This window comes from Lentibacillus sp. (assembly GCF_035301675.1).
In the GTDB taxonomy this organism is placed as follows: domain Bacteria; phylum Bacillota; class Bacilli; order Bacillales; family Amphibacillaceae; genus Lentibacillus.
Genome location: NZ_DATGTT010000051.1, coordinates 1 through 57,671, shown reverse-complemented (window position 1 = coordinate 57,671; position 57,671 = coordinate 1). Strand labels below are relative to the sequence as shown.

At 42.1% G+C, this 57,671-nt stretch carries 60 protein-coding genes, 2 pseudogenes, 1 riboswitch and 1 other annotated feature (1 of these 64 running past the window's edge); of the genes and pseudogenes, 38 read left to right on the top strand and 24 right to left on the bottom strand.

The window, feature by feature from the left end; translation table 11 throughout:
- Together VK097_RS08945 and VK097_RS08940 are read left to right on the top strand one after the other, a co-directional pair.
- A protein-coding gene (locus tag VK097_RS08945) for a M42 family metallopeptidase (RefSeq protein ID WP_324211462.1) crosses the window boundary here: on the top strand, positions 1–89 show its 3' portion. It extends 976 nt beyond the left edge of the window; 89 of the gene's 1,065 nt are visible here — the last part of the coding sequence; the start codon falls outside the window, past its left edge; its stop codon occupies positions 87–89.
- A gap of 9 nt (positions 90–98) precedes the next feature.
- Positions 99–605, top strand: coding sequence for a DUF84 family protein (locus tag VK097_RS08940; RefSeq protein ID WP_324211461.1), 507 nt, complete (start codon positions 99–101; stop codon positions 603–605).
- A gap of 311 nt (positions 606–916) precedes the next feature.
- Here the strand turns inward: VK097_RS08940 and VK097_RS08935 are convergent, their stop codons facing one another.
- Positions 917–1,357, bottom strand: a complete 441-nt coding sequence (locus VK097_RS08935; RefSeq protein ID WP_324211460.1) for a YtoQ family protein — start codon at positions 1,355–1,357, stop codon at positions 917–919.
- Between the two features lie 156 nt (positions 1,358–1,513).
- On the opposite strand from VK097_RS08935, the gene VK097_RS08930 reads away from it, so the two are divergent.
- The 11 genes and pseudogenes from VK097_RS08930 (at position 1,514) to ccpA (ending at position 12,041) form a co-directional block, all read left to right on the top strand.
- Positions 1,514–2,050, top strand: a complete 537-nt coding sequence (locus VK097_RS08930; protein ID WP_324211459.1) for a hypothetical protein — start codon at positions 1,514–1,516, stop codon at positions 2,048–2,050.
- A gap of 150 nt (positions 2,051–2,200) precedes the next feature.
- Positions 2,201–2,515, top strand: coding sequence for a thioredoxin family protein (locus tag VK097_RS08925; protein WP_324211458.1), 315 nt, complete (start codon positions 2,201–2,203; stop codon positions 2,513–2,515).
- 20 nt (positions 2,516–2,535) lie between these two features.
- Entirely contained in the window at positions 2,536–3,354 is an 819-nt protein-coding gene (locus tag VK097_RS08920; protein ID WP_324211457.1) for a DUF1444 domain-containing protein, read from the top strand.
- Positions 3,355–3,359: 5 nt separating this feature from the next.
- Positions 3,360–3,962, top strand: coding sequence for a YtpR family tRNA-binding protein (gene ytpR, locus VK097_RS08915; RefSeq protein WP_324211456.1), 603 nt, complete (start codon positions 3,360–3,362; stop codon positions 3,960–3,962).
- Positions 3,963–4,152: 190 nt separating this feature from the next.
- Positions 4,153–6,636: a DNA translocase FtsK gene (locus tag VK097_RS08910; RefSeq protein ID WP_324211455.1), complete on the top strand. Its 2,484-nt coding sequence runs from the start codon at positions 4,153–4,155 to the stop codon at positions 6,634–6,636.
- A gap of 139 nt (positions 6,637–6,775) precedes the next feature.
- Positions 6,776–6,890: pseudogene (locus VK097_RS08905) on the top strand (nicotinate phosphoribosyltransferase); the annotation flags it as partial.
- Between the two features lie 211 nt (positions 6,891–7,101).
- The gene (gene murC / locus VK097_RS08900; protein ID WP_324211454.1) at positions 7,102–8,427 is read left to right on the top strand and encodes a UDP-N-acetylmuramate--L-alanine ligase; all 1,326 of its coding nucleotides are present in this window, start codon (positions 7,102–7,104) and stop codon (positions 8,425–8,427) included.
- A gap of 248 nt (positions 8,428–8,675) precedes the next feature.
- Positions 8,676–9,083 (top strand): DUF948 domain-containing protein, encoded by a 408-nt coding sequence (locus VK097_RS08895; RefSeq protein ID WP_324211453.1) that lies wholly within the window; start codon positions 8,676–8,678, stop codon positions 9,081–9,083.
- 20 nt (positions 9,084–9,103) lie between these two features.
- On the top strand, positions 9,104–9,556 hold the full coding sequence (locus VK097_RS08890) for a YtxH domain-containing protein (RefSeq protein ID WP_324211452.1): 453 nt from the start codon (positions 9,104–9,106) through the stop codon (positions 9,554–9,556).
- A 256-nt stretch (positions 9,557–9,812) separates the two neighbouring features.
- A complete protein-coding gene (locus tag VK097_RS08885) occupies positions 9,813–10,895 on the top strand; it encodes a bifunctional 3-deoxy-7-phosphoheptulonate synthase/chorismate mutase (RefSeq protein ID WP_324211451.1) in 1,083 nt (360 codons plus the stop codon).
- A gap of 150 nt (positions 10,896–11,045) precedes the next feature.
- The gene (gene ccpA, locus VK097_RS08880) at positions 11,046–12,041 is read left to right on the top strand and encodes a catabolite control protein A (protein WP_324211450.1); all 996 of its coding nucleotides are present in this window, start codon (positions 11,046–11,048) and stop codon (positions 12,039–12,041) included.
- A 167-nt stretch (positions 12,042–12,208) separates the two neighbouring features.
- On the opposite strand, the gene VK097_RS08875 is transcribed toward ccpA, so the two are convergent.
- The 4 genes from VK097_RS08875 to VK097_RS08860 all read right to left on the bottom strand — a co-directional run bounded on the left by VK097_RS08875 (position 12,209) and on the right by VK097_RS08860 (position 18,093).
- Positions 12,209–13,375: an acetoin utilization protein AcuC gene (locus VK097_RS08875; protein WP_324211449.1), complete on the bottom strand. Its 1,167-nt coding sequence runs from the start codon at positions 13,373–13,375 to the stop codon at positions 12,209–12,211.
- Complete coding sequence (locus tag VK097_RS08870) at positions 13,372–14,022, bottom strand: acetoin utilization AcuB family protein (protein ID WP_324211448.1); 651 nt, start codon at positions 14,020–14,022, stop codon at positions 13,372–13,374. The genes VK097_RS08875 and VK097_RS08870 overlap by 4 nt, the downstream gene beginning before the upstream one ends.
- A complete protein-coding gene (locus tag VK097_RS08865; protein WP_324211447.1) occupies positions 14,022–14,675 on the bottom strand; it encodes a GNAT family N-acetyltransferase in 654 nt (217 codons plus the stop codon). Before VK097_RS08865 ends, VK097_RS08870 begins: the two co-directional genes overlap by 1 nt.
- A gap of 313 nt (positions 14,676–14,988) precedes the next feature.
- On the bottom strand, positions 14,989–18,093 hold the full coding sequence (locus tag VK097_RS08860; RefSeq protein WP_324211446.1) for a transglycosylase domain-containing protein: 3,105 nt from the start codon (positions 18,091–18,093) through the stop codon (positions 14,989–14,991).
- Positions 18,094–18,218: 125 nt separating this feature from the next.
- Positions 18,219–18,429 (top strand) — a binding site (T-box leader).
- A 51-nt stretch (positions 18,430–18,480) separates the two neighbouring features.
- On the opposite strand from VK097_RS08860, the gene tyrS reads away from it, so the two are divergent.
- Entirely contained in the window at positions 18,481–19,752 is a 1,272-nt protein-coding gene (gene tyrS / locus VK097_RS08855) for a tyrosine--tRNA ligase (protein ID WP_324211445.1), read from the top strand.
- Positions 19,753–19,948: 196 nt separating this feature from the next.
- The gene (locus VK097_RS08850; protein WP_324211444.1) at positions 19,949–21,334 is read left to right on the top strand and encodes a DUF2254 domain-containing protein; all 1,386 of its coding nucleotides are present in this window, start codon (positions 19,949–19,951) and stop codon (positions 21,332–21,334) included.
- A gap of 200 nt (positions 21,335–21,534) precedes the next feature.
- Here VK097_RS08850 and VK097_RS08845 read toward each other — a convergent pair whose 3' ends face one another.
- From VK097_RS08845 to VK097_RS08810, 8 genes are all read right to left on the bottom strand, one after another.
- Positions 21,535–21,816: a PTS sugar transporter subunit IIB gene (locus VK097_RS08845; RefSeq protein ID WP_324211443.1), complete on the bottom strand. Its 282-nt coding sequence runs from the start codon at positions 21,814–21,816 to the stop codon at positions 21,535–21,537.
- Between the two features lie 2 nt (positions 21,817–21,818).
- A complete protein-coding gene (locus tag VK097_RS08840) occupies positions 21,819–23,144 on the bottom strand; it encodes a PTS galactitol transporter subunit IIC (protein WP_324211442.1) in 1,326 nt (441 codons plus the stop codon).
- Positions 23,145–23,244: 100 nt separating this feature from the next.
- On the bottom strand, positions 23,245–24,261 hold the full coding sequence (locus tag VK097_RS08835) for a thiazole biosynthesis adenylyltransferase ThiF (protein WP_324211441.1): 1,017 nt from the start codon (positions 24,259–24,261) through the stop codon (positions 23,245–23,247).
- Positions 24,261–25,025: a thiazole synthase gene (locus VK097_RS08830; protein ID WP_324211440.1), complete on the bottom strand. Its 765-nt coding sequence runs from the start codon at positions 25,023–25,025 to the stop codon at positions 24,261–24,263. Before VK097_RS08830 ends, VK097_RS08835 begins: the two co-directional genes overlap by 1 nt.
- Before the next feature lies 1 nt (position 25,026).
- Positions 25,027–25,230, bottom strand: a complete 204-nt coding sequence (thiS, locus tag VK097_RS08825; protein ID WP_324211439.1) for a sulfur carrier protein ThiS — start codon at positions 25,228–25,230, stop codon at positions 25,027–25,029.
- On the bottom strand, positions 25,227–26,339 hold the full coding sequence (thiO, locus tag VK097_RS08820) for a glycine oxidase ThiO (protein WP_324211438.1): 1,113 nt from the start codon (positions 26,337–26,339) through the stop codon (positions 25,227–25,229). The genes thiS and thiO overlap by 4 nt, the downstream gene beginning before the upstream one ends.
- Positions 26,332–27,012 (bottom strand): thiamine phosphate synthase, encoded by a 681-nt coding sequence (locus VK097_RS08815; RefSeq protein ID WP_324211437.1) that lies wholly within the window; start codon positions 27,010–27,012, stop codon positions 26,332–26,334. The genes thiO and VK097_RS08815 overlap by 8 nt, the downstream gene beginning before the upstream one ends.
- Before the next feature lie 66 nt (positions 27,013–27,078).
- A riboswitch (TPP riboswitch) is annotated at positions 27,079–27,189 on the bottom strand.
- A gap of 138 nt (positions 27,190–27,327) precedes the next feature.
- Complete coding sequence (locus VK097_RS08810; protein WP_324211436.1) at positions 27,328–27,633, bottom strand: hypothetical protein; 306 nt, start codon at positions 27,631–27,633, stop codon at positions 27,328–27,330.
- Positions 27,634–28,045: 412 nt separating this feature from the next.
- Between VK097_RS08810 and VK097_RS08805 the strand changes: the two genes are divergently transcribed.
- The gene (locus VK097_RS08805; RefSeq protein WP_324211435.1) at positions 28,046–28,549 is read left to right on the top strand and encodes a GNAT family N-acetyltransferase; all 504 of its coding nucleotides are present in this window, start codon (positions 28,046–28,048) and stop codon (positions 28,547–28,549) included.
- 135 nt (positions 28,550–28,684) lie between these two features.
- Here the strand turns inward: VK097_RS08805 and VK097_RS08800 are convergent, their stop codons facing one another.
- Positions 28,685–29,098 carry a GlcG/HbpS family heme-binding protein gene (locus VK097_RS08800; RefSeq protein WP_324211434.1) on the bottom strand — a complete coding sequence of 138 codons (414 nt, stop codon included), beginning with the start codon at positions 29,096–29,098 and terminating at the stop codon, positions 28,685–28,687.
- Between the two features lie 209 nt (positions 29,099–29,307).
- On the opposite strand from VK097_RS08800, the gene fdhA reads away from it, so the two are divergent.
- Complete coding sequence (fdhA, locus tag VK097_RS08795) at positions 29,308–30,525, top strand: formaldehyde dehydrogenase, glutathione-independent (RefSeq protein WP_324211433.1); 1,218 nt, start codon at positions 29,308–29,310, stop codon at positions 30,523–30,525.
- A gap of 104 nt (positions 30,526–30,629) precedes the next feature.
- On the opposite strand, the gene VK097_RS08790 is transcribed toward fdhA, so the two are convergent.
- Together VK097_RS08790 and VK097_RS08785 are read right to left on the bottom strand one after the other, a co-directional pair.
- Positions 30,630–30,914 (bottom strand): hypothetical protein, encoded by a 285-nt coding sequence (locus tag VK097_RS08790; RefSeq protein WP_324211432.1) that lies wholly within the window; start codon positions 30,912–30,914, stop codon positions 30,630–30,632.
- Positions 30,914–31,096, bottom strand: coding sequence for a hypothetical protein (locus tag VK097_RS08785; protein WP_324211431.1), 183 nt, complete (start codon positions 31,094–31,096; stop codon positions 30,914–30,916). The genes VK097_RS08790 and VK097_RS08785 overlap by 1 nt, the downstream gene beginning before the upstream one ends.
- Positions 31,097–31,482: 386 nt before the next feature.
- Between VK097_RS08785 and VK097_RS08780 the strand changes: the two genes are divergently transcribed.
- Positions 31,483–32,940, top strand: coding sequence for an aldehyde dehydrogenase family protein (locus VK097_RS08780; protein ID WP_324211430.1), 1,458 nt, complete (start codon positions 31,483–31,485; stop codon positions 32,938–32,940).
- Between the two features lie 169 nt (positions 32,941–33,109).
- Here the strand turns inward: VK097_RS08780 and VK097_RS08775 are convergent, their stop codons facing one another.
- Complete coding sequence (locus tag VK097_RS08775; RefSeq protein WP_324211429.1) at positions 33,110–33,673, bottom strand: hypothetical protein; 564 nt, start codon at positions 33,671–33,673, stop codon at positions 33,110–33,112.
- A 185-nt stretch (positions 33,674–33,858) separates the two neighbouring features.
- Here VK097_RS08775 and fosM point away from each other — a divergent pair, with 185 nt between their 5' ends.
- On the top strand, positions 33,859–34,281 hold the full coding sequence (gene fosM / locus VK097_RS08770; protein WP_324211428.1) for a FosM family fosfomycin resistance protein: 423 nt from the start codon (positions 33,859–33,861) through the stop codon (positions 34,279–34,281).
- 178 nt (positions 34,282–34,459) lie between these two features.
- Here fosM and rpsD read toward each other — a convergent pair whose 3' ends face one another.
- Together rpsD and VK097_RS08760 are read right to left on the bottom strand one after the other, a co-directional pair.
- Positions 34,460–35,062, bottom strand: coding sequence for a 30S ribosomal protein S4 (gene rpsD / locus VK097_RS08765; protein ID WP_324211427.1), 603 nt, complete (start codon positions 35,060–35,062; stop codon positions 34,460–34,462).
- A 259-nt stretch (positions 35,063–35,321) separates the two neighbouring features.
- Positions 35,322–35,804: a GAF domain-containing protein gene (locus tag VK097_RS08760; RefSeq protein WP_324211426.1), complete on the bottom strand. Its 483-nt coding sequence runs from the start codon at positions 35,802–35,804 to the stop codon at positions 35,322–35,324.
- Positions 35,805–35,920: 116 nt separating this feature from the next.
- Here VK097_RS08760 and refZ point away from each other — a divergent pair, with 116 nt between their 5' ends.
- From refZ to VK097_RS08735, 5 genes are all read left to right on the top strand, one after another.
- On the top strand, positions 35,921–36,544 hold the full coding sequence (gene refZ, locus VK097_RS08755) for a forespore capture DNA-binding protein RefZ (RefSeq protein WP_324211425.1): 624 nt from the start codon (positions 35,921–35,923) through the stop codon (positions 36,542–36,544).
- A 309-nt stretch (positions 36,545–36,853) separates the two neighbouring features.
- On the top strand, positions 36,854–38,545 hold the full coding sequence (gene ezrA, locus VK097_RS08750) for a septation ring formation regulator EzrA (protein WP_324211424.1): 1,692 nt from the start codon (positions 36,854–36,856) through the stop codon (positions 38,543–38,545).
- 235 nt (positions 38,546–38,780) lie between these two features.
- Positions 38,781–39,920, top strand: a complete 1,140-nt coding sequence (locus VK097_RS08745) for a cysteine desulfurase family protein (RefSeq protein ID WP_324211423.1) — start codon at positions 38,781–38,783, stop codon at positions 39,918–39,920.
- A gap of 6 nt (positions 39,921–39,926) precedes the next feature.
- Positions 39,927–41,129, top strand: a complete 1,203-nt coding sequence (gene thiI, locus VK097_RS08740; protein ID WP_324211422.1) for a tRNA uracil 4-sulfurtransferase ThiI — start codon at positions 39,927–39,929, stop codon at positions 41,127–41,129.
- 78 nt (positions 41,130–41,207) lie between these two features.
- A complete protein-coding gene (locus VK097_RS08735) occupies positions 41,208–41,414 on the top strand; it encodes an alpha/beta-type small acid-soluble spore protein (RefSeq protein ID WP_090081903.1) in 207 nt (68 codons plus the stop codon).
- A gap of 105 nt (positions 41,415–41,519) precedes the next feature.
- On the opposite strand, the gene VK097_RS08730 is transcribed toward VK097_RS08735, so the two are convergent.
- Positions 41,520–42,320, bottom strand: a complete 801-nt coding sequence (locus VK097_RS08730; protein WP_324211421.1) for an NAD kinase — start codon at positions 42,318–42,320, stop codon at positions 41,520–41,522.
- Positions 42,321–42,500: 180 nt separating this feature from the next.
- Between VK097_RS08730 and VK097_RS08725 the strand changes: the two genes are divergently transcribed.
- The 6 genes from VK097_RS08725 to VK097_RS08700 all read left to right on the top strand — a co-directional run bounded on the left by VK097_RS08725 (position 42,501) and on the right by VK097_RS08700 (position 47,117).
- Entirely contained in the window at positions 42,501–43,076 is a 576-nt protein-coding gene (locus tag VK097_RS08725) for a DUF2953 domain-containing protein (protein WP_324211420.1), read from the top strand.
- Between the two features lie 14 nt (positions 43,077–43,090).
- Positions 43,091–43,678 (top strand): GerW family sporulation protein, encoded by a 588-nt coding sequence (gene ytfJ / locus VK097_RS08720; RefSeq protein ID WP_324211419.1) that lies wholly within the window; start codon positions 43,091–43,093, stop codon positions 43,676–43,678.
- Positions 43,679–43,783: 105 nt separating this feature from the next.
- Entirely contained in the window at positions 43,784–44,284 is a 501-nt protein-coding gene (gene tpx / locus VK097_RS08715) for a thiol peroxidase (RefSeq protein ID WP_324211418.1), read from the top strand.
- Positions 44,285–44,399: 115 nt separating this feature from the next.
- Positions 44,400–45,377, top strand: a complete 978-nt coding sequence (locus VK097_RS08710) for a class I SAM-dependent methyltransferase (RefSeq protein WP_324211417.1) — start codon at positions 44,400–44,402, stop codon at positions 45,375–45,377.
- Between the two features lie 20 nt (positions 45,378–45,397).
- Entirely contained in the window at positions 45,398–46,588 is a 1,191-nt protein-coding gene (locus VK097_RS08705; RefSeq protein WP_324211416.1) for an acetate kinase, read from the top strand.
- Between the two features lie 19 nt (positions 46,589–46,607).
- Entirely contained in the window at positions 46,608–47,117 is a 510-nt protein-coding gene (locus VK097_RS08700) for a MogA/MoaB family molybdenum cofactor biosynthesis protein (protein WP_324211415.1), read from the top strand.
- A gap of 80 nt (positions 47,118–47,197) precedes the next feature.
- On the opposite strand, the gene VK097_RS08695 is transcribed toward VK097_RS08700, so the two are convergent.
- Positions 47,198–47,632, bottom strand: a complete 435-nt coding sequence (locus VK097_RS08695; RefSeq protein ID WP_324211414.1) for a universal stress protein — start codon at positions 47,630–47,632, stop codon at positions 47,198–47,200.
- Between the two features lie 129 nt (positions 47,633–47,761).
- On the opposite strand from VK097_RS08695, the gene VK097_RS08690 reads away from it, so the two are divergent.
- The 4 genes and pseudogenes from VK097_RS08690 (at position 47,762) to VK097_RS08675 (ending at position 50,604) form a co-directional block, all read left to right on the top strand.
- Positions 47,762–47,914, top strand: a complete 153-nt coding sequence (locus VK097_RS08690; protein WP_324211413.1) for a hypothetical protein — start codon at positions 47,762–47,764, stop codon at positions 47,912–47,914.
- A gap of 125 nt (positions 47,915–48,039) precedes the next feature.
- The gene (locus VK097_RS08685) at positions 48,040–48,798 is read left to right on the top strand and encodes an SDR family oxidoreductase (RefSeq protein ID WP_324211412.1); all 759 of its coding nucleotides are present in this window, start codon (positions 48,040–48,042) and stop codon (positions 48,796–48,798) included.
- Positions 48,799–49,016: 218 nt separating this feature from the next.
- Entirely contained in the window at positions 49,017–50,135 is a 1,119-nt protein-coding gene (gene ald / locus VK097_RS08680; RefSeq protein ID WP_324211411.1) for an alanine dehydrogenase, read from the top strand.
- 334 nt (positions 50,136–50,469) lie between these two features.
- Positions 50,470–50,604, top strand: a pseudogene (locus VK097_RS08675) (DUF6366 family protein).
- Positions 50,605–50,823: 219 nt separating this feature from the next.
- On the opposite strand, the gene VK097_RS08670 reads toward VK097_RS08675, so the two are convergent.
- Together VK097_RS08670 and VK097_RS08665 are read right to left on the bottom strand one after the other, a co-directional pair.
- Positions 50,824–51,288 carry a hypothetical protein gene (locus VK097_RS08670; RefSeq protein ID WP_068444934.1) on the bottom strand — a complete coding sequence of 155 codons (465 nt, stop codon included), beginning with the start codon at positions 51,286–51,288 and terminating at the stop codon, positions 50,824–50,826.
- An 83-nt stretch (positions 51,289–51,371) separates the two neighbouring features.
- The gene (locus VK097_RS08665) at positions 51,372–52,385 is read right to left on the bottom strand and encodes a DUF3231 family protein (protein ID WP_068444933.1); all 1,014 of its coding nucleotides are present in this window, start codon (positions 52,383–52,385) and stop codon (positions 51,372–51,374) included.
- Between the two features lie 131 nt (positions 52,386–52,516).
- On the opposite strand from VK097_RS08665, the gene VK097_RS08660 reads away from it, so the two are divergent.
- Complete coding sequence (locus tag VK097_RS08660) at positions 52,517–54,094, top strand: FAD-dependent oxidoreductase (RefSeq protein ID WP_324211410.1); 1,578 nt, start codon at positions 52,517–52,519, stop codon at positions 54,092–54,094.
- A 27-nt stretch (positions 54,095–54,121) separates the two neighbouring features.
- Positions 54,122–55,105, top strand: coding sequence for a polysaccharide deacetylase family protein (locus VK097_RS08655; RefSeq protein ID WP_155554897.1), 984 nt, complete (start codon positions 54,122–54,124; stop codon positions 55,103–55,105).
- Between the two features lie 176 nt (positions 55,106–55,281).
- Here VK097_RS08655 and VK097_RS08650 read toward each other — a convergent pair whose 3' ends face one another.
- Positions 55,282–55,533 carry a hexameric tyrosine-coordinated heme protein gene (locus VK097_RS08650; protein ID WP_068444929.1) on the bottom strand — a complete coding sequence of 84 codons (252 nt, stop codon included), beginning with the start codon at positions 55,531–55,533 and terminating at the stop codon, positions 55,282–55,284.
- Positions 55,534–56,003: 470 nt separating this feature from the next.
- Here VK097_RS08650 and hmpA point away from each other — a divergent pair, with 470 nt between their 5' ends.
- Both hmpA and VK097_RS08640 read left to right on the top strand, forming a co-directional pair.
- Positions 56,004–57,248 (top strand): NO-inducible flavohemoprotein, encoded by a 1,245-nt coding sequence (hmpA, locus tag VK097_RS08645; protein ID WP_324211409.1) that lies wholly within the window; start codon positions 56,004–56,006, stop codon positions 57,246–57,248.
- A 44-nt stretch (positions 57,249–57,292) separates the two neighbouring features.
- Positions 57,293–57,460, top strand: coding sequence for a hypothetical protein (locus VK097_RS08640; protein WP_155554891.1), 168 nt, complete (start codon positions 57,293–57,295; stop codon positions 57,458–57,460).
- The last annotated feature ends 211 nt before the right edge of the window (positions 57,461–57,671 follow it).

Here is a 57,671-nt window from a genome sequence, read left to right as displayed (position 1 = left end):
TGGATGACTATCAGGCCGCAAAAGAATTGCTGGTAAAGCTGGTTAAATCAACCGATCAAACATCAGTCGACTCGATTAAAGCGGAATAATGTGATCTTATGAAAATTGCTATCGGATCAAAAAATCCAGCTAAAATTGAAGCTGTACAGGATGTGTTCGCCCGTGATGAGATTATTTCGGCGGATGCATCTTCCAAAGTCAGTGACCAGCCGTTTTCCGATACTGAAACAAGACAAGGCGCAGTTAACAGAGCCGCCGGGAGCCTTCAAGCAGTATCAGCAGATATCGGAATTGGGTTGGAAGGCGGTGTCATGTACGTTGATGACAAACTTTATCTATGTAACTGGGGCGCACTTGTCACAAGTGATAATGTTATTTTTACCGGCAGCGGGGCAAGGGTTTTGCTGCCGAAAGAGATTGACAATGAATTGAAAAAAGGTGTTGAACTCGGGGACGTCATGGATGACTATGCAAAGCGGAAAGACGTCCGGAAGAAAGAAGGCGCCATCGGAATTTTCACCAATGACCAGATTTCACGAAAAGAGATGTTTGTGCATGTTATAAAGCTTTTGCACGGACAGTTGGTATATTGGCAGCAACCATAAAAGCAGCGGATTTTCTGGATGTCAATTGCAGTCAGTCAGAAAGGCTGGCGATCTGGAAGAGGCATAAATTAACAAAAGGAGCTGGGACAAAACTAAAATGTTCAACACTAAAAACGAATGATAGCCAGGAGATTCTAGTAAAATGTAGGTATATGTTTTAACTACCGCTTCGGAAAAATACTACGCTGGTTTACGCGGAACCCCATGTTACAACAAAAAGAAAAATCCGAACTGATTCGAAGGCTATCTGATGAAATTTGAATCATCGTTCGGATTTTTCTTTACCTTAAATGCTTTTGTCCCAGCCCCTGTTATTCATAAATATAGTTTAAAACATCAAGTGCCTGATCAACTGTTTCGACTGTTACATTGGCTTTATTGGAAAGTTCTTTCAACGGGTGGATCAGTGATTCAGGCCGCACGATAATTGTCGGCTTATTCATGGTGATGGCGGCGCTGGCATCCATTGCTGTATTCCATTGTTTATATTTTTCACCGAACAAAGCAACGACAACATCTGATTTTTGCATCAGCACCTCTGTACGTAGATTGTTAATGCTTGAAGCTGCATCATCTTTATATACATTTCCGGGCTGCTCGCCAAGAATGTCCTCTCCCACATTGTCGGAACGGTCATGGTTTGTCTGCGGTGCGACAAAAGTGAGCGGAAGGTTGTTCTTCTCGGCTTTTGATTTTAGCTCTTCCCGCCAGTCATCGTGAATCTGACCTGCGAGATATACTGTCAATTCCATTAAAAACCCCTCCAATGACTATATTTCTAATTCCATCTTACCCGATTTGGAAAGCAACGCAAACGAAAAAGTCTGAATTAATATAATCCCCTTTGTCAGAATAAGATTTCATAGTATCATAGACTGAGAGTAAAGTGATATTTTGGGGGAAGAACATTGAGAAAGTTACAAAGTGCTGTCCCGGTGCTGCTTTGTATCTCAATACTGGTTGGGTGCAGTATGCAGTCCGAGGAAGAGGCAATTAAAGATACAGAAAAAACAGCAGAAGAAACATTTTACGCTGAGAATGCATTCAAAACGAACGAGCAGCTGGATTCTTTTTCCATGTACGTACCCGCGGGCATGGAAGTTGTTGAAGAGGATTCAAGCAATGTCATCATTGAAGAAGGGGACCAGACGTATATCGTGTTTTACAACAATCTGGAGAACCCGCTCAGTAAATTAAGCTATGAATCAGCAGCTGCCAAAAGTGATCAGGCCTTGTTGCTTGAGTCGTTTAAAGACCGGGAAAAATTCGGCTACATCCGTGTCCTGCCTGATAAGGAAGAAGACAATTATGAACTGCAGACAGGTGTCGGCGGGGTGAAAGTAACAACTTATACTTCCAAATCAGAGCTGGATAACGATGCGGAGGACATGATGAAGATGGCACACTCGATTGTGGTTGAAAATCAAAGCACAGCGCAAAAATAGCACGCTGTTGGAAAGCCGGTCGAATACCTTTGCTCCAGCTACGGCTTATTTTCTGTCTCTTGGAATAATAACCGGCGATGACAGCAAGATGATTGAATCCCGCCCGAATCAAGGATATGATAGTCAGTAGCAATGGAGGTTGATTTGAAGATGAAAACAATTGAAACTGAAAAACAGTTGAATGATTTTATACAGAACGACAACGTGGTTGCGGTGTTTTCAGCCGGATGGTGTCCGGATTGCCGTGTTATCGAACCGGTGCTCCCAGAAATAGAAGAAGCCTATCCGAATTTTACGTTTGTCGAAATAGACCGTGACCAGTTCATCGATGTCTGTCAGGAATATGATGTGTTCGGAATTCCAAGTTTTATCGCATTCAAAAATGGCGAAGAGGCCGGCAGATTTGTCAGTAAAGACCGTAAGACCAAAGATGAAATTATGGCATTTATGGACGACCTCAGCTGATAGAAGGGGAGACGCTGACGATGAAAATGACCAGTTTAAAAATGAAAAAAATACTGCAGGATAGACTAGCAAACGACAATTATAATACATCTTATAATCGGGATAAAGACACGTTTCGCATCGAATGGAAAGATACGAAGCAAGGGATGACCATTACACTGCCGAATGTTGTTTCGAAATATAACGAACGCGGTGAAGAAGCGATTGATGATCTGGAAGAACACGTCCAGGAAGCAATGCGGATTATGCATGAAGACCATTATCTCTCGGGAATGGAGAAGAACATTTTTCCAGTTATCCGAGCCACATCGTTTACAACCGAAACAAATAGCGGCAAGAAACTTATTCATAAAGAGCACACCGCAGAGACACGTGTGTATTATGCTTTGGATTTAGGAAAGTCCTACCAGTTAATCGATGAGTCTATGCTTGAGGAAGAAGGCTGGACACAGGATCGAATTGATGAAATTGCCACCTTCAATCTCCGGTCGTTGGATAACGACTATAAAAAAGATACCGTTGCTGACAACGACTTTTATTTTGTCGCGACACAGGATGGCTATGACGCAAGCCGGATATTAAATGAGGCGTTCCTGGAAGAGATGCTGGCCAACTCAAAGGGTGAGCTTGCGGTGGCGGTGCCGCATCAGGATGTATTGATTTTTGCCGACATCCGGAATAAGGCAGGTTACGACATCCTTGCGCAAATGACTATGAAGTTCTTTGCTGAGGGACGTATTCCGATTACGTCACTGTCTTTCATTTATGAGGATAAAACACTTGAACCGGTCTTCATCCTTGCGAAGAACCGCCCGGAAAGCAAAAATGGAAAGGAATGAATGTCTTGGATGTATTTTATAATCAAAATGGCATAGGTGATGTCCTGATTGTCCCGCTGGAAGACGGGGATCGTTATGACATCACTCATGAAAACTTTGGAGATATAACAAAAATAACAGACGGTCAAGGCATGATTGCCGGTTACAATATTTTTAAGGCGTCAACTTATTTTGACTTAACTGAAAACGGGAAAATCAGCATGACAGAAAACATGCTGGAGCAGATGAAAAAAGCGTTCAGTTCAAACAACCTGGTTGACCCAATCGATTTCGATTTAAGTCCGAAGTTTATTGTCGGTCATGTCAGGGAAAAATCACCACATGAAAATGCTGATAAATTGAGTGTCTGTCAGGTTGATACAGGTGACGAACAACTGCAGATCGTCTGTGGTGCCCCCAATGTTGACGCTGGCCAAAAAGTGGTGGTCGCAAAGGTTGGGGCAGTCATGCCAAGCGGATTTAAAATTAAACCGACAGAATTACGCGGTGTGCCGTCGAATGGTATGATATGTTCACAGAAAGAACTTGGTCTTGCAAACGCGCCGAAAGAAAAAGGCATTTATGTACTGGATGATTCGTACACTGCAGGTGAAGCGTTTAACGCTTAAAACAAAAACAACCTGAGTCGATGGACAAGGGTTGTTTTTTTAGTGTCTCTGCCCGCCCTTTTTAATTGTGAACTTACGCCATTCTGTGACTGTTTAGCAAGTACGGGCAGGACAAATGGCGTATTACATTTTTGCGTCAAAACTGCTAAAATTATAGTAACGGTAATTATGAAGAAATGAGTGAATACATATGTGGGATCGATGGAAAAAGAAAATCAGCAATTTTCTTTTTGAAGAGAAAGAAACAAACGATGATTCGCTGTCCGAAAAACCGCTTAAAAACAAGCAGGATATCCAGACGAGAATGACGTATCAATATCCAGCCGAGAAACCATTTCGTTTTCCTGTCATTCCGGATCAGCCGCGACGGAATGATCAATCCGATATACCGGCATTTCAGCGGAAAAGATCCCGTGTCAGGCAGCAGCCAAACGACAGGCAACATTCGAACATTGGGCAGCAATCAAATGGTATTCAGCAATCAAAATCTGAATATGAACCATATGATTATGAACCGAAGAATACTCGAAAAATTTATAAAGCGGACTCAGACAAACCGTTTACGCCAACTGAAGTGCCATCACCGATTTATGGTTTTCAGGGTCAGTATACGGAGGATAGTACGGATGATATACCGGCATTTCAGCCAGAACAGCACAGTGACAATGATGATGGGAATTCGGTATTTCAGCGATTACAGCAACAAGATCGTGACATGGATCGGATATTTCAGAAAAAGCAGGAATTTAATCGTGAACAGGCTCCGGCAGCCAAGCAAAAGCAACATGAAGACGGTCGTGACCCAAATCCCGCGTTTCAACCTGAACAGTATTATAACGATGATGCTGAGAACACAGCGTTCCATCAAAAACAGCATAATAACAATGACGCCCCGAGTTTTGCTTTTCAACAAAAACGGGAGGACAATCATCATGAGCGGGAACCGGTAATAGAGGATCCTGAGACGAGAGAGGTGAAGCAGCCAAAAGTTGAAAAAGCTGCCGATACCGCTGAATCCTTGAATGCCGCTCCACAAAACATCCCTGTTGAAGTAGTGAAACCGGATAAAGAACCTAAATCCAATACGAATAATACAAAAAAACCTGTGAATCGTGAAAAAAGAAGCCGACGTAATCGAAAACAGAGTGAAAACAATAGTGGTCCCAAAACACCACCGTTTAACGTGCTGATGTCAGCAAATGATAAGCGAAATCTTCAAAAAGAACGGAAGCCGGTGGTGCAACAGACAGTTCCGAAACAGGAATCCGGCCAAAAAAATCCCGTTCCATATCATTTATTGGATGATCCTGTGCAAAAAACTGAGCAGGACCATCTGTGGATGCAAAATCAACAGCAGCTTTTGGAAAAAACGCTGAAATATTTCAATGTCCGCGCAAAAGTGGTCAACACAACACAGGGCCCCTCTGTTACACGGTTCGAAGTGCAGCCCGAACTTGGGGTGAAAGTGAGCAAAATTAAAAACTTGAGTGATGACCTTAAATTGAATATGGCTGCCAAAGATATCCGGATCGAAGCACCTATCCCCGGGAAAAATACAATAGGTATCGAAATCCCGAACCAGCATGCTCAAACAGTAACACTGCAGGAGATTTTTGAAAAAGACAGTTTTCAAAAAGGCGCATCACCTTTAACAATTGGTTTGGGCTTAAATATTGAAGGGGACCCAATGGTGACGGATATCCAGAAAATGCCGCACGGCTTAATTGCAGGAGCGACCGGATCCGGCAAGAGTGTATGCATTAATACGATATTAATCAGTCTTTTGTATAAAGCCAATTATGATGAAGTCAAATTTATGCTGATTGATCCGAAAATGGTGGAACTGGCGCCATTTAACGGCATTCCGCATCTTATCTCTCCGGTGATCACTGATGCCAAAGCGGCGACGGCTGCTCTGAAGTGGGCCGTCAGGGAAATGGAAGAACGTTATGATTCATTCGTCCGCGAAGGTGTGAGAGATATTGAACGGTTCAATCAAAAGATGACCAAAGAGGATCGTTCAGAAGATAAAATGCCATTTATTGTGATTGTGATTGATGAGTTGGCTGACTTAATGATGGTTGCACCGCAGGATGTTGAGGATTCGATCAGCCGGATTGCCCAGAAAGCGCGCGCATGCGGCATACACTTACTGCTTGCCACACAGCGGCCGTCCGTCGATGTCATCACGGGATTGATTAAAGCTAATATTCCAACCAGAATTGCATTTAGCGTATCGTCCCAAGTCGACTCCAAAACAATATTAGATACAGGCGGTGCTGAAAAGCTCTTAGGAAAAGGGGATATGTTGTTTACCGGAAATGGTGCCGGAAAAAGTGTCCGGCTGCAGGGAGCGTTTGTATCCGACGAAGAGATTGAACGTGTAACCGATTATGCCCGGTCAATGGCTGAGCCTGATTATGAATTCGAACAGGAGCATCTGCTTGAAGAAGTATCAAATGACGATGAAGCTGATGAACTTTTGAATGTCGCCATCCAATTTGTAATTGAGCAAAACAGCGCAAGCACCTCTCTTTTGCAGCGCCATTTCAAAGTCGGTTATAATCGCGCGGCACGATTGATGGATGCGATGGAAGAAAGAGGCATCATCGCCCAGCAGAACGGAAGCAAGCCAAGAGAAGTGCTCGTGTCTGCCGGACAGATGGAAAATTAAGGTGCTTGCCCGGTGAATTTATTGACTATCTCTTCAAGCTTATCAGCAGTCCGTAAAGGTTCAACTACCATTCAGTGGGAAAAAGCATCCCACTGAATGAAGTTTCACTTCTCCTTACCGTCAGCATTTGGGGGGATGAACATCCGTTGCAAGGAATGTATATAATGTGGTAAATGCGGCTAATTCGTCGGGCAGACAGAAAACCGCTCATTTTTATGGGCGATTGTGATGGTCACTATACCCAGCAGGCTGGCCACACCCGCGTATGGAAAAAGTTGATCACACTATATGCAGGATGACAAACAAAAGCTGGAAAAGTGCCTGTATCAGTTATTAAACCTGCTTCAAAAGTCTCTTGTAATTAAAATATTTTACACGTCGTTATAATTTGCTATAATGGCAAAATAGCGGTGAATTGATAATGAAAAAATATAGAGTTCAGATATAAATTTGGAGGTTCTTTTTATGACAACTTACCATTTTATTGGTATTAAGGGAACCGGAATGAGCGCATTAGCTCATATCCTTCATGACTCCGGCGAGAACGTGCAGGGGTCTGATGTTGAAAAACGTTTTTTTACACAAAAATCATTAGAAGATAAAAACATTCCCATTTTCCCTTTTTCAGAAGAAAACATCACGAAAGGTCTTACCGTTATTGCGGGCAATGCATTTTCGGATAATCATCCGGAGATAAAAGAGGCCCTCAATCAAGGATTGACGTTTTATCGGTACCACGATTTTTTAGGGGAATGGCTGAAACAGTTTACAAGCATTGCCGTAACCGGTGCACATGGGAAGACATCAACGACTGGTTTGCTGGCCCATGTACTTGATGCATCCTACCCCATATCCTATTTGATTGGTGACGGTACCGGCAAAGGGCATGTAGACAGCAAATATTTTGCGTTCGAAGCGTGTGAATATCGCCGCCATTTTTTGAGTTATGAACCGGATTATGCCATCATGACCAATATTGATTTCGATCATCCGGATTACTTCACAAGTATTGATGATGTCTTTGATGCATTCCAGTCAATGGCCGAACGGGTGAAGAAAGGCATAATCGCCTGTGGTGACGATGAACAATTGCAGCAGATCCAGGCAAAAGTGCCCGTTGTTTACTACGGTTTTTCCAGTACGAATGATTTTCAGGCACAGAATGTAAGAGAAACAAAGCATGGCACCGAATTTGACGTGTTTGTGCGGAATACTTATTATGATACGTTTGATATTCCAATGTATGGCAACCATAATGTGCTTAATGCTTTGTCTGTTATAGCAATTTGCCATTATGAAGATATCAAAGCGGATAAAATGAAGGCTTTAAGTACTTTTGAAGGTGTGAAACGGCGGTTTACCGAAAAAACAATGGGCAGCCAGGTGCTGGTTGATGACTATGCTCACCATCCGAGAGAGATAACAGCAACCATTGAAACTGCAAGAAAAAAATACCACGATAAGCCTATTACGGTTATATTCCAGCCCCATACATTCACGCGTACGCGGACATTTCTGCAGGAATTTGCCGACAGCCTAAATCTTGCCGATCACATATATTTGTGTGATATATTTGGATCAGCGAGGGAAGAAACCGGTAAATTGACCATATACGATCTGCAGGAACTAATCGAAGGAAGTTCCATACTGGATATATCCAATACAGAGGTGTTAATGGAACATCACGACCATGTCTTGCTGTTCATGGGTGCGGGAGATATCCAAAAATTCCAGGAATCCTATGAAACTCAGCTGGAATTTGTGAGCAGCAACCGTGTAAAAAAAGCATAGTTGTTGAAAGAGCCAGCATTTCAGGCTCTTTTTTTCTAACAGATTTTTTGATATATGTATCGAAATTATCTTAAAAATCCGTTATAGTAGTATATATAGGTGATACAAGTGTTTTTTGGCTTTTGTATAAACATGTAATACGTATGTTTAGTCAATAATGATTGAGGAAATTAGCAAAAGCGTTGTGTTTGCTGCTTGATGCACTTATTATCACACCGAATATGGTTGAAGCGGAGGAGTTGAAGTCAATGGAAGCCTTGTTGTACATCGCTGCTATAATTGCTGCTGCAGCATTTGCAGTGCTTGTTATTTTTGTGGTTATAACACTGAAGGCAACACAGAAGACAATGAATAATGTGTCAAACACGCTGGAAAATCTGGAAACCCAGATGCAGGGAATTACCACCGAAACAACTGAACTGCTTAATAAAACCAATAACCTTGCAGATGATGTCAACCAAAAATCGGACAAGCTTAATGCATTATTTGACGGGGTTAAAGGTGTTGGGGAAACTGTTAACGAGTTTAATGGATCATTACGCAAGTTATCAGCTAACATTTCCACAGCCGCCTCAAAGAATCAGGAAAAAGTATCGGAAGTACTTAAATGGGGCAATTCGATAGTTGATTTCTGGAAAAAGAAAAAGAATAAATAAATTTTTAAGGAGGAATCAGGATGGAGAATAATGAGAACAACAGCAACATTAACACAAAGGACTTTATGATTGGAACACTTATCGGGATCATTGCCGGTGGTGTAACCGCCTTATTGTGCGCACCGAAATCCGGCCGGGAATTAAGAGGAAATCTTAATGACGGTGCCCTGCAGCTGCGTGACCGTGCCAGTGAGTGGAAGGACACCGCATATGAAAAAGGTTCATCATGGAAAGACACTGCTTATGACAAAGGCTCTGAGTTGAAAGAGAAGGCATATCTGAAAGGTTCTGACCTGAAAACAAAAGCGGCTGACTCCACATCAAAATGGTCAAAGAAAACACAGGAAAAAACGCAGGAAATGACCAAAAAGGTACAAGACAAATGGAATAAAAAGGGCGACGAAGATGAAACTGTTGCCGAAGAAGCAATCAGCGAGGCTGCAGCAGAAGCTGAAAAATCCGAAACAAAATAAGTGAAACTTCAATCAGTGGGGCGGTTATCCCCCACTGAAGGCGGGATAAAACAAAAACAACCAGTGGTGATGCACTGGTTGTTTTTGTTTTACAGACGATTTCCGAGATTCGATCTTCTCTTGTATCCATTCGGTAAATCGCATTTAAAAAAAATATGAATATGATGGTGACAAAGCATTATATTTTCGGTATAATGATGTCTAATTATTTAAATATATTCTCAACATTAGATCAATATTCACAGGAGGGGTAGCAATGAGTAATGAATTAGAGCAATTGCGCCAACAATTGGATGGCGTCAATAACGAATTACTGGATTTGATCAATCAGCGTGCTGAGATCGTTCAGCAAATCGGGCAGGTCAAAGAAAAGCAAAGCATTAACCGCTTTGACCCGGTCAGAGAGCGTAAAATGTTAAATGAGCTGACTCAAAAGAATAATGGTCCATTTGAGAATTCGACCATTGAACATATTTTTAAAGAAATATTTAAAGCGAGTCTTGAACTCCAGGAAGATGATCACCGTAAAGCACTTCTGGTATCCCGGAAGAAAAAGCCGGAAGATACAATCATAGACATTAAAGGTGAAAAAATTGGTAACGGCAATCTTCACCATATTATGGGACCATGCTCAGTTGAAAGCTATGAACAAGTCTCGGAAGTTGCAAAATCTGTTAAACAAAAAGGGCTTAAAATGCTCCGTGGCGGTGCATTCAAACCAAGAACTTCCCCATACGACTTTCAAGGGCTTGGTGTAGAAGGTTTGCAGATTTTAAAACGCGTTGCTGATGAAGAGGATCTGGCAATTGTCAGTGAAATCGTCAACCCGGTACACGTGGAAAAAGCGCTGGACTATGTTGATGTCATTCAAATTGGTGCCCGCAACATGCAGAACTTTGAATTGCTGAAAGCAGCTGGTGAGACGAACAAGCCCGTATTGCTGAAACGCGGAATGTCTGCAACAATTTCCGAATTTGTGAACGCAGCCGAATATATTAACTCAAGAGGCAACGGTGACATTATTTTATGTGAACGCGGTATCCGGACTTACGAAAAAGCTACCCGGAACACGCTGGATATTTCGGCAGTGCCGATTCTGAAGCAGGAAACACACTTGCCTGTCATGGTTGATGTCACCCACTCTACAGGCCGAAGAGATATTCTGCTTCCGGCAGCTAAAGCGGCTATTGCTATCGGCTCAGACGGTGTTATGGCTGAAGTTCATCCGGATCCTGCTGTAGCATTGTCAGACGCAGCCCAGCAAATGGATATCCCAACGTTTGAGAATTTCATGAATGAACTTGATGAATATGCACCACGCGTCGCTGTACAAAAATAAATTAGACGGTCTTTAAAAAACAGCACGGCAACACATTAAAGGTTGATCTTTTTAAAAGATCAGCCTTTAAATTTTTGTGTTTTTTCGCATGTTATCGTATCATAATGAGAAAGAAAACGTTTTGGCAATCAGACTGGGAGGTAGTTGAACATGACTGTAACAATATACGATGTAGCAAGGGAAGCGAACGTTTCAATGGCGACTGTATCCCGTGTCGTGAACGGGAACCCGAATGTAAAACCTGTCACACGCAAAAAAGTACTGAATACGATTCAAGAACTGGGATATCGGCCAAACGCCGTTGCACGCGGGCTGGCAAGCAAGAAAACAACAACGGTGGGTGCCATTATACCGGATATTTCGAGTATCTTTTTTGCAGAACTGGCCCGAGGCATTGAAGATATTGCGACCATGTACAAGTATAATATTATCCTGAGTAACTCCGATCAGAATAAAGATAAAGAAATGCAGCTGATCAATGCTATGCTGGAAAAACAGGTCGATGGTATTTTGTTCATGGGAGGGGACATAACAAGCGAACATGTGGATCAATTTCAATCCTCATCAGTGCCGGTTGTATTGGCAGCAACATACGATGAAACCAATTCGATCCCGTCCGTGAATATCGATTATGAGGCCGCTGCATGTGAAGCAACATCATTTTTGCTTGATAAAGGCAATGAGAAAATGGCGTTCATCTCCGGCGTTGATGATACATTAATCAATAAGGAGAAATATAATGGATATGTACGGGCGTTCAAGGAGAAATCACTGAGCCTGAACGAAGATTATATTCTGACCGGCGATTATTCTTATGACTCGGGTGTAGAAGCCGTCAATCAATTGCTGGCAATGGATGACTTACCGACTGCAGTTTTTGTGGCTTCGGATGAAATGGCTTTAGGTGTTATTCATGGTGCCCAGGACGAGGGATATAAAGTTCCGGATGATATTGAAGTTTTCGGCTTCGATAATACAAGACTGGCTACGATGGTACGTCCAACACTTTCAACGATTGTTCAGCCCATGTATGATATCGGTGCCGTGGCAATGCGTCTGCTGACCAAATATATGAACAATGAAGAAGTGGAAGAGAAAAAAGTTGTATTGCCGCATCGGGTTGTCGAAAGAACTTCGACAAAATAATAAATGACCATGGTAAGGGGGATGGCCTCAACAATCATCTCCCTTATTTTTGTCCAATATGTAATGGACAGTAACCCGCCAAATAATGGCGGGTTACTGTCTCAAAATGTCCGATTCATTCAACTAACATTCAATGGGGAAAACGTCCCGCTAAATGAAGTTTCACTCTAAGGATGTATTTGCTGATTTTTTGCATATTTCAATGCACTTTCGAGGACCTTGGCATTTTTTTCGGTAATGTCGGCTTTTCTCGGTATATTCGGTACAATTTGTTTATCATCATGCCAGGTCTCAGGCAGTTTGACAGGCGATTTTTTCTGCCACTGATGCAGCCATTCACTTGAAAGGGCACCTTCCTGAATCTCACCTGTTTTCATGACGTTCCAAATTTGGGCCCATGCCCGGGGGACAACGCGCCACATGTCATATCCGCCGCCGCCCAGTGCAATCCAGCGGCCATCACAGTATTGGTGGGCAAGCTCATGTGCGAGCATAGGGATTCGCTCAAAGCTTTCCATCGTTGCACATAAATGTGTCAGCGGGTCATATGCATGAGCATCCGCACCATTTTGTGTCAGGATCACATCGGGACGAAAATAGTCAATGATCTGTCTGAAGGCAGACTCATAAACGTCGATAAACGACTCATCCTCGGTAAATGCATCAATTGGCAGATTAAATGAGTATCCGTGACCTTCCTTGATGCCGCGTTCATTTATTTGACCGGTGCCCGGAAAAAGATATCTGCCGGTTTCATGGATGGATAATGTGCATACATGAGGGTCATCATAAAAAGCCCACTGTACGCCATCTCCGTGATGAGCATCGGTATCGACATACATAACCTTTAAGTCATATTTTTCCCGGATATATTTAATGGCTATTGCACCGTCGTTGTAGATGCAGAATCCGCTTGCCCTCCGCCTAAACCCATGGTGAAGCCCACCACCCAGATTTAATGCATGATTAAACTTTCCCTGCAGGACGGAATCTACTGCAGAAAGCGTCCCGCCGACAAGGTAGCTTGAGGCTTCATGCATATTTGGAAAGACAGGGGTATCTTCAGTACCGATGCCGTATTCTATGCCTTCATCCTCAGTTAAATTTTCAGTGCCCGCTTTTTTAACAGCATTGATATAAGCTCTGTCATGAATAAGCGCAAGTTCATCCTCTGTAGCCATCCTTGGTTTGATGATATGATCAGCTGATAATAAATGCGTTTTTTCCAATAAATCCTTTGTTAGCAAAACCCGTTTTTGATTAAACGGATGATCCGAATGAAAATGATAGTTCAAGAATTCGTTTGAATAAACAAAAGCTGCCTGACACATCATACTTTTGGCTCCGCAATGTTATTTGGCCACATCAATTCATAGCCGGCATTTCGCAAATCCTGTATGACCGGCAGCGGATTCATTGTCTGAATACGGAAAACAAGTATCTTATAATTCGGATCATCGTTATATGGGTACATGAGTACAGACGTTATGTTCGTACGACGCCTACCAAAGACTGAGGCCACTTCCGGCAGAATTCCGGGTTTATGCGGCACTTTGACTTCAATCTGTGAGCTCTGAACGTTTGTGCCGGTTAACTGGATTAAGGTGTACAGCATGTCTTTTTCTGTAATAATGCCAATTAATTGATTGTCGCGCTCAACCGGCAAACAGGCAAACTCTTCATCGTAAAAAACCTGTGCTATTTCTTCAATAAAATCCAGCGGGTGTACTGTTCTGACCGGGTGGCTCATAATAGAACGAATTTCATTATTCAATGCCTGATGTTCGGTGTGATCGTCAAAAACAGATGGTGATGCATCACGTACATCGCCATCCGATACAATCCCGATGATCTGCATTTCATTGTCCACAATCGGGATGTGATGGAGATGATGTTTCTGTAATAACCGTAACGCTTCTGATATGGTGGCCGTCGGCGGAAGTGTTATAACTTCTGTTTTCATGACTTCCTCTACAAGCACTATAATCCCTCCCTCATGCTGCGGTATTGGTGCCGCTGCAAAAATCGTAATTTATCAAACTGTTTAATTGATTCTTCCGGAACGTTCTTGCCGATTCGCACCATCAGGCAGTTAGCCGGATGGGAGATAATTTCAGGATCGTCAGTTGGGGCAGGCAAAAGACCTCCAGCCGCCATCATTTTTTCCATTACTTTACGATAATCCCAAACACTTAAACGGGTTTCATCCAAATCCCAATGCCAGTAATATTCAGTGGAAATGACAATATAGTTTTCCATGTAGTCATCCATCATGGAAACCTTCAGCAGTCCCGATGCAACACCGGCCCCGCGGTAGGCTGGAATGACTTCGACAGCTCCTAATACAATCAAATCCTCCATGCTGAATTTTGACCAGCGCTCAAGCGGATCTGGGTGTAAATACGTAACATAGCCAATGATGGTATCCTCAGTTCTGGCAATAATGATGCGTCCCTCAGTAAAATCCGCAATGCTTATGAGAGCCTCGAATTGTTTTGGAGCAGGGCGAAATGCTGTTAATTGTTCATGAAAACGATACTTTTTCAGCTCGGCTGACGAGACCGGTCCTTCGATGATGACAGAGCCCGTTGGTGTATCACGTGTCGTTGAATGATATGTTTTTGTATGGTCCATCTTTTCACCATCCTAAAATGATAAATAATAGCGTTTTCATTAACTCCATTATACAGGATTTTTAACATGATTTTTAGTAGGAGCTGGAAAATATCTTGAAAATTGTATAGACGGCCGCTTTTCGTAAAGAGGAATATAAGGAAAGAATTGAGTTTAGGATGGATGTAGAAAAAGTATCCGCAGAAGAGCGGAAATATTGGCAGAAAACCCTCAAGGCCACAATGTTCATTAAAAAAATGCCACAGTAACTTTAACTGTGGCAAATTGAACCTTATATAATTTAAGAAAGGGGGGTGAGCCCCCTTTCTGAGAATTAATTGTTACCATTGTTGTTATTAGATTTTTTGTTTTTGGATTCGCCGCTGCTACCACCGTCACCAGTTCCATCGCTATTTCCGGAGCCATCTTCACCGGAACTACCACCGTCATCGCCAGATCCGCCATCATCGGATCCATCTCCGTTATTACCGCCATTACTGCTATCATCGTTGTTGCTATTGTCATTATTGTTATTACTGTTATTTTTGTTACCCGAATCATTATCGGAATCACCATTCTTGCCATTTGATCCCGAGCTATTGTCAGATCCGGAAGTTTTGCCGACTTTGACTACGTTGGATGCTGATGATTCTTGTCCGAAATAGTCAACTGCTTTTACATGATAAACAGCATTATCCGGCACGGTAAAGCTTGTCCGTGTTGTGCTGGCGAACTGGCTGAACGATCCATCCGGGTTGTTTGCACGGAATATGCGGTAGCCAACCACATCATTACTTTCTGAACTGCTCCAGGACAAGTTTTTTCCTGATGCTGAGACGGATTTTGGTGCTGCAGGGTTTTCGCCGTCATTACTGATCCCGCCACTGCTGCTGATACCAGATTGCGGCAAACCAATTTTCTCCCATGCATCGCGGTTTGTACTCGGGAAAAGGATTGAGAGGTCGCTAAGTTTATTATACCCATTTCGTTTCAGGAATTCTGGGTTAAATGTCAGTTCACTACCTTCAGCAAATCCCTTCGGCGTCTTATCGCCAGGTGTCACGGCTTTGCCATTGACCATTACAGAAGACCCGCGGATAAGACTGTCATCTTTTTCAGTCGGTACATATTTTGAATTAAATAAATCGGTTTTAACCAAACCAGCCTCTTTACATAATTCTGACGGGAGCTTGCCCGAAATGGCACAATAGCTATGCGAAACAACGCCATCTGGGCGTTCAAAACTCTTATCCGGCGCAACCAGATCCGGATTTATGTCAGATGCTGCATTGACGAGTTCAGCCCATAATTTCTGGGTCCTCTGGCTGTAACTCAGAGAGCACGATGGACATTGAATGCTTTTTCCTTCTTTGTAACCAATCCACACGCCCATCGACACATTCGGATTGACCCCGACAAACCAGGCATCCTTATATTTTTGCGAGGTACCGGTTTTGCCTGCCCAGTCGACACCACTGTGTTTAAGCTGAGAGTTCAGGTATGCGCCTGTTCCTTTATCAATAACATCACGCATGATGTCAATTGTCAGGTAGGATGTTTCCGGTGAAAAAACCTTAACAGGATCCGTTTCGTGTTCATATATGACATTGCCGTCCTGGTCGGTGATTTTTTGAATCATATAGCCATCAGCAAACTTTCCATTATTGCCAAGTGTAGAGAATGCATTCACATTTTCTTCAACCGTGACACCATTAGTCGTCCCACCTATTGCAAGAGATAGGTTCGCATACTCTTTGTCCCCGATAGTGGTGAAGCCCATCGGTTTAAGAAATTCACTTACAGGGTCCTGATCGTTAAATCGGCTGTATACGTCAACAGCCGGGATGTTGTACGAGTTATAAAGTGCCTTTCTGGCCGGAACAATCCCATGATATCCGCCGCCATAGTTGCCGGGAGTGTAGCCGCCGGCAAAGGTTTTTGGAATATCGGCTATCGGTGTTCCGGGCTGTATGACACCTTTTTCAAACGCCGGTGCATAGGAAAGGATCGGTTTCATTGTACTGCCGTTTGAACGTTTGGCAGAAGTTGCATAGTTAATCTGGTTATCCTTGTTGTAATCCCGTCCGCCGACAAAACTGATGATTCTTCCACTTGAGTTTTCAATTAAAATACCGCCAGTTTGAATCTGCTGGGTGACTTTAACTTGCTCACCTGTTTCTTCGTCTTCCGCATATCCGGTCCAATCCGGTCCGTAATACTGGTAGTTTTGAGCAATTTCTTTGAATTTATCGTGCGTTTTCTTATCGATGGTTGTATGGATATTGTAACCATCTTTTCGCAGGGCTCGATCAGCCAATGTGCTATACTCTTTCTTCAGTGTGTCATTACTGTTTAAATCTTCCATGGAATAGCCGTCTTGTTCGGCTAAGTGTTCCATAAGAATATTACTGGCACGCTTTTCGGCTTCATAAGTCAGGTATGGGTATTTTTCAGCCGGTGACTGGGATTTCTCAGTAAAATCGGATGTTATGTCATAGTTCATTGCCTTTTTGTATTGTTCTTTCGTAATATATTCGGAGTCATACATTCTTTCCAGTACCGACTTCATTCGGTTAATCCCCGGCTGCAATGCTTTCTTATTTTTTAACCCTCCGTTGTTTTTGAACGGGGTATAATAAGACGGGCTTTGCGGGAGACCAGCAAGATATGCTGCCTGAGGCAAGTTAATCTCTGACGCATCGATGCCGAATATACCTTGTGCAGCGGTTTGGATTCCTGCAATGTTGCCGCCTGACGCATCACGTCCATACGGGACAATGTTCAAATAGGCTTCCAGAATTTCGTCCTTTTCAAAGAAACGTTCAAGCCGCATGGCGATTAGAATTTCCTTCGCTTTTCGTTCGTATGATACTTCGTTCGTCAGTATCTGATTTTTTACAAGCTGCTGTGTGAGGGTACTTCCGCCGGATTGCGTGGATGAATTGGTCACTTGCTGGACAAGCGCCCGTACAATTGCTTTTGGAACAATCCCTTCATGCTCGCTGAAATATTCGTCCTCCGTAGCAATTACTGCATCTTTCAGCACATCCGAGACATTGTCGAGGGAAACTTCCTCCCGGTATATTTCAGAACGGATATCGCCAATGTATTTTTCACCGGCAAAATAAAGCGATGATGTTTGTTCATAGTTGTATATATCCTCTTGCATGCTTTCATAATCGCGTACCGGCTCATCTTTGACGAGCGATGCAAAATAACCGGCACCTACTCCGCCTGCGAAAAATCCCCCAATCACCGCGATAATCACGAAAAATAATATAATACTCCAGATAACATCATAACTGATGCGTGATGATCTTTGGACTTTGCCGGTTCCCCAGACCGATTTTGCCTTTTTAACATATTGATGCGAATTAAAGCTTCCCCAAAGTGATTTAACTTTATCTATATATTTGCGGGACAGTTGCTTAAAGTCCACTTTTTAAAACCTCCCCTTAGACCAAATCCATTATAGCACAGCAATAAAACCAGTTGAATAAAAATTTTTGAACTGTATATTGCATTTGTATTACAAATATGGTACGAATAGATAATAGCCAAATATTAAGCACGTTGAAGGATCGCAGTAATTGAGCAAATCCCTTTTTCAGAGAGCCGGCGGGTGGTGGGAGCCGGAAAACATTTGCTGATGAATTACAATCTGGAGTTTCTTCTTTTGGAACAACCCTAAAGAAGACGGTGGCAGCATCGTTAACAACCCCAAGTGGCATTATCATGCAACAAGGGTGGTACCGCGAGTCAACTCGTCCCTTAAATTTTTGAGGGGCGGGTTTTTTATTTATTTTGGAAATGGAGTGAAGAATGAATGGATATTTTACAAGATTTGGAAAATAGAAATTTAATTCAGCAAACGACCGACAGGGAGGCTTTGCAGAAACACTTGGACGAAAATCAAGTGACATTATATTGTGGTTTTGATCCGACCGCTGACAGCCTTCATATCGGACATCTGCTGCCGATTATCATGCTGAAGCGATTCCAAAGAGCAGGCCATAAACCGATTGCTCTGATCGGTGGCGGCACCGGAATGATTGGGGATCCAAGCGGCAGGTCGACCGAGCGTTCTTTGAATGAAGCATCGGTGGTACATGACTACAGTGAAAAAATAAAACAGCAAATGGCCAAGCTGCTTGACTTTGATAATGGCACAAATGCGGCAACTGCCCGGAACAATCATGACTGGCTCGGCCAAATGACTGTTATCGACTTTCTGCGTGATGCCGGCAAGCATTTTGGCATCAATTACATGCTCGGCAAGGAATCAGTATCGACTCGGATTGAGCATGGGATTTCATATACTGAATTTAGTTACATGATTTTGCAGTCGCTTGATTACATGAAACTATATGAGCAGGAAAACTGTACATTGCAGGTCGGCGGAAGTGACCAGTGGGGTAATATCACAGCTGGAATGGAACTGATCCGCCGCTCCAGGGAAAACGAAGAGGAGGAGATTAACGTTTTTGGAATGACAATGCCATTGATTACGAAGGCAGATGGCAGCAAATTCGGCAAAACAGCAGGCGGAGCCATTTGGCTTGATCCCGAGAAAACAACGCCGTATGAGTTTTACCAATTCTGGATTAATGCCGATGACCGTGATGTTATGAAATTCCTGCGTTACTTCACTTTCCTGGAGGAGGATGAATTGGACGAACTGCACACTGAACTTGAAAATAATCCTGAAAAACGGCTTGCGCAAAAGCGTCTGGCTGAAGAGATGACGATGATGGTGCACAGTCAAAAAGCTCTGGAGCAGGCCCAGAAAATTACGGCATCCCTGTTCAGCGGTGAATTGAAAGATTTGTCCGCAGATGATATTGAACAAGGCTTTAAAGATGTACCAACTTATGAAGTATCCAAGGAAGACATTGGTCTGATTGATTTGCTCGTCAATGCATCCATCACATCATCCAAACGCCAGGCGAGGGAGGATATCAAAAACGGAGCCATTTACATTAATGGCGAACGTCAGCAGGATCTGCAGCATGTCGTCAATGAAGCAGACCGTATTGACGATCAATTTATCGTTATCCGGCGAGGGAAGAAAAAATATTTCCTCGTGCGCTTCGGCTAAATTAGACCTTACTTGATAACTACAATCGAAAGGAATTTGGATTTGGGGGCATGAAATTTATTATTTTTTCATGTCCCTTTTTCTGACTTGATTTCGATTATAGTAGCAGGAGAATGGAACTATAAAGATGTGCAAACTTAAAAACTTTCTTATAAGGCTTCCCCATGGAATACCATCTATAGGGGTGTTCATTGTTATGGAGATATATTTTAAGTTTTTTATTGCTCGAGCAGGGGTATATGTTCTTTATTGTTTAGAAAAGAGGGTTTGCATGAAGAAAACTACATTTTGGACAACCGTTCGTGACAGCTTCTGGTTTCTCCCCATCGTATATGGGTTATGTTCGATGATCGCAGCAGGTGTCATAACAGCCTTGGATGTTTGGTTAGTCCCTAAAGTATCCGGCAGCATACCGAACATTTTACTTACAGGACAAAGTATAGCGAAGCAGCTTTACGCTGCTTTAATTACGGCAATGCTGACTATGACAACGATAAGTTTCTCAACGATTATGGTGATGTTGACGACATATTCATCCCAGTTTTCACCTCGAGCATTACAGGACTTTATGCAAAGCAAAATTACTCAACATGTGTTAGGTGTTTATACGTTTGGTTTTATTTTTGTACTGATCAATTTATGGTTATTGACAGAAACAAATCAAAAAGACTTGCTTAGTCCCTTTTTTACTGTTGTTATTACGATTATTTCACTTGGTTTTTTTATTTTATTTATCCATTTTTCGGCACGGTGGGCCCAAGTGAATTTCCTGATCGGTGTCATACGCAATAAAGCATCGGAATTAATTAGAGAAACGTTTGCAGAAAGAACGTATGGAGAACACCAGCATTGGGATCATTCGCAAATTGAAAGCATTAGAGAAAAAGATAGACAAACGATTCATGCCAGGCGTTCGGGCTACATCCAACAAGTAAATTATAACTATTTGATTAATTGGGCTGCTGACAATGATATGGTATTAGAGGCAACTTTTCAGGTCGGTGATTATGTTCCTAAAGGAATGCCGGTTTTTTACTTTTGGTCTTTAAGGGACAAAAACGATAAATTAGCCGAACACGACTATTTTTTAGCTATCGGCGATGAGCGTACCGACCTTCAGGATATTGCATTTTCGATAGAAAAATTAGTTGAGATTGCTGTGAAAGCACTGTCAACCAGTATGAATGATCCTAACACGGCGATTAATTGTATTCATCGCATTGGTGGTTTGCTTTCGGAATTAGCCGGAAATTATCGTCCTGTTACGTATTTTTCCGATAATAATGGGGATTTGCGATTAATTATGGAACAAAAGTATTTTCGGGACTATTTATTTAAAAGTTTTTACCAAATTAAGCATTACGGGAAAGATGACATTTCAGTTGTATATAGTATAGTAGACACATTATATAAGGTTGCTATCGTTAGTGAGGGGTCAATTCAAAAAGAAGTATGGCGTTTCACTAATTACGTTTTGGAAGCCGTAGATATAGAGAATCTTCCGTCAATGGACTATCAGCACCTTAAAAATGTAACAGAAAAGTTTGCCTATCTTTTCGGGGAAGAGCTGGAATGGGAGTGATGAGCCTCTACTCCCCCAGGAGTCTCCGCATTTTTCCTTCGCTATTTTGATGGAACCCATTATCCTATAAACAGAAAATCCAAACTGATTCGAAATCTAACTGACGAATTTTGAATCATCGTTCGGGTTTTTTACCCAAATTTTATTCTAAAGCCACAACAGCCTTTCATTAGGGAAAGGCTGTTTTTAATAGGACAAAATCATATTAGTCGACTCTTAATACTTTCATAGACTTCCGTTTCTCCTGTCCCTGCCAATAACGGAACACCGTCAATCGCCTTTTCCTGTAAACCGCCGGGAACGAATGTGGCAGAAATCATGAAGTCATATTCATTCCCCTTATTAATGGCATCGTGAACATTTCCCTGATGCAATTCAACTTGCTCATTAAGCTGTTCTTTTTCTAACCATGCTTTTACTTTTTCGATAATGATCGTGGAAGTAGCTATCCCTGTACCGCAAATAACAAGTATTTTTTTCATGTCTATTCCCCTTTATTTTTAAGTCTGTGAATATATAGAAGTCCGCCAATGGACGTGATGCCAATCATGCCGATGCCGAGCCAGCCCAGCCATTTTCCGGAACCTGCAAAAATAAACGTTGTCCAAACGGCGCCATCTATCAGTGATGAAATAATTGTGTTTGATCCCGTATCAAAGTCTGCATTTATGGCCATTTCCGTAAATAGTGGTCCTATCCAGGTAGCTATGTATAATCCAATACAGATGTAAATTGTCGCGGTGATCACTGTTCGAATGATATTCCCGCGAAACACAGGCACCATTAAACAAAATAAAAACGGAAGGGAGGCTAAGTCACCAAACGGCAGGACACGATTTCCCGGAAGAATAACGGCCGCAGCCAGTGTAATCGGCACCATCAATAAGGAAGCGGACAGAACCGCCGGATGTCCAATAGTCAGTGCGCTGTCCATGCCAATATAAAGATCTCGGTCAGGGAATCTCTTCTTTATATTGCTGCTGGCTGCTTCGGAAATGGGGGTGAGTCCTTCCATTAATAAAGCGACCATTTTGGGCATTAAAAGCATGACGGCTGCCGTTTGAACAGTCAATTGCAATATATCTTTCCATTCATAACCTGCCAAAAAACCTATTAAGAAACCAAGGAGAACACCCAGTATGGTTGAATCTCCAAAAAATCCGAATTTCTGCTGAATGGATTCCGGATTTGCATGGATTTTATTGAACTTTGGGATCCGGTCAAACAAAATATTCATTGGTTTCGCTAAAAAGTAGGATGGAGCAGAAGCCGCATGTGGAAATGTCATCTTCTGAAAACCAAAATAGGATTCGACATCAGAGGCCAGCAGATCTCCCAGCAATAATAAAACGACCGCATGAACACCGATTGTAAAAATACCAAGGACAAAGTCATCCGTGATGGCATATACAAGAGAGCCGGTAAAGGCCACGTGCCAATAATTCCAAATGTCCACGTTGATTGTTTTGGTAAGGCCGAATGTTAACAACAGGATATTGACGCTGATACTAATTGGGATGGCAAGGCTTCCCAGTACTGTACCATAGGAAATGGCTGAAGCGGCCGGCCAGCCGATATCAATAATTTGTAAATCCATTCCAAAATGTCGAACCATGGATTGTGCTGTCGGACCCAGGCTCTCTGTTAATAAATCGAGAACCAGATTCACGCCAACAAAGCCGACCCCAATTGTAATACCGGAATAGAAGGCTTTTTTGACGCCTGTCCTGAGTATTAATGCAAAGATGAAAAAGATGATAGGGAGCATGACGCTTGCTCCCAAATCAACAAACCACTGTAAAACTTCCAATCTGCATCCCCCTGATTAATGATTATCGTGAATAAAATAAATCGTATCGGTCTGCTTAAGGCTGTGATTCAGATTAAATTTATTGCGTGTCTCGATGATTTTAACCGAGGTATCGGTGATAGAGCGATTTTGCCTGGGCGGTATCATTGGTTCCATGAACAAGAACACGGCCATCCTGAAATAGAACGAGACGATTTGAATCAATGACAAACGATAACAGGAAGGGATTTTGCTCTACTTTCCCCAAATGGGACAACTGATCAGCCACTTTTTGCAAATCCGGTTTTTCAGTGGACTTCGGCCGAATCTGAACTGTATTCCTGCCGCACAACACGGCCGTCTTGGTCTGATTTTCGTAATTCAGAAAAGGGTATGTCGGCGTTTTTCCGCATGAAGAACAGGTGTCGCTTTTTAATGGGTTAACATTAATTGATGTTTGTTCGTTCATCCAAATATCAAACGACACGAGTGTATTTCTTAGAGCATCTCGTTTTTCTGTCAAAATTTTCAATGCTTCCGCCGTCTGGTGTGCCGTTACCAGTTGGACAATGGGACTTATAATGCCGGCTGTGTCACAGGTTAAGCCGCCTACAGGCACTTGTTCCATCAAACAATGCAGGCATGGCGATTCATTCGGTACAACCGTGTAACTGATCCCATAACTGCTCACAACAGCGCCGTATATCCAGGGAATGTTGAATTTCTGAGCGGTATCATTCATAATCATGCGAATATCAAAGTTGTCTGTGGCGTCGAGCATCAGATCAACACCTTCAACAAGCTGCTCCATTTCTTCTGGTGTCACATCAGTCACCTTAGTGTCAATGGTCACGTCATGATTGATTGCCTGCAGTTTTCTTTCTGCTGCGATGGCCTTAGGAATCCTGTTTATAGCATCATCTTCGGTATAGAGCTGTTGACGCTGGAGGTTGCTCCATTCAACATAATCGCGGTCTGCAATGGTTATTTTGCCGGCGCCGGCACGGGTGAGCATTTCCGCAATACTCGTGCCCAGTGCTCCGGCGCCGATGATTAAAACATGTTTCCGGCGTAATTTACGCTGGCCTTCACTGCCAATGGGCGAAAATAATATTTGTCTGGAATAACGTTCTTCCATTAGACACTTATTCCTTCCTGCGGGCTGCTTGCTGTTGCACAACGTTTTATGGGAATGCGTCCTGCTTCATAACCGAGCCTTCCTGTCTGAACAGCTAGTTTCATAGCTTCCGCCATCTTGACAGGGTCAGCAGCACCGGATACAGCAGTATTTAATAAAATTCCATCCGCACCGAGTTCCATGGCATAAACGGCATCTTTCGGCGAACCGATTCCCGCATCGACAATGATGGGTACGTTTGACTGTTCAATGATAAAGCTTAAGTTAAGCGGGTTGATAATCCCCTGTCCTGATCCAATAGGTGATGCACCAGGCATAATGGCATGTGCTCCCAATTCTTCCAATTTTCTTGCCAGGACGACATCATCGGATGTATATGGGAGAACGGTGAATCCTTCTTTCAGCAGCTCTTCTGTTGCCTTAAGTGTTTCAACAGGATCTGGGAGCAGTGTTTTCTTATCCCCAATCACTTCGACTTTGATCATGTCACAAAGACCGGATGCATTGGCCAATTTAGCTGTTCGTACAGCTTCTTTTGCGGTGTATGCTCCTGCTGTGTTGGGTAATAAGTCATAGTTTTGTATATCAATTTTTTCCAATAGGTTAGGTTGGGATGGTTCGTAAATATCCATCCGGCGGACAGAAAAGGTTAAAATGTTTGTTTCCGATACAGCAACTGCCTGTTTCTGCATATCGACATTCGGATATTTCCCGGTTCCTAACAGTAAGTGGGATTGAAATGATTTTTCGCCAATAGTCAACATATCAGCCACCTCCTACAAAATGTACAAATTCCAGTTTATCGCCATCCGTCACTTCCCTCGTGGGATGGGATGCCTTATCTATGATTTCACCATTATGTTCGACAATGACCACCGGCCGATCAGTAAAAAAATGAAGAATGACATCAGAAACCGTGCTCACATGTTCCGGTAATTGAACAGTTGATCCATTAATAAGCAGACTCATAGACTTACCTCCTTTTGTATTCGTCGCTGAAGCCCAAAAGTATCATCAACAGACTTGCCTTCGATATAATCAGCCATCAGCAAACCGGTAATGGGCGCTAATAAAATGCCATTTCGAAAATGCCCGGCCGCCAGCCACAACCCATTTATTTGAGGGTGTTCGCCCATATATGGCAATCCATCCCCGGTTTGCGGGCGGTGACCGGTCCAGGCTTTTTCCCATTTGGCATTTTTAAGTTCAGGGACAAGGTGAATGGCATTTGTCATTAGCGAATGCAGTCCATCCAGCCGTACAGACTGATCTAAACTGCAGGTCTTTTGTGTAGCGCCAATAATGAATCTCCCGCCGGACTTCGGTACGATATAGCACGAAGCTGTAAAAATACTCGAAGTAATCAGGTGTTCATTCTGATAGACGGAAAAACATTCGCCTTTTACCGGGTAAAGATCCAATGTCATATTGGTTTTCTCCCAAATCCCTTTACTCCATGCACCTCCCGCTGTGATAACTGTATTGGCAAGGAATGTCCCATTGTTTGTGCTGACCCCGGTAATGCGATTCCTTTCGACCAAAAAATCCTGTACTTCGGTATATTCCAGAATATCTGCGCCTAATCTGACAGCAGACTGAGCCAGTGCTTTTGTTAAAAGGGATGCATTGACTTGCCCGTCGTTTGCCATATAAAGAGCGCCCGTCAAGGAGTCGTTAATGTACGGTTCTTTTTCTTTCACTTGTTTGGGAGACAGCAATGAGGCTTCTTCACCAGATTTCTGCTGACGTTCAAAAGCCTGCTTTAATCGTCTTGATTCCTCTTTCGTTTGGGCTAACCTTATGATCCCACTTTGAATCAGCTCGATATCTATCCCGCTGAGCGATTTAAGTTCTTCCGCTAAATCTGGGAACATGGCTCTGCTTTGATGGGAAAGTGATGAAAGCGGGCTATCACTTTCCATTTCATTTTGTGCACCTAACATTCCCGCTGCTGCTTTGGATGCCTTCTGCCCGATTTCATCTTTTTCGATGATAAGCACGTTATAATCGCGTTTACTTAGTTGAAAGGCAATCGAGCTGCCAATGACACCACCGCCAACTATAATGACATCATACACGTCGTTCACCGCCTTTCTGTAGCGCCGTATTATAGGCTGCTGCCTTTTCCAGAGGCTTATCGGCCAATAATACGCCGGATAATACAGCAATTCCGCTGGCACCTGCTTGCATGACATCCGGTGTGTTTTCCGCAGTAATCCCGCCAATTGCCAGAACAGGTATGTGCACCTGCTGCACGACGTTTCTTAGTTCTTCCAATCCCATAGGCTTCAGATCAGGTTTTGACCGTGTTTCAAATACGTGACCGAAGATTAAATAGTCTGCACCTTGATTGCAGGCATAGATGGCTTCTTCTGCCGAGTGAACAGAACATCCAATATGCAGTTCGGAATAAGAACGGCGGACTGTCGCTGCATCCACGCTGTTATGGGTTAACTGCACGCCTTTTGTGTGCATGATATGAGCAACTGCCGCATGATGGTTGATAATGATTTTATCCAGTGGCACTCCTTTGGCATGAAGCAACCGGATGGCTTGGATCATTTGTTTATCAGTCCACGCTTTTTCCCGCAGATGAATCGCGTCAACAGGGGGAATGACCTGTTCAGTAATGGCTGCTAAGTTTTCCGGTGTCTGCTGTCCGGTTGAGATGATATGAAACGTTCCTGAATTTTCATCACGCTTTTGAACTCGGTCCATTGACACACCTCCCGAAACTCGTTTTAACAACATAAAAAAACCACTTTCCTGATGCAGGGAAAGTGGTTTTGAACGTATCATAAGGTTAATAGATTGGTTGTGTTCCGTTCGTCACTTCCCTTCGCCGGCATCAACCGTATCAGGTTCAAAGGGTCTCAAAGTGCATTGCTTTGATCTCAGCCTTTTTAAAAGGCACCCCTAGTGAATTCATGAATTTAATTGTTGGTTAAATTGTAACATCGATAAAATTATTGTCAATAGTTCAACTTTTCTTTCATTTTTACGTATGGGAAAGTCGTTGTATATTACTGCGGTGGAAAGGGTTTATATGATTGCATGAAGAATCATTCATACAAAGACACGTATGACTGCTGCGATGGCAGCTACTGAACTGATTCCGGAGGCTATAATCCATTTTAATAGTTTAACGTGGTTGGCATGCAGCGTTGCTTCCATTTTCTCATGAAAATTGTTTAATTCCGATTTTGTAATGAGCTCTTTTTCTTTAATCAATTCATCCATTTTTACAATGATATCTTTCGTATCTGCTTTTGATTCCAGTGATTGTTCTAATACTTTCAGCCGGGCTTCTATTTCGTATAATCTTGATTCATAATTATTCCGTTCATGGTTTGAATTCTCAATCGTTACCACTCCTTTCCCTGACGATCCTTCGAGCTTACGTTATTTTATTCGAATAGAAGGTAAAATGGAAAGGCAGTTAGCTGAAAGTGTGCGTATAATTTATGCCGGTGTGTCTTGCCAGCTTTAAAATCAAATTCCAGATGGGTTCCATCATTCATTGTGCCTAAGTTATGTTAGAATTTAACCATATAAATTATTTGCTGAAGAAGCTGCTTCGGGAAGGAATCAAGGGGGAGCCAACTGCAGTTCATCACAAAAGCAATCATGAAGGAAGCGGAAGCACAGTCTATCAATGATAGAGATTTTTACATTAAAGTGTGGTTGAACTATCAAGTGTAAGAACAAGAGTCTAATAATGATTGACTGTTTCATTTACTATTATTGAATATTATAAAGCCACGCTATCGAATGGGGGAGAATGATGATTGAAGTTAAAAGGGGATTACCAAAGCACGTAGAAGGGATTTCCAGGGTCTGTATAGAAGGTAGGCAGGACGCAATTTCAGATATCAAAAGTCAAGAAAATATAAGAAGAAATAATAAAATATTTTATAATCATGATCGTATCAACGGAGAGTTAGAAGAAGCAGAGGGCTGGGACGGTTATTTTGTAGCACTTGACGATGGAACAGTTGTAGGGGCTATTGGCGGAGGTATGAAAGACGATGATAAAAGTGAAGTTTATGTTTTGTATCTAGATCCCCAACGCCGGAGAGAAGGGATAGGCACCCAGCTATTAAACCACTTAACAGATATACAGCGTAATAAGGGTTCTAAGGAACAATGGGTATCTGTGCTTAAAGGAAATGATAAAGGTATTCCTTTTTATGAAGCAAAAGGTTTTCGTTTTATGCGTGAAAAAGAAGCCTATGGTAACGTTGAAGGAGAGAAGTACATTTCTTTGAGATATAGACGGGAAATATAAATCTTGGGGTATATTTAAAAAAGAGGTGCAGCTAAATTTCCGTGGGCTTGTCCCCGATGTACAAATAACATAGTTACATGCCAAAAAAAGCTCAGAATTAATTCTGAGCTTTTTTGGACTGATTCAGCCCCATTGTTATTTTTCCTGTTCAAATGTATTTACCGCTGCCTCAGCCACCTGCACATCCTGTGGAACGGCGCCACCGCTGACGCCGACTGCACCTACCACTTTTCCGTCTTTTTCAAGCGGGATACCGCCGCCGAACACGACAATTTTTCCTTGATTGGTTGTGTTAAGCCCCCAAAGCTCCGCCTGGGGTATTGTTGCTTCTTCCAGGTTGGAAGTCGGCATTTTTAAGGCTACTGAAGTCCAGGCCTTATTATGTGCGATGTCAATGCTTGCGAGCCATGCATCATCCATCCGGTGCGTCGCAACCAGATTTCCGCCATCGTCAAGTATGGAAATAACCATTTGTACGCCTATGTTCCCCGCTTCCTGTTCAGCACTGTCTAACAGCTTCTTTGCCGTGTCCAAACTGAGTTTTTCCACTTTAGTCATCCTTTCTGCATATTATTTTCCATTATATGGTTCAGTTAACCATCTTCCCGTCTTATTAAGAAATAAAACATAATATAACAAAAACTATTTATTTTTCAATTTTTCAGTTTTATAAAGTTATAAACGGGTAGACAAGGAATAGGGTCCTCATACTTGTTGTGATCTGTATATCCCTAAAAAACACGAAGGAGGTTATTTTATTGGCTGATAATCGTGGAGTCGTGTACACAGGTGAAGGAAACGTGGAAGTGCAGGATATCGCATACCCGGATTTGGTGCTGCGTGATGGACCGGGCGTACCCAAATCAAATGCCGGCAGAAAATGTGAGCATGGAGTTATACTTAAAAACATCGTCACAAATATCTGCGGCAGTGATCAGCATATGGTTCGCGGCCGTACTACTGCCCCGACAGGTCTGGTGCTGGGACATGAGATTACCGGTGAAGTCATTGAAGTCGGACGTGATGTGGAATTTATCAAAAAAGGGGATATTGTATCCGTGCCGTTTAATGTGGCTTGCGGGCGCTGTAAAATGTGCCAGCGCCAGGATACACATATCTGCTTGAATGTTAATCCGGAGAGACCGGGCGGTGCATATGGTTATGTTGATATGGGCGGCTGGGTAGGCGGCCAGTCTGAATATGTCATGGTGCCATACGCCGATTTTCAACTATTGAAATTCCCGGATAAGGATAAAGCAATGGATAAAATCCTTGATCTCACAATGCTATCGGATATTTTCCCAACGGGTTATCATGGTGCAGTAACTGCAGGCGTCACAACAGGTTCAACGGTTTACGTGGCCGGTGCGGGTCCGGTTGGATTGGCTGCGGCACACTCCGCCCAATTGCTTGGTGCATCAGTTGTGATTGTTGGTGATTTGAAAGAAGAACGGCTGAAACAGGCCAGAAGCTTTGGCTGTGAAACAATCAACTTAAAGGAACATGACGACGTTGGCGAACAGATTGAACAGATTCTTGGTATCCCTGAGGTCGACTGTGCCATTGATGCAGTGGGCTTTGAAGCTTATGGGCATGGAACAGATCATAAAGATGCTCCGGCTACTGTGTTGAATACGATGATGGATGTCGTGGAAGCAGGCGGCAATTTGGGTATACCGGGACTATATGTAACTGAAGATCCAGGTGCTAAGGATGAAGATGCCAAACAGGGTTCGCTGAAAGTGCGGTTTGGTCTGGGCTGGTCAAAAGCGCATTCGTTTACAACAGGGCAAACTCCTGCCATGAAGTACCAGCGGCAATTAATGAATGCCATTCTGAAAGGAAAAGCGGATATAGCCAATGTTGTAAATGCAACGGTCATCTCGCTTGATGAGGCTCCGCAAGGGTATGCTGATTTCGACAGCGGCGTTGCGAAAAAATTCGTCATTGATCCGCATGGTACGTTAAGCAAATAATTAATATTTGGCTAATAACAACCCATTCGAAAAGAGGCTGTCTGCGAATATGTTATCGGGACAGTCTCTTTCTAATTTGATCATTTATTCTACTCCGTAAAAGCTTAAGAAGACTGGTAGGTGCAATTTTCTTTCGGGAGGGTATAGCATCTATCCAGCGATCCTTGAAATACTTTGATAGACTCATACGGCATATCCAGGGTCAATTTCCGGGCGGCTTCACGGTTATACCACTTCAGACCGATCAGATAAACACATGTGATTCGGATGAATACAAAAGAAAGTGAACGATCTAGATATAGACTGACGGCAATCAGTAATATAATCAGCGCCAGCATAATATCTTGTTCAAGTTTTTTATTGCTGGTCATGTCCCATTTCCATTGCATTATCGTATGGCCCTCGCTTCAACAGGCACATCGACAGACTGAATCACTTCCTGGATGACCTCTGAAATTTCACGGCGAATAGAGCTGTCCATCGTAAGTACGATGCGATGTTCAAAAATATATTGAGCAATTGATTTGATATCCTGTGGTCTGACAAAATCATGTCCAATGGATATTAGCACGTTAATTTGAATGCAATTAGCTTATATAAATAATACATAAACTTACAATATATTTCAATTATGGAATAATTCGAATTATTAGTGTGCACACTGGATAGCCCGTTAATAGAGTGGGGTATGACACAGAGGTGCTGGTACATGGAGTGATCGAAATAAATTGAACGTCAAGAAGGGGCAGGAAACTAGAGAAATCCTCTCACACTTCTGCTAGAGTGCGTGAGGAATTATTTTAATTTCATATTTTTGATAAACTGCATTTTTATAGATCCTAAAGGGAAAGTTATTTATGTCAGTAAATCGAACGATGTTTACAAATGGACAAGCTGAAGGAAATTAATTTAAATGATTTACTGGATTTTTTAATTGACTTCCAAGGAGGGGATATTATGTTAGACATCAATTCAATCAACAAACAGTATATTGCCGGGATATGGCGTGACGGAAAAAGCAATCGCTCACTTGCTGATAAGAATCCGTACAATGGTGAGGTGATTACGGAATTCAAGATGGGTTCAACAGAGGATGTGGATGCGGCTTATCAGGCTGCTCAAGCAGGAATGGATGAGTGGAATCAAATCAATCCATATAAGCAGCGGGATATTCTCGAAAATGCTGCATCATATGTTAAGGAGCATGAAGAGGATATTACTGATATTATTATAGATGAACTTGGCGGCACACGTTTAAAAGCTGCATTTGAAATCGGTCTTGTCAAGGATATGTTAAAGGAAGCAGCAACCTTTCCACTGAAAAAGGAAGGCAAAATTCTGCCGTCTGTTGAAGATGGAAAAGAAAATCGCCTATACCGCATGCCAGCAGGTGTCGTTGGGGTTATCAGCCCATTCAACTTTCCTTTCTTCCTGTCCGTTAAATCGATTGCTCCGGCAATTGGCGCGGGCAATGGTGTTGTACTGAAGGCGCATGAGGAGACACCAATTGTCGGCGGCACGCTTATTGCCAAGATTTTTGAAGAAGCCGGCGTTCCAAAGGGATTGTTCAATGTCGTGGTAACCGATATCAGTGAGATTGGTGATACCTTTGTGGAGCACCCGATTCCACGAATCATTTCGTTCACCGGATCAACCGGCGTTGGTCGTCATATTGCTCAGCTGGCGGTCAAACATTTCAAGAAACCACTCCTGGAGTTGGGGGGTAACAGCGCCTTCATCGTTCTTGAGGATGCTGATATCGACTATGCGGTTAACGCAGCTGCTTTCAGCCGGTTCACCCATCAGGGTCAAATCTGCATGTCAGCTAATCGGATTATCGTCCATCAGTCTATTTACGATGAGTTCATTGTCAAATATAAAGAGAAGATTGTTTCCCTGAAAACTGGCGATCCACGGGACCCGGACACAGTAATCGGTCCTGTCGTGAACGAAAGTGCGGCACAGAACCTTAAAGCAATCATTGAAAAAGGCATCGAACAGGGGGCTAAGCCTATTCTAAAGGGAAACATTACCGGCAATATGGTGGAACCAACCATCTTAACTGATGTCACTTCAGATATGGCTGTCGCCCAGGAAGAAATGTTTGGTCCTGTTGTCAGTGTCATACCATTTGAAACTGACGAAGAGGCTGTCAAGATAGCGAATAATACCAATTTCGGTCTGAGTGGTGCTGTTCATACAGCTGATGGGGAACGCGGAGTCGAATTGGCCAAAAAGGTACATACTGGTATGATTCACGTCAACGACATCACTATTAACGACGAGCCAATTGTCGCATTTGGCGGTGAAAAACAATCAGGTCTTGGCCGGTTGAACGGAGAATGGAGTTTAGAGGAATTTACGACCATGAAGTGGATTTCGATCAACTACAGGCAACGTCAATTTCCATATTGACTGCAGCCCCGGAACCGTTGCCGCATTTAAAAAAGTCAACCGGGTTATGAGCGTATAAGTATGATATGGGGATAGAAAGAGGTCATAAAGAACTGCTGTAACATGCTTGCAAAAGTTACAGATGCGCTGAAGCGAACAGCTCCACTGTCATAATAGACAATGGAGCTGTTTAAGTACTTTTTTGACGCAACTTCAAAAAAAGTAGAGTCATCACATATGAAGTGTAGACAACCGCTACATTAATTAAAGACAGATAAAACAGATTCATCCCATTATGAAGGCGGACCATGTCAATGGCATCCATTAGTGAACCAAATCCATATGCAAACAAAAAGCTGCCGATTCCCAAATATACCCATAAGTTCTTTTTATGGTTTGTGCAATATTGATAAATCAGCATAAAAAAAACTGGCAGCAGAACCGCCGAAACCGTGATCCCCTGTGGCAGCATGTAGGACAGACTGTGCGGATGGTTAAAGTAGTTATTGGACGTTAAAAAACTGTCTACCATATACCAGAGAACATGATTGAAAAAACCAAAAAAAGCTATCTCAAATACCCTTTTCCGGTCTACAAGGACAAGCCAGATAATCAGTGGGACAGTCACAGTCGCGAGATTGATCCAGAAAAAGCCTGTCCCCATATTTGAGTATAACTGCCAATGTTCTTTAATCATACCCCCGAGTTCCTCTTTCACTTCGAAAATTTTCATATATAAATCGTGTTCGTTCACCTGCCACACCTCACTTCATGATAACCCTGCCAGTTAGCTTAGCCAGTCCGGAAGATTCTATGCAAATATATAAGTTATCTCCAGTTTCCTGCAGAAATAAAATTTACAGTTATTTACACTTAGATATAACTCCCGGAGCATTAAAGTTAGTTTAATATTAAAAGTAATAATCTGAGGTGATAAAAGTGACAGTAAAAGGTCTTAATCATTTTTTATTTTCGGTTTCTAATTTGGAAAGATCCATTGAGTTTTATCAAAATGTATTTGATGCTAAACTGCTGGTTAAAGGCAAAAATACTGCATATTTCGATTTAAATGGTATGTGGTTGGCACTTAATGTAGAAAAGAATATTCCTCGTAATGAAATAAGTCAATCCTACACCCATGTAGCTTTTTCAATTGATGAATCAGAATTTGATAGTATATACAGGAATTTAGAGGAGATGGGTGTAAACATTTTAACTGGTCGTCCAAGGAATGAAAGGGACAGGTACTCTATTTACTTTACTGACCCGGATGGTCACAAATTCGAATTTCATACTGGTACCTTGCAAGATAGGTTAGATTATTATAAACAGGAAAAGCCAGATATGGAATTTTACGTTTAAAAAACATTTACCAGAGAATTGGCGTGTCAATCGAATAGTGCGTTCTTACAAAACGCGGCATTTTGATCAAGCTTTATTTTAGAGCTCCAGTAAATTTGACAGTTTAAAAGCCTGTAAACATGAAAAACTCCCAAGCCTTTCATATGTTAAAGGCTTGGGAGTTTTATAAAATTCGACCTTAACGTGAGTAGTACTCGACGATAAGCGCTTCGTTGATTTCAGCCGGCATTTCGGAACGTTCAGGATAACGTGAATACGTTCCTTCTTTTTTATCTTCATCGAATGTCAGGTATTCAGGTACGAAGTTATTCACTTCGATTGCTTCCTGGATGATATCAAGATTTTGTGATCTTTCACGCAAACCGATGACCTGACCCGGCTTCACGCGGTATGACGGGATGTCCACACGTCCGCCGTCGACAGTCACGTGACCATGGTTCACCAGCTGACGTGCCTGGCGGCGTGTACGAGCCAATCCAAGGCGATAAGCCAAGTTATCCAGGCGGGATTCAAGCAAGAGCATGAAGTTCTCGCCATGGACACCTCTCATTTTGCCCGCTTGTGTGAATAGGTTAAGGAATTGACGTTCATTCAATCCATACATGAAGCGGAGTTTTTGTTTTTCCTGTAGCTGAAGACCATATTCAGACATTTTCTTACGTTGATTAGGTCCATGCTGTCCTGGAGGGTAAGGGCGTCTATCCAGTTCCTTACCGGTACCTGTCAATGAAATGCCGAGGCGTCGTGATTTTTTCCAGTCTGATCCGGTAAATCGTGACATTGACATTTCCTCCTTTATAGTTTATTTGCATAAAATAAACGACCGTGTTCCTGATCATTGTCCATTTTATTTTCATGTACCTTCGCTCCAGCAGCAGAGAGTTACACGATACACCTCCTGGGATTGGAGGAATAAAATGGGGGCAATGCCGGTTCACATAGGCTACCTTTTTATTTTACACAACGAATAGTATATAGCCTATCAGTTCTGAAGTCAACCATTTTCAGCACAGAACTGCAAAAACTAATGAGTTGGATGCCTAATTCAGGAATTTTTCCAGCTCTCCAGCGAATTTCTCCAGATAGATTTTATCTGTTTCGTCAAACCGGCTTTTAAACGGACTGTCAATATCAAGGACACCATAAATCTCATTACCTTTTGACAGCGGTACAACAATTTCTGATTGGCTGGCGCTGTCACAGGCGATATGACCTGGAAACGCCGATACATCTTCAACGAGCTGTGTTTTCCATTCCTTGATGGCTGTTCCGCAGACACCTTTGCCATATTCAATCCGGATACACGCAGGCAAACCCTGGAATGGTCCCAGGACTAATTCGCCCTCCTTCCACAGGTAGAATCCGACCCAGTTAACGTCATCGAGAAATTGATTCAGCAGGGCAGAGGCATTCGATAAAATGGCTGTCGTGTCTGTTTCTTCTTCTGAAAGAGCTGTTAATTGCTTTATTAATAATTCATAATCTTTAACCTTATCACCGGAATAAGCGGTTGCCTGAAACATATCGATTCATTTCCTTCCATTGTTATTTCGACAAAAAGCTGTGGTAATTGTCGAGCGAAAGTTGCAGGATATTTCTTCATATCGTCGTACAAGTGAAGTAAGGGGGCATGAATCCAATGAAAAAAAGTCCAACGAAGCAAAAAGTTATTGATGCCGCATCTTCACTGTTTTTTCAGAATGGTTTTCATGGTACGTCTGTCAGGGATATAGCGGATAAAGCTGCTGTCAATGTTTCATTGATCAGTTACTATTTCAAGAGCAAACAGGGGCTTCTTGAATATGCTGTTACGCAATATTATGAAGCTTATCTTGACATGATTGAAACATCTCTGGCGGAAAATAATACACTGCCGCCATTGGATAAACTGAAACATTTGATTGGAGTCATTATACAGTACAAGCAGAACAACTATCAATTATCATGTTTTATTCATCGTGAACTGTCACTTGATTCGGTATTTGTCCGTGAAATGACGGTTACTTACCTGGCAAAAGAAAATTATGTCATTAGTAATGTTTTCTATGCCATTTTTCCTGAACAAAAAAAGAAACACCTGGACAAGCAGTTTTTGCTGATGCAGCTGAAAGGGATGTTAACTACGCCTTACCTAATGCAATATGAATGGAAAAACCAAGTTGTGGGCGAATTTTCGCATCATCAATTTGTCAGGAATTACACGCGTATGATTGATAATTGGCTGGAATATGCTGTCGAGCAAAATAGAGAAAAGGTCCGTTGAATTAGTTGAACAGAATCGGACATTTAAGGGCAGTTTATCCCCCACCTACACTTCCTTGCATACCCGATTTTTGAGGTGGGGGTTTTACTGCCCATTACATGCGGATAAAAAAAGGTCAAATGTACGAGATTTAGTGATTTTGTGTAAAAATATTGTCGAATCGTGAATTTATTTGAATTTTTTTAGCCAAAAACGCCAATAACATGGTATTATTAATAATAAGGATAACTATTTTCGGAAATAGGTTTCTCACACATATATTCAGGGAAATAAACCTCTTATTAGTAATAACGTGTCAGGGGGCATTTTATGGCATACATAATTGGAAGTATTCTTGTTATCATTGCAATTATTATTACAGGATTAATCTTGCGTAAAAGAGTTTATGATGTTGTCGATCGGCTGGAAGCATGGAAAATGGATATCATGAACCGTAACATTGCGTCCGAGATATCTCGTATTAAAAATCTTAATCTGTCCGGTGAGACCCAGGAAAAGTTTGAATCATGGAAAGAACGCTGGGAGCACATCGTGACGAAAGAACTGCCGGATATTGAGGAGTATTTATTTGATGCGGAAGAGGCTTCTGACCGGTACCGCTTTCCAACCGCCAAAAGGGAATTGCGCATCGCGGAGCAGACGCTGCAATCGGTTGAGAAAGACATCGATGAAACGCTGGAAGAACTTGATCAATTGATGGAATCAGAGGAATCAAGCCGTAAAGACATTGAACGTATTGAACCTGATTTGAAAGCTTTACGTAAAAAACTTTCCTACAACCGCAGCCGGTATGGGAATGCAGAATCACAGTTTGAACATGAGTTTGATGAGCTGGAAAAAGAACTTGCCCAATACCATGAATTAGTGGGTTCAGGCAATTATTCAGAAGCACGAAATCTGGTTGAAGAACTGAAACAGCGATTAGATCAATTGGCGGCCGAAATGGATGATTTTCCCGCCATCTATCGAAAATGCAAGCAAGAACTGCCTGAACAGCTGGATGAATTAGTAAATGGTCTGCGTGATATGAAGAAAGACGGCTACCGGATCGAACATCTCGGTTTTGAAAAAGAGGTAAAACATTATCAGTACAGGCTTACTGAATGTATGGAGTCCCTCGAAAAAGGTGATACATCAATAGCAAATGACATTATCCCCGAAATCGAAGAACGGATTGCGGAAATGTATCAGCTTCTTGAAAAAGAAGCACTCGCAAAAAATTACGTCGATACAAAATTAACACCTTATCAAAATGCATTAGCCGCATTGGAAAGTAATTTTAATGTGACAAAAGAAGAAGTTGAAGCATTAAGGGAAAATTACTATTTTGAAGATGGTGATATGGAAAAATATCTATCGTTGGATAAAGCCATTACGCAGCTGCACAACCACCTGGAAGATATAAACGATTCTATTGAGCATGACAATACACCGCATTCAGAGCTGCGAAGCGAACTTGAAAATTGCTTTGAGGAATTGGAATCACTGAAGGAAAATCATGAATCATTTAAAAAACGCATTCAGGATATGCGTCAGGACGAAATCGAAGCAAAAGAAAAATTGGCAGAGATGCGAAAGCAGCTATATCAGGTCAATCGCCGGCTGAAAAAGAGCAATATCCCCGGTGTCCCGACCTTTATCTGGAACAAAATGGAGGAAGCGAACGAACGGAATAACCGGGTTTTTTCGGCTCTGGAAAAACAGCCGCTTGATATGATTGAGGTCCAGCAAGCCTTGTCCGAAGCAAAGACCACTATTGATTATGTGGCAGAGCAGACTGAAACACTTCTTGAGCAGGCATATTTAACCGAACAGGTCATCCAGTACGCCAATCGTTATCGCAGTCAGGATCCTGTACTTGCCGGAAAGCTGTCAGAAGCAGAGCGCTTATTCCGCGCTTTTGAATATGAGCTTGCGCTTGAGCAGGCAGCAAGGGCTGTTGAAGAAGTGGAACCAGGCGCTCTGAAGCATATCGAACAATTCCAGGAAGCGGCGAATTAAGCCGAATGTTTGCCTTGAACAATCATAAGGGCTAAAATTCAGGGAAATTTTCCAACAAAAATTACAAACGATTCTGGTGATATCTCTGCCGTTAATTCCAGGGAACATTGGGATCAGATCGTGATATGGATGTAAAGGCTGCCTTAATGGGAAGGATAAGATACAATTGATCCTTTTTCTGATAAGCAGCCTTGCTTATTGTTGAATGCAAAAAGATTTACAGGGAGTTATGAGCATGATTTATTTGGACAACAGTGCAACAACAAAACCTGATCCGGCTGTGCTTAAAAGCTTTCAGCAGGCATCCGGACGTTTTTTTGCGAATCCGTCGAGTATTCATCAATTTGGCGGGGAAGCTGAAAAGCTGCTCGCAAAGGCAAAAGAACAGGCTGCTGACTTGTTGAATGTCCGACGTGAGGAGATTGTATTTACCTCTGGCGGAACAGAAGGGAACAATCTTGCTATTAAAGGCATCGCACTAAAACACCAGGAGCGCGGCAAACACATCATCACAACGGATGTTGAACATTCCTCGGTTGATGAGGCTTTCAAAGGTCTGGAGCATTTAGGTTTTGACGTGACTTATTTGCCGGTTGATGAAAATGGTGTCGTCTCGGTCAACAATCTGAAGAACGCTATCAAGGATGATACGATATTAATCAGTATTATGCATGTGAATAACGAGCTTGGATCCATCCAGCCTATTGAGGAAATCGGTAAAATAGCCAGACAGCATCCAAAATTATTTTTCCATGTTGATGATGTTCAGGGAATGGGCAAAGTGCCGTTAAAGCTTGCAGACAGTGGAATTGATCTATGCACCATATCAGGGCATAAAATTCATGGACTGAAAGGGACAGGAATCCTCTATATTAAGAAAGGGACTACATTGTTCCCGTTATTCCATGGAGGTAATCAAGAGCAGGGCCTCCGATCAGGTACCGAAAACCTCGCCGGTGCCGTTTCGCTTGTTAAGGCTATCCGTTTGATAAACGAACGGCAGCGTAAAGGCATCGTTCATATGCGCGAATTGCAGCAGCTGCTGCGAGAAAAGCTGAGTGAGATGGAAGGTGTGGAAGTCAATACACCTGAAAATGCAGCACCTCATATTATGAATTTTGCAGTTCCGGGGCTGAAGCCGGAAGTTATCATTCATACTCTCGGAGAACAAGATATTTATATATCGACGAAATCAGCCTGCTCTTCCAAACAGTCTGATGAAAGCAAAATTCTTGCTGCATGCGGTCATGAAAAAGACCGTTCTTCCTCTGCACTAAGGGTCAGTCTAGCTTATGATACGACAGAGGAAGAAATTCACGTATTTCTGAATGCATTATCAGAGGCAATCGATCAATTAAAAGCAATACTGGAGTAGATAATTATGCAATATGATCATATATTAATTCGTTATGGTGAAATGGCTTTAAAAGGTAAAAACAGAAAAAGTTTTATTGTGCAGCTGCAAAATAATCTCCGGCAGCAATTAAAAGACTTTCCGGAAACGAAAGTAAAGCGTACGCAAGGCCGGATGTTTGTCTTGCTCAATGGGCATGACCCGAAAGCTGTCGTGGAAAAATGCAAAAATGTATTTGGCATTCAGAGTCTCAGTCTGGCTATAAAAATCCAAAATGACGAGGATGAAATCAAAGATGCCGCATTATGGGCGCTGAAAAATGCGACTGATGCCGAAACATTCAAGGTTTCCGTAAAGCGCATTGATAAAACGTTCCCGATACGCTCACAAGATATGAATCAGGTTCTCGGCAAACATTTGCTGTCAAATACAACCGGATTCACAGTTGATGTGCATCAGCCTGATTTAGAGCTAAAAGTTGAAATCAGAACCGAAGCAACCTATATCACCTCAAGTGTAATCGCAGGTCTGGGCGGACTGCCTGTAGGAACATCAGGCAAGACGCTCCTGATGCTGTCCGGGGGGATAGACAGCCCTGTAGCAGGATTTTTGGCTATGAAACGCGGGGTAGAAATTGAAGCGATTCATTTTCATTCGCCGCCGTTTACAAGCGAACGCTCGAAGCAGAAGGTTTTGGATTTAGCTGAAATGCTGACAAGCTACGGCAATAAAGTGAATGTTCATATTGTTCCATTCACAAAATTACAGCAGCACATCTTTCGCGAAATGCCAGAAAATTATGCTATGACCATTATGCGCCGGATAATGATGCGGATAAGCGAACAAGTTTGCAAGAAAGAATCCATTCTCTCCATAACAACGGGTGAGAGTCTTGGACAGGTTGCCAGCCAGACGATGGAAAGCATGAATACCATTAATGAGGTGACTAATTATCCGATTCTCCGTCCATTGGTGGCGATGGATAAAGACGATATTGTGCGGGTTTCCAGAAAAATTGATACGTACGACATTTCAATACGTCCGTATGAGGATTGCTGTACAATTTTTGTTCCAAAATCACCGAAAACGCGGCCAGGACGGGAAAAGGTGAATCAATTTGAGTCACAAACCGATTTTACGGAATTGATTGAAGAAGCAGTCAGTGGTATCAAAGTGGTGACATTGAGTGGCAAAGCGAATGCAGAAAAGGAATTTGATGACTTATTATAATAAACAATTGACAACAACTACCAGTTTTAAATTCTCGCTTCGGTACGCAACATAAGGGTACCAAGGAGGTGATTTACTATGCCAAGCAACAACAGTTCAAATCAACTGGTAGTCCCTGGTGCAGAACAAGCTCTAAACCAAATGAAGACAGAAATTGCACAGGAGTTTGGTGTACAACTTGGTGCTGATACAACGTCCCGTGCCAACGGATCTGTAGGCGGGGAAATCACAAAACGTCTTGTAAACACAGCTGAACAACAGTTTGGCGGTAACATGCCGCAGTAAACAACAGCATAATAATGGCTTAACAGGGCTATCCTTGCGGGGATAGCTCTGTTTCTATGTTTAATGGACCTGACAACTTAACACGATGAGATTAGATGGTCTGACTTATAAAAATGTCCGCTTCACCCTGTTCCAATAGGAGTTGTTTTTCAGCTTGACGGTTTTAATCAATTTATCGCTCAAATTAACGGTCAAGTTTTGAATACTTCGGATAGGGTATGCTTCGTTATCCATCCCGATAATCGGATAATCATTTCCATCCTGAACAACCTCCATTGTTAATGTGCGTTCTTTGCTCAAGACAAATGACGATCCAAGCGTACGGTAACGGTTATTATTAAGTGATGCAATTTCAGATACCTGGAAGCACGGTATTTTAGGATCGATGACAGCGCCCTGTGTCGATTTATTATAGCCGGTACTTCCTGTTGGTGTTGCCACAACCAGTCCATCACCGCGGAATGTTTCAAAATGCAAATCATCGATATGTACATCAATAACGATTGATTTGATGATAGTTGAGCGGATACTGACTTCATTCAGGCAATTAAAAGTTGATTCCCCGTTCACCTGTACGTCGATGACCGGAAATCGCCGTACCTCCATCTCTTCATGCTGCATCGAGTTCAGCATGTCATCAAAGTTGTCCATATTAAAATCACAATATAACCCTGATTCATTTGAACGGGTGATACCTGTGTATAAACAGTCCTGGCGAAATCCGGTTAGGCGGACAGCCTGAAGGAATGCGCCATCACCACCGACACTTATAATAACATTAGCGTCGTCGGGGTTCTCCACAATCTCAAAATTGTTCTCCCTCGCTAAGTTAAATAACGGCTTTAACTTGTGGTCAAGTTTGTCATCAGCAGCGTAGAAAAAATACAGATTATTCCGAGTCGACATATGAGAATCCCTCCATTTATCTGTTAATTTTATTCTATCACTCATCCAAAAATTAACCCAGCCATGTGTAAAAAAAGGAAATTGCGGAAGTATAATATCAAAGCCGGCAGACGGACGCGGCTTCTTCTTGGATAAAAATACAAGCAATCGATAATAATGGTGAGCAATTGGGGTGAGGTAATGGTTATTGGCATTCTGATATTCCTTCTCTTTTTTCTTATTGTGGTCTTATATTCACGCATTAAAGTGTTCAGTTCCATTACGTTAACCCAGGAAGAACAAGTCATTCGGATTGCCTGCTACTTTTATCGAGTCAGGTTGCTGAAAAAATCAATTGATTTAGCGGAAGAAGATCCGGACCATGAGGAATCGTTTCAGGAGATTTTATCGCTTTTACATAAGAGCAGCCAAAATTTTGTACGGAAAACAAAAGACTTTCATGAGACTGTGTCATTCATCCTGGAACGGCTGCGGTTTCATGACTTTTCATGGCGGACGGAAATCGGTACCGGTACAGCGCATACGACAGGGATGGCTGCCGGCGGAGTATGGAGCTCAATTGGCGCGGTGACGGGAATATTATCTGCGAAAAGTCATTTTCTCTGTAAACCATCGATTATGGTGATACCTCTTTATAATCAAAAACAGATTCAGTCGACTTTTGACTGCATGATATCCATTAGAACAGGGCAAGCTATTTATGCATTACTGAAAGTCATACGAAAATATTCTGTGAAACGAGAAGCTACCATCTAAGAAGGAGGATTATCATGGATGAACATCCAATACAGGGCTTAATGACAACAGCAATGGAAAATTTGAAAGATATGACTGAGGTTAATACAATCATCGGCGATCCTATTGAATCACCGGTGGATGGCAGTGTAATCATACCAGTGTCGAGACTGGGATTTGGATTCGCTGCAGGCGGAAGCGAATTCAATGGGGACAGCTCCGGGGAATCAGGTGGAAAAGATTCCATGCCATTTGGCGGCGGAAGCGGCGGAGGTGTTTCAGTTACCCCTGTTGCATTTTTAATTGTTAATCCAAAAGGAATTAAAATGATTCATCTTGATGAAAGTACACATATATATGAAAAAATGATGGATTTTGCGCCTAAAGCGGTGGAAAAGATCCAGCAGCTGTTAAAAGAGTCAGGACTGCCGGATAAAATAAAACAGCAATCCGGTCAGCAGCGCAGCAAGGAAAATCAGGATAACCAGAAGAAGGAGAAGCAGCAGAAGGAAGAACAGCAGCAAGAGCAACCTCAACAGGAAGATCCGCCTCAGCAGGATCAAAGGCGCCAGCGGAAATCACAGCAATTTGATGATCAATTTGATCAGAATTTTGATATATAATTCACAAATTTTTCACGCATTTCTGCACCTCTGACAGTGGACATACATGATCATTCCATTCATAATAAGACTATAGGTTAATATTTACAGGAAGGGATGATTCAAATGGGGAAAGTAACATTCAACGAGGATCCGGTGACACTGTTAGGGAATGAAATATCAGCCGGTGATAAAGCTCCGGATTTTACAGTTTTGACCAACGACCTTCAGGAAGTTTCACTCAGTGACTACAAGGGCAAAATTAAACTGATTGCGGCCGTTCCGTCTGTCGATACCGGTGTCTGCTCAGATGAGACAAAGCGCTTTAATGAAGAAGCAGACAAGCTGGATAACGTACAAGTATTAACTATCAGCATGGATTTGCCGTTTGCCCAGGGACGCTGGTGTGCAGCAAATGGAGTTAAAAATCTGGATACATTATCAGATCACCGTAATGCGGATTTCGGTGAAAAATACGGCGTGCTGATTAAGGAACTCCGTCTTCTCGCCCGGGCAGTATTTGTGGTTGACTCAAATGACAATGTCACATATGTGGAATATGTTGATGAAGTTACCACCCATCCTGATTATGACCGTGCTTTAGAAGCAGCACAAAAAGCAGAATAAATTTCATAACTCTCCTGCTGCAGAACATAGCAGGGGAGCTTTTTGTTTTTGGATCCGCCGGTCATTTGGTACAATAGAAACGCCTTGTGAGACAATGGATCGGAGGATTTATGCCATGGAAAAAACGAACGTAGAACGATTGTTTGAAGAAATCGATCATTTAACTGAAACCATCCAGCACTCTATGAATGAAACATATTTGGACAGTCTGACAATAGCACTCGATGTTATTTTTTATCAGGGTCCGCCCGATGATATGGATGAGAATCTCATTAAAAAGCTCCCAGCGATACCGGAGACAGCGTCTTATGATGTAGTTGAGATGCGAAAAGCCGTTCAATTGGCTATCTTAAAGGGAATGAAAGGAGCAACACAGCAGCAGCATCTAATGACACCGGAAACAGTTGCCATGTTTGTCGGTTATCTGGCAGCAAAGGTTACCAAAGGTGAAGAAAATCTCCGGGTATTTGATCCAGCCGGCGGGACAGGTAATCTCCTAACAACCGTTTTGGAGCACGTGGACAGTCTGAAGCATGCTGCAGCTGGAGAAGTCGACCCAACTCTGATAAAGCTTGCCGTATTGAATGCCAACCTGCAAAAGAAGGAAATTGAATTTTTTCATCAGGACAGCTTACGGCCATTTTTGATGGAACCGGTCGATTTGGTTATCAGTGATTTGCCTGTCGGTTATTATCCTGATGATACCCGGGCGAATGATTATGAACTGAAAGCGGATGAGGGTCATTCATATGCGCATCATCTTTTCATTGAACAAAGCCTGAATTATACCAAAAGAAGCGGCTATTTGATTTTCGTTATTCCTGAATTTCTGTTTGACAGTGATCAGTCTGATAAGCTGCATGCCTATCTTCAGGAAAATGCTCATATTATAGGTGTTATACAGCTCCCGGAATCAGCTTTCAAATCAGAAAAGAACCGAAAAAGCATCCTGATACTGCAAAAGAAAGGACCGGACACAACTGCTCTAAAACAGCCGCTGTTAGCTCAGGTGCCGTCGTTCAAAAACACAAATGCCATGAACGATATTCTAGCACAGATGAATGATTGGTTTTCGGCGAATATGAATAAGTGATTGTATGAAGGTGGGTTAGCATGTCTAATGTAAATGTACTGGCTATCAATGCCGGCAGTTCTTCACTTAAGTTTCAGCTGTTCCAGATGCCTGAGGAAAACGTTTTGGCAAAAGGGCTCGTTGAACGGATAGGACTTTCTGATTCTGTTTTTACAATTGAAGTCGGTGAGATGAAAGATGAAACAGTGATGGATATACCGGATCATGAAACAGCTGTCAAACAACTGCTGGAGCAGCTCAAATCGTCCGGCGTCATTCAGTCAATGGATGAGATTGATGCGGTTGGGCATCGGGTTGTCCATGGCGGTGAAAAATTCAGTGATTCGGTTGTGATAACGGATGATGTCCTCCAAACGATAGAAGAAGTATCTGAATTGGCTCCGCTGCATAACCCGGCAAACTTGACTGGTATACGCGCTTTCCAGGAAATTTTACCGGATGTGCCAATGGCTGCGGTGTTTGATACCGCCTTTCATCAAACAATGCCAGAAAAATCATATCTATACAGTCTGCCATATGAGTATTATAAAGATTATGGTATTCGCAAATACGGCTTTCACGGCACATCGCATAAATATGTCTCTCAGCGGGCAGCGGAAATGCTGGGACTGCCGGTTGATCAGCTGCGGATAATTTCCTGCCACTTGGGAAATGGCGCCAGTATTGCTGCCATTGATAAAGGCAAATCGATTGATACCTCGATGGGCTTTACACCTTTGGCTGGTGTGACAATGGGGACAAGGTCGGGAAATATCGACCCGGCGCTCATTCCATATATTATGGAGAAAACCGGCAAAGAAGCAGATGAAGTCGTCAATGTTTTAAATAAGAGAAGCGGTATGCTTGCTTTATCCGGCTTTTCAAGCGACCTGCGTGATATTGAGCAGCAGGCCGGTGGAAATGATCGCGCAAAATTGGCCTTGGAAGTATTTGCAGCCCGCATTCACAAATATCTGGGATCCTATGCTGCAAGAATGTCCGGTGTTGACGCGATTATCTTTACAGCTGGTGTTGGTGAAAATAGTGATGTAATCAGGGAAAGAGTGCTGAACGGCCTTGAATTTATGGGTGTCTATTGGGATCCTTCCCGGAATAAAATACGGGGAAAAGAGGCATTCATCAATTATCCGCATTCTCCGGTCAAAGTCATGGTCATACCGACGAACGAAGAAGTTATGATCGCACGGGACACTGTCCGGTTAACGGCGTAATGTTAAGGGGGGAGATATTTTGTCTGTTCATCAGCATAAACGGGCGACAGCCTCGGTCCATTGTATGATTATAACAATAAGTGATACAAGAACTGAGGAAACCGATAAAAGCGGAAATTTGATGGCAGATTTACTGACTGAATCCGGTCATGTTGTCTGTGATCGATCGATCATCCCTGATGAAGGCAATGCTATCCTGTCAAAATTGCTGGAAGTCAGCAAACAAGAAAATATTGACATTATTTTAACAAATGGCGGAACCGGAATTGCCTGTCGTGATGTCACGATTGAGACCATCCAGCCGATGCTCGATAAGGAGATGACCGGATTCGGGGAAATCTTCCGCATGCTGAGTTATCAGGAAGACATTGGTTCGGCTGCGATATTGTCAAGAGCTATTGCCGGGGTGATTGGCAACAAGGCGATTTTTGCCACGCCCGGTTCATCAGGTGCTGTGAAATTAGCCATGAACAAGCTGATTATTCCGGAACTGAGTCATGTCGCAAACGAATTGAGAAAAGATAAATGAAGGCTGGCATAAAATCGCGCGACATATGTTCAAGATCGCGCGATAACAGCTTATTTAAAAAGGGTGCGGAGATAAATTTGTTAGCGAACAACCAGCACATCACAGCTGGCATAACGTGTAATGCTTTCAGACACACTGCCAATCAAGAACCGCTCAACTGCTCCCATACCTGTTGCACCACACACAATCAAATCTGCTTCAAAGCTGCCGGCGATGTCTTTGGCAATTTTAACCTTCGGCGATCCATATTCCACACATCTTGCCAAATTGGTGACCCCGGCTGTTTTTGCATTTTCCATGTAACTGTCCACGAGGTCTTTAGCATATTCTTCTGCACGTTCTGCGAGTGTCCGGTCATACGCTTCCGCTGTTGCAAAAGTTCTTGAATCAACCACATGCGCAAGTATCATTCGGGCATCATTCCGTTTAACAATAGCCAGTGCTTTGCGGAATGCTGTTTCAGAAGCCTCAGAACCGTCAATTGCCACAACGATATGCTTATATTCCAACGTCAACCCCTCCTTCTACTTATTATTTTAATACCCTTTTCACCCTTATTACAATCATATTTACCAAAACTGGAAACGTAAATTACTGTTTTAGTGTCCTTATTGTGAGCACACTAAAAATGGAGGTGATGAAACTTGGCAAAGAAAAATAAGTTCTTTGAAGATAAAAAAGGCATTTCAACAGTAAAACATCAACTATTTGAAAGCTACCAAAGCGGTGTCATTGAAGATAAAAACAAACTTTCCAATAACCGCAGCATCCACACGTATAACAACCAGAAAAATTAATGCTGGTCAATCCATCCTTCCTCAAGGGTGGATTGTTTTTCTGACTTACGCTATTATATTATGTTATAATTTCCTGTATAATGAGAGTTCGCTTCTTATGAATGTCAGAAAAGGAGGAACAGTTGATGGGACATGCATTAATAACGGCAGGCACATCCGGATTGGGACGCCAAGTGATCCAAAGTTTTCTGGAAGCCGGGCACCGTGTCACAACAACGTATCACCGTAATCCTGAAAGAGCCCGTGAAGTCCGGGAAGAACTTGCATCATACAGCCATTTATTACATATTGAACAAGCGGACGTTACGAAAAAAGAGGACCTGAACAAACTGATAAATCGCGCTGTGGAATACCACGGCGGCATCGACTATTTAATAAACAATGCAGGCCCTTTTGTATTTGAACGAAAAAAACTGCTTGACTACTCAGAAGATGAGTGGGATGAAATGATCAACGGCAACCTTGATGCGGTATTTTATTTGCTGAAGCTGACAGTTCCCTATATGCGGAGGCAGCGTTTTGGCAGAATTGTCAACTATGGTTTTCAGGGAGCCAACAATGCTTCCGGCTGGATGTATCGTTCTGCGTTTGCAGCAGCGAAAAGCGGTTTGGCCTCTTTGACGAAAACGATTGCTTTTGAAGAGGCTGAAAATCAAATCACCTCCAATATGGTTTGTCCGGGCAATATCACCGGTAAGATGAAGGAAGCCGGAATCGTTGACAGCAGAAGAGTGGAAAATGATAAAACGCCAATCGGCAGACCCGGTACAGGAGAGGATATTGCACGGATGATTTTGTTTTTATGTGATGAGGACTCCGATATGATAACAGGGTCTGTATTTGAAATTACAGGCGGCGTCGATGTAATTAACCGTTATCGATAGCATTTAATGTGTTTTTTATGGGAATTTGTTATAATGAAAATGCTTTCATATAATATTATCCGGCTTCAAAACGGGCAGCAACGCTCCCACTTCAATATTTCAAGGAATCGGAAAGATAATGGGGGATCAGCTGCCCGTACAACTCCGATTCGTACAACTATCATTCAGCGGGGAAATTCCCGGATTATTCACGCATTATTCAGAAGGGGGTAATTGTTTTGAAAATTGGTGTGCCAAAGGAAATTAAAAACAGTGAAAACCGGGTTGCCATGACACCCGCCGGCGTAGTCACATTGACAAATGCCGGTCACGAAGTTTATGTGGAGGCAGGTGCGGGGCTTGGCTCAGGTTTTACCGACGAGGCTTATACCGATGAAGGAGCAGTGGTTGTTTCCACGGCAGAAGAAGCCTGGTCAAAAGAAATGGTTATGAAAGTAAAGGAACCGATACCCGAGGAGTATGACTACTTTTATGAGGGACAAATTTTATTGACGTTCCTGCATCTGGCGGCTGAACCAGAATTGACGAAAGCTTTAATTGATAACAAAGTAGTCGGCATCGCTTATGAAACAGTACAGCTGGACAATGAAACACTGCCGTTGCTGACACCAATGAGCGAGGTTGCCGGACGAATGGCTTCGCAAATTGGAGCCCAGTTTCTGGAAAAAACAAAGAACGGGAAGGGTATTCTGCTTTCAGGCATTCCGGGCGTTAAACGCGGGAAAGTAACTGTCATCGGCGGTGGCGGTGTTGGGACAAATGCTGCCAGAATCGCAATGGGTCTCGGTGCTGATGTGACCATTATTGATCTGGATCCGGGGCGGCTGCGTGAACTTGATGCGATGTTCGGATCAGATATCAACACACTGATGTCCAATCCGAAAAATATTGCTGATGCGGTGGCGGAATCAGATCTTGTTATTGGTGCTGTGCTGATTCCGGGAGCCAAGGCGCCTACATTGGTTACAGAAGATATGGTCAAGGCCATGCCGGAAGATTCGGTTATTGTTGACGTTGCTATTGACCAGGGTGGCATTGTTGAGACAAGTGACCGTATCACATCACATGATGATCCGACATATAAAAAGCATGGCGTTGTACACTATGCCGTTCCTAATATTCCCGGAGCAGTACCGCGCACAGCAACAATCGGCTTGACAAATGTCACAGTGCCATATGCTCTGAAGCTGGCCAATAAAGGCTACCGGGAAGCATGCCTTGACAATGAAGCATTGCTGAAAGGCATCAATACGCTGGATGGCTATGTAACGTTCAAGGCAGTTGCTGAAGCTCACGAACTACAATATGAAGATGTACATTCACTGCTGAACAAATAAAAAGCTGTTCCTGGTTTTTCATAAGTAGTTCACTTACTGTGGAGAAAATAAAAAATCACATTATATTTAGCGTACTAAATCACATAAAATTTAGTGCGTTATTTTTTATTGGTATGACAATGTTTGAATAAATAATATCAGTGCTAATTTAACGTATATTGCGCAAAGAGAGATGCTTTTATAAATTTAACCCAGGTATTTTGAGTCTCTATGTTAGAATAAGTCTAAAGATTATTAAAAAAGGTTTGATGAAATGATTAAAGACAAAGAAACATTTTAAAAAAGAAGAGAGAGACTGAGGCAACAAGAGTGGAAAAACAACCCATCTGGCAACTTGAGTGATTAACTAAATAGAGGTGCTATTGGTGTCTTGTTGATTTGGTAGGAAGTTTTAGGATGGAAAGGCACTGGTATATTTATTCTTATAATAATATTTGGGTTTATAATTTATGCCGTTTTCTTTCGTTAAAAATGATTTAGTATAATGACAAAAGTGAAATTGGTCTTCCGCAATCGGGCCAGATTGTGGAAGAAAAGCACAACTTTATTGTCGCCAATCTTTTGCGATAATTGGAATAAATTTCTACTCTTGAAAGAGTCGTATTTTTAATAGAAGAATGCGCTTTGAGGACATTAAAAAAATAAATTTATTGGGAACAAACATTTTCGCGGAAAAGAAAAAAGCTAATCATGAGATTAACTTTTTTGTAAGTATCCTTTTTAACAAAAATCCTACAAACAATCCTGGGAGTACACTCAATATTGGAAGCCAGACAGGTCCCAATAATACATTAAATAGGGTTAGGTTTGATGAATAGATTGTCCCCACAGTCACAAAGTATGCTGAAAATGCAAACGGTAAAAATGAATACGGTTCTTTTCCTCCACCTGCATCTTTAAAAGCATCCCACATTGCAAAAAAGTATAAACAAGGATAAAACATAAGCCATTGATAGTTCGTCTGCTCAATGGCCATTTCTACGTTTCCTTGAAAACTTAAAATAATTATTTCATTAAAGCTTCCCAACACATTGATTAAAAACTCTAACAAAACAAATATAATTCCCTTAATATACTTCCCGTTTAATAATTGCCCAAAGCCCGGCAAGGCAATACTCCAAAAAAGCATTTCATATTTATGATTTTGATTCATGTAATCCGTCCGTTATAGATGTTATTTTATGGATTCCCCTGTGCAATGATAGATCGGTCAACGCTTAACTTGCATGCCAATCCTTATTTGTTCTGTCCCCTTGACAATTTTGTTCTGTCTGCTGCTTGGGGCGGCTCTTCCATCCAACCGTGTTTGATGATAATTTTCCCTCCGTCCTTGGCAAAGTCGAATGTATTTGCCAGGATTTTCCCCATTTGTAAAAGCAGGTCACTTCGAAAGCTAAACGCTGCCCCAACTGAATTATTTCCCATACCAAACATCGATAATAAATTGGTCATATACATCATTAATTTATCGGAAAACGGTGAAACAGTTGAGTCAGATACAATCCCTGTCCAGGTGGAAGGCGCCTGTAAATCGCTTTTTACTAAAAAGTCACTCATGATGGACACTTGCTTTTCCGCAAGTTCCTTTCCGCGTTGAAAATATTGTTTAACATCAGGGTTTTCAGCAACCTGTGCAAAGCCTGCCATCAATTGCGTCCCCGTAATGTTTGCTTCTAATGCTTGGTAAACTAGACCAATTTCAACTGTATTAAGTACACGTTTTTTCCCAAAGGGATTCAAGCCGCCTGTATAACTTGTATCTTTAACAAACTCAACCTCTTTCGGCATAGGTACGCTGGGGGGACGTACTAAAACACCTTTCTTTAATAGACATTGTGTGGCTTCGTTATAAATTCTTTGACTATCTGATGTAAAATCGTGATATAAGTTGTAGATATCCTCACGATAAGACATCCCTGAGTGCAAGGCGTAAAGGCCGATCAAAATCTTGCCGTACAGTCGTACAAACATTAAATGAAAATTGTCATCAAATAAACGGGGAGCGTTATTGTCAACATCTTTTTCCGTAAAGGCTACAGGAATTGCAACCCCCTCATTCTGAAAAACTGCTTTAATAGCGTTTGTATTTTTCGTCTCAATATCTTGGGCGGATTGCAAAATAGCTTGGATTTGTTCATCGTTGGAATTTTTAATAAAACGTTCTAAAACATGTAATGCCATTGATTTTTCCTGATATGCTTGCCATAGATTTCCTAATTCTGTAGACGATAAAGGAATGTTCTTCATCATGCCGGACCTCCAGTTTAAAATGTCTTATGTTATTATGCACGTTTTCTTCTTTATTATGACGAACCACTAGCATAATATACTTCTGCATGGACATTCTAATATGGAATAACATTAAATACGGAGGTATTAGAATGCCTGATAAAGGTCACACAGACGGGCGGTTACCGGAATCAACAAAATCATATTGGAGGGATTCTGTTGATGAAATGGATTTCCCTCAATTGAAAGAGGATTTACAAGTGGACGTTGTGATTGTTGGTGGTGGTATTACCGGTATCACCACAGCTTATCTTTTAACAAATGAAGGTTTTAAAGTTGCATTATTAGAAGCAAATAAATTGTTAAACGGCACCACCGGTCATACTACTGCCAAGGTTACAGCACAGCATGGTTTGATTTATGATGAATTCATTCGAAATATCGGTAAAAGCAAAGCAAGATTATACTACGAAGCAAACATGAAGGCACTGAATTTTATTAAAGATACAGTAAAAGAGGAGGAAATCGATTGTGAGCTAATCCAACAGGATGCATACCTATATGCCACTACAGAAAAATACGCCAATAAACTTGAGAATGAGACAAAGGCTTATGAAAAGCTTGGAATTGACGGCGAAATGGTGGACAGTATTCCTTTCAATATTGATATAAAAAAGGGCTTGGTCATGAAAAATCAAGCACAATTTCATCCTCTTAAGTATTTAGCTCACCTGGTTCAAGAGATTGTGGATAAAGGCGGGAAAATTTTCGAAAACACACCTTGTGTAAATGTAAAGACTGGAAAACATCCAAAAGTCCTTACCCGCGATGGAGCAAGCGCAACGGGAAATCATGTCATAGCTTGCTCCCATTTTCCATTTTATGAGGGAATGGGATTATATTCGGCACGAATGCATGCTGATCGTTCCTATATTCTCGCAGTTAAGACAAAAGAAGACTACCCAGGTGGTATATATGTTAGTGCAGATGACCCTGTACGTTCCCTTCGCTCTGTAAGAGTAAATGGGGAAGATATGGTTTTGGTTGTTGGGGAAAGCCATCAAACAGGGCAGGGTATGGATACAATGGAGCATTACAAGGCTTTAGAACGTTTCAGTCGAAATGTTTTTGATGTGGACAAAATACCGTATCGGTGGTCTGCACAAGATCTTGTTACACAGGATAAGGTACCTTTTATTGGACCGATAACTTCTGATCAGCCGAATATTATGATTGCAACAGGATTCCGTAAATGGGGGATGACAAATGGAACAGTTGCCGCTTTGTTATTTCAATCAAGCATTTTAGGCAAAACAAATGCTTACCATAAATTATTTGCACCATCACGGTTTTCTGTGAATCCAAGTCTGAAAAACTTTTTCGTGGACAATGCAGACGTTGTTAGCCATTTAATTAAAGGAAAACTTGAAATTCCTAATAGAACAGTTGAGGATTTAGCTAATGACGAGGCTGCCGTTATAAGTATTAAGGGACAAAGGAAGGGAGCGTATAAGGATCAAGGGGGTACGGTGCACATCGTTGACACAACTTGTACACATGTTGGTTGTGAGGTTGAGTGGAACAGTGGTGAGCGCACTTGGGATTGTCCTTGCCACGGCTCGCGTTTCACCTATACTGGTGAGGTAATTGAGGGTCCAGCGGAAAAGCCATTAAAACGCCATGATTATCAAATGCTGGAAAACCTGACATCTGAGGAATCCGGTTATTAGGGGTGAGAAAAGGTGAAGAAAAAAGGCATTTTAAAATCCCTGGTATCCTTTGCCATAATGCTTTCGTTGCTTGGAACATTTTTTAATCCTTTGAACATGTTTTCCGAACAGTGGGCTATGGGATCACCTGTAACTGCAAAGGAAATTAAAAATAATGCCCTTTACAAGAAAATTAAAGCGTACAATAAGGAACATAAAATTCCGGCAATTGATGCACGTATTGATAACATATGGGGAGCGATTCCAGGGTATAATGGGTTGGCTGTGGATGTGAAAACCAGTTATAACATCATGGAACAGGATGGTCATTTTGACGTAAATCAACTTGTTTATAAACAAATACCGCCAGATGTCCACCTTGAAGATCTTGATTCCGCACCTATTTACCGGGGAAATCCACAAAAACCAATGGTCGCCCTTTTAATTAATGTTGCATGGGGCAATGAATATATCCCAGAGATTCTCAAGGTTCTGAAGAATAGCGGGGTGAAGGCCACATTCTTTTTTGATGGCAGCTGGGTTAAAAAAAATCCCGATTTTGCAAAAACAATTAAGCAGGCTGGCCACGAAATCGGGAATCATGCCTTTAGCCACCCTGATTTAAATCAACGGTCAAAATCAGAGACAATAAGGGAATTGAAAAAAACGAATAATATCATTAAAAGAACACTTGGCATAAAGCCTGAATGGTTTGCCCCGCCAAGTGGAAGTTATAATAAAACAACAGTTGAAATTGCCGATCAGCTTGGTATGGAAACAATCCTTTGGACAGTTGACACAGTGGATTGGAGGAAGCCTATAGCCTCAGAAATGGTCAGGCGGGTTGTGTCAAAAGTGAAGAACGGCACAATGATCCTGATGCACCCAACAAAACCGGTGGCAAAGGGACTAAAGACAATGCTATCAGGAATTAAAAAGAAAGGGTATCAAGTGGGTTCTGTCAGTGAACTGATGGATGAAGAACGCATTGATGTACCAAGTGTTCCGGGAATAATTAAACATGGATTGTAATGTCTATATCTCCATTAGGAAAACCTAAGACAAATTATCGTCCAACCATCGGAAGCCATTCATGAATAAAGATTGGCGTCCTGTATTGCGGAAATAGATCAGTTTACGGAATAACAATTCATGCAAGGGGCGCAACTTTCCTATAAATTGCGCCTGATCTCATTAGTTAAGTGTTATCAGTACCAGTATTGTGGTGTCTGCATCCTCCAATAGTTATTTGCGGCAGCTACTGTTTGAAAATGGATTGCGACAACTTGAGATACTGCTATTAAGCTATCCGCATTTCTGGAATATACCGGACGCAACATTTGCCTAATCTCTTCAGAAGGCTGTGTAATCTCCACCCCTTTTTGCGCAAGCTTAACAGCTAATTCAAACCCTTCCTCTGGCGTTTGTGTTAGCAGCATTTGCAGCTGATCATTCGACATGTGGTTCACTTCCTTTGCATATATACTGATATACATATGCGCATGCAAGCCGGCAAGTGTCTGTTTTTAATTGCGTAATGAATACATAAAAGCTTGACATCTATCATATCAGTGAAATTCATCAGCTAAATCAGAGATTATTTAGCGCCAGTTTGGTTCTTTCGTTGTTCCAAGATTAATAATATAGCGTTGACCTCGACAACTAACCACTATTTTTAATGAAAAAGCACTTATCCGAAAGAAAGATTGCATACTTTTAGATTAGTATATGGAACTCAATTCCATGAATTTTTCTGCAAATGTGCTATGAATGCCACATAACTGTCAAATTAAACTGATATATCGTGATTCATATCACAGAGTTAGAAGGTCTTCTTTTAGTAAGGTGAAAAAGTGGATGAAAAACCCCTAAAGTCTTGGCTTTATAGGGGATCTTAAAAAAACTTTTTAAGTTGAAGGGAGATCATAAAATGAACTCAACCAAACTCAGAATTGTTAAATCAACGGCACCTGTATTAAAAGATCATAGCCGTGAAATAGGGACACGCTTTTATAAACTGCTTTTTTCAAGGGCTCCAGAGTTATACAATATGTTTAATCAAACCAACCAGCAAAGGGGGTTGCAACAGGAAGCATTGACGTACGCTGTCTATGCGGCCGGTGAAAACCTAGACCATTTAAAGAATATTGAACCGCTGATCATGCGGGTAGCTGAAAAGCACGTTGCCCTAGGCGTCAAACCAGACCAATATCCTATTGTCGGTGAAGCCCTTCTTCAGGCCGTAAAAGATGTTCTTGGAGATAAAGCTACAGATGAAGTAATTGACGCATGGGGCGAGGCCTATAACACTATTGCTGATGCATTTATAAATATTGAGCATGATCTATATGAGGGGAAGGAACAAAAATCTGGTGGTTGGCGTGGATTTCGTGACTTTTGTGTTGTAAAGAAGGTTAAAGAGACTGACCTTGTAACATCATTTTATTTAAAACCCGACGATCAACTGCCGATTTCCTCGTATGAACCCGGACAGTATTTGACGTTAAAAGCAGATATCGAAGGTGAAACGTATACCCATATGAGACATTACAGTTTATCTGATGCACCGGGCAAAGACTATTACCGAATTAGTGTCAAACGGGAAGAAGGCAATGAAAAGGTACCTGATGGGATTGTCTCAAACTATTTGCATCATCATGTACAGGAAGGGGATACGTTGCCTTTTGCTGTCCCGGCCGGTGATTTTTCAATTAGTAACGAAGATCTGCCAGTTGTTTTGATTAGTGGGGGCATTGGGCTAACTCCTCTCATGAGTATGTTAAATACACTAGCTGAAACAGGGCAATCTGTGACTTATATCCATGCAACGCAAAACAGCTCTGTCCATGCGATGAAAGAACATATTGAGCAATTAGCCTCCGAATATCAAAACGTAAACTCCTATGTTTGCTATGATAGTCCCACTGCAAGAGATAGAGATATGCAAAACTTTGATAAAGAAGGATTTATCACTTTGGATTGGTTGAAATCTATCTTACCAAGCAACCAGGCTGACTTTTATTTTTGCGGACCAGTACCTTTTATGAAGGCTGTTAATAAGGCTCTCAAAGATTGGAGCGTACCAGAAAAACAAATGCATTATGAAGTATTTAGTCCCGTCAGTATTCTTGAGGAACAGAAATCTGAAAAGCCATCCGTAACAGCGACACGTTAGAGAAGAATACGTAGCCTATTTGAAGGAGGAGAGGAAATATAATTATGAAAATACAAGAAAATGAAAAAACACAACGCTTGCAAGAAATGCTTCAAGAGGCATTAAACCCTTTAACAGATAAATTACAGACATTGGAGCAAGAGATTGAGATCGTTCGGAAGGGGCAAGATGAATTAAAAAAGATGCTGGAAGAAAGACAAAAGAATAGTTAAATATTATTCCTTAATACCAACTAAAAGAAGTTTTTGAATAGGCACCTATCTTGAATTAAAGGTAGGTGCCTTTATTGTGCGCCGGGCATGTGTTATGTCTAGGGAGTGAAAGTCTCCTACGGACTTGGTAGTAGGAACCGTTAGCCAAAGACAAGGGTGTCCATCGTGAGGTGGAATCTGAAGGAAGTTGGCGGCAAACTCTTGAGCCGAG

Bases quoted from the DNA above. Each gene is read 5' to 3' on its own strand.
- VK097_RS08940 (WP_324211461.1), top strand. From the start codon at position 99: ATGAAAATTGCTATCGGATCAAAAAATCCAGCTAAAATTGAAGCTGTA.
- VK097_RS08935 (WP_324211460.1), bottom strand. From the start codon at position 1,357: ATGGAATTGACAGTATATCTCGCAGGTCAGATTCACGATGACTGGCGG.
- VK097_RS08925 (WP_324211458.1), top strand. From the start codon at position 2,201: ATGAAAACAATTGAAACTGAAAAACAGTTGAATGATTTTATACAGAAC.
- VK097_RS08920 (WP_324211457.1), top strand. From the start codon at position 2,536: ATGAAAATGACCAGTTTAAAAATGAAAAAAATACTGCAGGATAGACTA.
- VK097_RS08910 (WP_324211455.1), top strand. From the start codon at position 4,153: ATGTGGGATCGATGGAAAAAGAAAATCAGCAATTTTCTTTTTGAAGAG.
- murC (WP_324211454.1), top strand. From the start codon at position 7,102: ATGACAACTTACCATTTTATTGGTATTAAGGGAACCGGAATGAGCGCA.
- VK097_RS08895 (WP_324211453.1), top strand. From the start codon at position 8,676: ATGGAAGCCTTGTTGTACATCGCTGCTATAATTGCTGCTGCAGCATTT.
- VK097_RS08890 (WP_324211452.1), top strand. From the start codon at position 9,104: ATGGAGAATAATGAGAACAACAGCAACATTAACACAAAGGACTTTATG.
- VK097_RS08885 (WP_324211451.1), top strand. From the start codon at position 9,813: ATGAGTAATGAATTAGAGCAATTGCGCCAACAATTGGATGGCGTCAAT.
- ccpA (WP_324211450.1), top strand. From the start codon at position 11,046: ATGACTGTAACAATATACGATGTAGCAAGGGAAGCGAACGTTTCAATG.
- VK097_RS08875 (WP_324211449.1), bottom strand. From the start codon at position 13,375: ATGATGTGTCAGGCAGCTTTTGTTTATTCAAACGAATTCTTGAACTAT.
- VK097_RS08865 (WP_324211447.1), bottom strand. From the start codon at position 14,675: ATGGACCATACAAAAACATATCATTCAACGACACGTGATACACCAACG.
- tyrS (WP_324211445.1), top strand. From the start codon at position 18,481: ATGGATATTTTACAAGATTTGGAAAATAGAAATTTAATTCAGCAAACG.
- VK097_RS08850 (WP_324211444.1), top strand. From the start codon at position 19,949: ATGGAGATATATTTTAAGTTTTTTATTGCTCGAGCAGGGGTATATGTT.
- VK097_RS08845 (WP_324211443.1), bottom strand. From the start codon at position 21,816: ATGAAAAAAATACTTGTTATTTGCGGTACAGGGATAGCTACTTCCACG.
- VK097_RS08835 (WP_324211441.1), bottom strand. From the start codon at position 24,261: ATGGAAGAACGTTATTCCAGACAAATATTATTTTCGCCCATTGGCAGT.
- VK097_RS08830 (WP_324211440.1), bottom strand. From the start codon at position 25,025: ATGTTGACTATTGGCGAAAAATCATTTCAATCCCACTTACTGTTAGGA.
- thiS (WP_324211439.1), bottom strand. From the start codon at position 25,230: ATGAGTCTGCTTATTAATGGATCAACTGTTCAATTACCGGAACATGTG.
- VK097_RS08815 (WP_324211437.1), bottom strand. From the start codon at position 27,012: ATGTTGTTAAAACGAGTTTCGGGAGGTGTGTCAATGGACCGAGTTCAA.
- VK097_RS08805 (WP_324211435.1), top strand. From the start codon at position 28,046: ATGATTGAAGTTAAAAGGGGATTACCAAAGCACGTAGAAGGGATTTCC.
- VK097_RS08790 (WP_324211432.1), bottom strand. From the start codon at position 30,914: ATGCAATGGAAATGGGACATGACCAGCAATAAAAAACTTGAACAAGAT.
- VK097_RS08780 (WP_324211430.1), top strand. From the start codon at position 31,483: ATGTTAGACATCAATTCAATCAACAAACAGTATATTGCCGGGATATGG.
- rpsD (WP_324211427.1), bottom strand. From the start codon at position 35,062: ATGTCACGATTTACCGGATCAGACTGGAAAAAATCACGACGCCTCGGC.
- VK097_RS08760 (WP_324211426.1), bottom strand. From the start codon at position 35,804: ATGTTTCAGGCAACCGCTTATTCCGGTGATAAGGTTAAAGATTATGAA.
- refZ (WP_324211425.1), top strand. From the start codon at position 35,921: ATGAAAAAAAGTCCAACGAAGCAAAAAGTTATTGATGCCGCATCTTCA.
- ezrA (WP_324211424.1), top strand. From the start codon at position 36,854: ATGGCATACATAATTGGAAGTATTCTTGTTATCATTGCAATTATTATT.
- VK097_RS08745 (WP_324211423.1), top strand. From the start codon at position 38,781: ATGATTTATTTGGACAACAGTGCAACAACAAAACCTGATCCGGCTGTG.
- thiI (WP_324211422.1), top strand. From the start codon at position 39,927: ATGCAATATGATCATATATTAATTCGTTATGGTGAAATGGCTTTAAAA.
- VK097_RS08735 (WP_090081903.1), top strand. From the start codon at position 41,208: ATGCCAAGCAACAACAGTTCAAATCAACTGGTAGTCCCTGGTGCAGAA.
- VK097_RS08730 (WP_324211421.1), bottom strand. From the start codon at position 42,320: ATGTCGACTCGGAATAATCTGTATTTTTTCTACGCTGCTGATGACAAA.
- VK097_RS08725 (WP_324211420.1), top strand. From the start codon at position 42,501: ATGGTTATTGGCATTCTGATATTCCTTCTCTTTTTTCTTATTGTGGTC.
- ytfJ (WP_324211419.1), top strand. From the start codon at position 43,091: ATGGATGAACATCCAATACAGGGCTTAATGACAACAGCAATGGAAAAT.
- tpx (WP_324211418.1), top strand. From the start codon at position 43,784: ATGGGGAAAGTAACATTCAACGAGGATCCGGTGACACTGTTAGGGAAT.
- VK097_RS08710 (WP_324211417.1), top strand. From the start codon at position 44,400: ATGGAAAAAACGAACGTAGAACGATTGTTTGAAGAAATCGATCATTTA.
- VK097_RS08705 (WP_324211416.1), top strand. From the start codon at position 45,398: ATGTCTAATGTAAATGTACTGGCTATCAATGCCGGCAGTTCTTCACTT.
- VK097_RS08685 (WP_324211412.1), top strand. From the start codon at position 48,040: ATGGGACATGCATTAATAACGGCAGGCACATCCGGATTGGGACGCCAA.
- VK097_RS08670 (WP_068444934.1), bottom strand. From the start codon at position 51,288: ATGAATCAAAATCATAAATATGAAATGCTTTTTTGGAGTATTGCCTTG.
- VK097_RS08665 (WP_068444933.1), bottom strand. From the start codon at position 52,385: ATGATGAAGAACATTCCTTTATCGTCTACAGAATTAGGAAATCTATGG.
- VK097_RS08660 (WP_324211410.1), top strand. From the start codon at position 52,517: ATGCCTGATAAAGGTCACACAGACGGGCGGTTACCGGAATCAACAAAA.
- VK097_RS08650 (WP_068444929.1), bottom strand. From the start codon at position 55,533: ATGTCGAATGATCAGCTGCAAATGCTGCTAACACAAACGCCAGAGGAA.
- hmpA (WP_324211409.1), top strand. From the start codon at position 56,004: ATGAACTCAACCAAACTCAGAATTGTTAAATCAACGGCACCTGTATTA.
- VK097_RS08640 (WP_155554891.1), top strand. From the start codon at position 57,293: ATGAAAATACAAGAAAATGAAAAAACACAACGCTTGCAAGAAATGCTT.